This window comes from Streptomyces sp. NPDC008086 (assembly GCF_042957325.1).
Classification (GTDB): domain Bacteria; phylum Actinomycetota; class Actinomycetes; order Streptomycetales; family Streptomycetaceae; genus Streptomyces.
This window is the reverse complement of record NZ_JBIBIA010000004.1, coordinates 217236-273092: the sequence shown is the minus strand read 5'-3', so window position 1 is coordinate 273092 and position 55857 is coordinate 217236. Positions and strand designations below refer to the sequence as shown.

Sequence of the window (55857 nt, the reverse complement as noted above, 5' to 3'; positions counted from 1 at the left end):
GCGTACCAGTGACCGACCGCGCGGACCCGCGTTGATCTCCCTGAGCCACCGCCCAGGCAGCCCAGGGAGCACGTACGCATGTCAGGACCCAGCACGCCCTCCGAGGACAGCGCCACCGATGTGGTGCGCTGGGCGGCCTTCAGCTGCGTCCTGGTCCCGGTGGTGCTCCTCTGGTACGGCACCTCGCTGGCCGGCGCCACGGGCACGGCCCTTGGCCTGGCGGCCGTGACGGCCGTGTGCCGGCTGCTGCTGCGCCAGTCGGAGCGCGGCGCGGCGCGGATCAAGGCCGGGGAGGCCGGTCCGTCACCCCGGCGTCGCGGCCGCCATCACCGGACCGGAACCGGGGCCCACCGAGGCGGACGTCACACCGGGGGAAATACACCGGTCGGCTGACCGGTTTTCACACCCCGGCACGCCAGTTTTCAGCCAACTTCTGGCGCGCAGGCATCCCCCACCCAGAACACCCCCCAACCCCCGTTCCACCTGCACGGAAAGGGCCTCAGGGGGTCTGCGCACCCTACGTGGATTGGCCACTGCGACAAGGCGCACTTCCCTGCACGGCCCGGGAGTGCAACGCTTCGTGATCGAATGCTTCACGCCAAGTTGCCAAGTCGACAATGTGCCGAGTGGTGAACCGGCCACTGAGGCGCGGCGCGACACAGTAGATTCGATCTTGACTGTCTACGGCGGGGGACTCGTGCAGGACCGAGGGGAAACGTGCAGGAGCGACACAACCGAGGAGCCGCGACCACCGAGGGGGGCTTAGCAGTATGAGCCACGACTCCACTGCCGCGCCGGAAGCCGCGGCCCGGAAGCTTTCCGGGCGACGCCGCAAGGAGATCGTCGCGGTGCTGCTGTTCAGCGGCGGCCCCATCTTCGAGAGTTCCATACCGCTGTCGGTGTTCGGGATAGACCGCCAGGACGCCGGCGTACCGCGCTACCGCCTGTTGGTGTGCGGCGGTGAGGAAGGCCCCCTGCGGACCACAGGTGGCCTGGAACTCTCGGCGCCGCATGGCCTGGAGGCGATCTCACGGGCGGGCACGGTCGTCGTGCCGGCCTGGCGTTCGATCACCTCGCCGCCGCCCGAGGAAGCGCTCGACGCGCTGCGCCGGGCGCACGAGGAAGGCGCCCGCATAGTCGGGCTGTGCACCGGCGCCTTCGTCCTCGCCGCGGCGGGCCTGCTGGACGGCCGTCCCGCGACGACACACTGGATGTACGCACCGACGCTGGCCAAGCGCTATCCGTCGGTGCACGTGGATCCACGCGAGCTGTTCGTCGACGACGGCGACGTGCTGACGTCGGCCGGCACCGCGGCCGGAATCGATCTCTGTCTCCACATCGTGCGGACGGACCACGGCAACGAGGCGGCCGGAGCGCTCGCCCGCCGTCTGGTGGTCCCGCCGCGCCGCTCCGGCGGTCAGGAGCGCTATCTCGATCGGTCTTTACCCGAGGAGATCGGCGCCGACCCGCTCGCCGAGGTCGTCGCCTGGGCGCTGGAGCATCTGCACGAGCAGTTCGACGTCGAGACGCTGGCGGCCCGCGCGTACATGAGCCGCCGCACCTTCGACCGCCGCTTCCGCTCACTGACGGGCAGCGCCCCGCTTCAGTGGCTGATCACCCAGCGGGTGCTTCAGGCGCAGCGGCTGCTGGAGACGTCGGACTACTCGGTGGACGAGGTGGCCGGACGCTGCGGCTTCCGCTCGCCGGTGGCGCTGCGCGGCCACTTCCGCCGCCAGCTCGGCTCGTCCCCGGCCGCGTACCGGGCGGCGTACCGTGCCCGCCGCCCGCAGGCCGACCGGTCGACGGACGCGGAGCCCCCGACGGGCCCCACCGTCCAGCAGGGCCCACCGCCCAGCCCGTACGCGGAGGGCGGCCCGGTCCCGCTCCAGACCCGCCGCACCCCGGCATCCGTGGGCCCCGGGCCCTCGGACAACGGACGCGAGCTGTATGTCGGAGGCCGGGCGACCCTGCCGGGCCAGCGCAGCGGCGCGTGACCCTCTGACGCCGGGCGGGCGCATTCCAGCCCGCCCGGCGTTTTGAGGACGAGGCCCGAAGGGCCGATCGCGGGGGTCCAGGGGGCGGCAGCCCTCTGGTACGCCGCCTGCGACACCGGGCACCCTAAAAGCGGACCTCAGCCGTAGGGTGTTCGCATGAACGATCGCATGGTGTGGATCGACTGCGAGATGACCGGCCTCTCGCTGTCCGACGACGCGCTCATCGAGGTTGCCGCCCTCGTCACCGACTCCGAGCTGAACGTCCTCGGCGAGGGCGTGGACATCGTCATCCGCCCGCCGGACTCGGCGCTGGAGACGATGCCGGAGGTGGTGCGTCAGATGCACACCGCGTCCGGCCTCCTCGAGGAACTGGCCGGCGGCACGACCTTGGCGGACGCCGAGGAACAGGTCCTCGCGTATGTGCGCGAGCACGTGAAGGAACCCGGCAAGGCCCCGCTGTGCGGCAACTCCGTGGGCACCGACCGCGGCTTCCTGCTGCGCGACATGCCGACGCTGGAGGACTACCTCCACTACCGGATCGTCGACGTCTCCTCGATCAAGGAGCTCGCCCGGCGCTGGTACCCGCGGGCCTACTTCAACAGCCCGGAGAAGAACGGCAACCACCGCGCCCTCGCCGACATCCGCGAGTCCATCGCCGAACTGCGCTACTACCGCGAGGCCGTGTTCGTACCGCAGCCCGGCCCGGACTCGGACACCGCGAAGGCGATCGCCGCGAAGCACGTTCTGCCTGCTCAGTAGGGATGTGAGGGGTGCTGCGGGGGGCGCCGCGGAATCTGTGCGCGAGCACCCCTTCGGACCCTGTACACTTTTTCTCGGCCGGTCGGGGAAACCCAAAGCCGGTCATGGTGGGTGTAGCTCAGCTGGTAGAGCACCTGGTTGTGGTCCAGGATGCCGCGGGTTCGAGTCCCGTCACTCACCCTCGGTCTTCAGCCGGTGACTTCGGAAACGAAGTCACCGGCTGAAGCTTTTTCCGCGCCTCCGCTCGCTCACGACGAAGCCCGCGTCACCAACTCCGTGGCCAGCACCATCTGCGCCCGCTCAAGTCCCCGCGACATCGCCGGACGGCGGTCCGCGATCTCGGTGAGGAGCAGGTCGATCATCCGGCGGCCCATCTCCTCGATGGGCTGGCGGACGCTGGTGAGGGGCGGGTCCATGTGGCGGGCGATGGCGGAGTCGTCGTAGCCGACCAACGCCACGTCGTCGGGGATACGGCGGCCCGCCTCACGCAGGACCTGGCGGGCGCCGGCCGCGGTGACGTCCGAGGCCGCGAACACCGCGTCGAGGTCGGGGCAGCGGGAGAGCAGGGACTGCATCGCGCGGCGGCCGCCCTCCTCCGTGAAGTCGCCCGGCTCGATCAGCAGGTCGTCCACGGGGTGGCCCGCGTCGCGCAGGGCGTCGCGGTAGCCGTCGACGCGGCGCTGGGCGCCGTAGACGTCAGGGCGGCCGGTGATGTGGGCGATCCTCGTGCGGCCGCGGGACATCAGGTGCTCGACGGCCGAGCGGGCGCCGCCGTAGTTGTCCGAGTCGACCGAGGTCAGGCTCTCCGCGGCGGAGCGCGGGCCGCTGATCACCGCCGGGATCTCCAGCTGGGACAGCAGGTCGGGCAGCGGGTCGTCGGCGTGCACCGAGACCAGCAGGACACCGTCGACGCGGTGGGCGGCCAGGTACTGGGCGAGGCGCCGGCGTTCCTTGTCGCTGCCCGCGAAGATCAGCAGCAGTTGCATCTCGGTGTCGGCGAGTTCGGCGCCCACACCCTTCAGAATGTCCGAGAAGTAGGGTTCCGCGAAGAACCGTGTCTCCGGTTCGGGTACGACCAGCGCGATGGCGTCCGTGCGGTTCGCCGCCAGGGCGCGGGCCGCGGTGTTGGGGACGTAGCCGAGTTCGGCGACCGCCGCCTCCACCGCCGCGCGGGTAGCGTCGCTGACCCGGGGCGAGCCGTTGATCACGCGGGAGACGGTGCCCCGGCCCACGCCTGCACGGGCCGCCACCTCTTCGAGGGTGGGCCGACCGCCGCTACGGCCCCGCGTTCCGTGGGTTGCCATGGGCCCCGCCTTTCCCGCCGTAGTCCTTACGCTGGCCTGGAATTTAACAGCCCCGCCGATGAGGTGGCCGCCCCCGGTGGCCGGCGCCCCGGACCCCCGCCCAGCCCGAACGGCCCCGTCCTCCGCCGCCGGACGGGAGCGGATGGGTCCAGTTAACGGCCCGATAACTGAACACAGAACTCCGCTCCCCCACCCTTGACACCCCCGCCCGGACCGACGAACCTTCAACACATCACTTGTGGGAGCGCTCCCACAGTACCTGACACATACACATCCCGCACGTTCCCCGCCCGAGCCGCAGCGTGAACAATGAACGGGCCCAGCAAGTGCAGTTGGCCGGGGGGTCGGCAGGTCAGGCAACAGGAGGAACCAATGCGCACGAGTACCCGCGGGTCCCGCCGGCTGATGGCCCTCGCGGCCGCGGCCGCGCTGACGACAGGGCTGCTCGCCGGCTGCGCCGAGGACTCGGACGACGGCTCTTCGAACGAGGGCGGTGGCAACGGCGGCGGTGGCAAGACCACCCTCACGGTCGGCACCTTCGGCACCTTCGGCTACAAGCAGGCCGGCCTCTACGACGAGTACATGAAGCTCAACCCCGACATCACCATCAAGGAGAACGTCACCACCCGTACCGACGTCTACTGGCCGAAGGTCCTCACCCGGCTCCAGGCCGGCTCCGGTGCCGACGACATCCAGGCCATCGAGGTCATGAACATCACCGAGGCCGTGGAGACACAGGCCGACAAGTTCGTGGACCTCGGCAAGGAGGTCGACAAGTCGCAGTGGCTGGACTGGAAGAACGCCCAGGCCACCACCAAGGACGGCAAGCTGATCGGGCTCGGCACCGACGTCGGCCCGATGGCGATCTGCTACCGCAAGGACCTGTTCGAGAAGGCCGGTCTGGAGACCGACCGCACCAAGCTCGCCGAGCAGTGGAAGGGCGACTGGGGCAAGTACGTCGACCTGGGCAAGCAGTACATGAAGAAGGCGCCGAGCGGCACCAAGTTCGTGGACTCGGCGTCCTCGGTCTACAACGCGGCCCTCGGCGGCGCGGACCAGCGCTACTACAAGGACGACGGCACCGTCGACTGGGACAAGTCGCAGGGCGTCAAGAACGCCTGGGACGTCGCCATGGACGTGGCGACCAGCGACATGTCGGCGAAGCTGAAGCAGTTCGACAAGCCGTGGGACCAGGGGTACGCGAACGGTACCTTCGCCACGGTGGCCTGCCCGGCCTGGATGATCGGCTACATCCTGGAGAAGTCCGGTGAGTCCGGCAAGGGCCAGTGGGACGTGGCGGCGGCGCCGACCGCGGCCAACTGGGGCGGCTCCTTCATCGGCGTACCGACCTCGGGCAAGCACCAGAAGGAGGCCATCGCGCTGGCGAAGTGGCTGACCGCGCCCGAGCAGCAGGCGAAGGTGTTCGCCAAGCAGGCGAGCTTCCCGTCGACCCCTTCGGCGTACTCGACCCTGAAGCCGGCGGCCGCCACCACCGAGTACTTCTCGAACGCGCCGATCACGCAGATCTTCTCCGACTCGGCGAAGACCATCCCGTCGCAGTACTTCGGGATCAAGGACCAGGCGATCAACACCGCGCTGACCGACATCGGCATCCTGCAGGTCGAGCAGAAGGGCAAGAGCCCTGACGAGGGCTGGGACGCGGCGTCCGAGGAGATCAAGGACGTGCTCGGCCAGTGACCAGCCCCAAGCAGGCTCTCGCGCATCCCGCGTCGAGCGCCGACGCCGCGCCCGGTGACCAGCCGGGCGCGGCCGGCCGCGCTCAGGGTCGCGGTACACCCCCGCCGGGCAAGGACTCCTGGCGCAGCCGGCTGTACCGCTGGGACATGAAGGCGTCGCCGTACGCGTTCATCGCCCCCTTCTTCATCGTCTTCGGGGCGTTTTCGCTGGTCCCGCTGCTCTACACGGCCTGGTACTCGCTGCACAACGTGCAGTTGTCCAACCTGGACGGGCAGACCTGGACCGGCCTGGACAACTACCAGAACCTGCTGTCCTCGGACTTCTTCTGGAACGCGCTGTGGAACACGTTCACCATCGGTGTGATCTCCACGGTGCCACAGCTGCTGATGGCGATCGGCCTGGCGCATCTGCTCAACTACAAGCTGCGCGGCTCGACCGTGTGGCGGGTCGTGATGCTCACCCCGTACGCCACCTCGGTGGCGGCGGCGACGCTGGTGTTCGTGCTGCTGTACTCGTGGGACGGCGGCATGATCAACTGGCTGCTGGAGTTCGTCGGGATCGACCCGGTGAACTGGCGCGAGTCCGACTGGGGTTCGCAGTTCGCGGTCTCCTCGATCGTGATCTGGCGCTGGACGGGCTACAACGCGCTGATCTACCTGGCGGCGATGCAGGCGATCCCGGCCGACCTCTACGAGTCGGCGGCGATCGACGGCGCCAACCGCTGGCAGCAGTTCCTGCACGTGACGATCCCGCAGCTGCGGCCGACGATCCTGTTCACGGTGGTCGTCTCCACGATCGGCGCGACCCAGCTCTTCGGTGAGCCGCTGCTGTTCGGCGGGGTGTCCGGTTCGAAGGGCGGCTCCGAGCACCAGTACCAGACGCTCGGTCTGTACATGTACGACCAGGGCTGGATCATCGGCAACCTCGGCAAGGCCTCCGCCATCGCCTGGTCGATGTTCCTGATCCTGCTGATCGTCGCCGTGATCCAACTGCTGGTGTCCCGACGGCTGAGGAAGTCCCAATGACCGCGACCGAACTGACGACCCCTCAGTCCACGCAGCCCGCGAAGACCCGGCGCGAACGGCCCCGGGTGATGGGCGCCGGCAAGCAGCTGCACGCCGGTCCGCTCACCTACGTCGTCCTGACCGTGTTCGCGCTGGTGTCGCTGGCCCCGCTGGTGTGGACGGCGATCGCGGCCTCGCGCACCGACCGGCGGCTCGCGGAGACCCCTCCGCCGCTGTGGTTCGGCGGGAACCTGTTCAAGAACATGGAGCGGGCGTGGGAGGAGGGCGGGCTCGGCACCGCGATGGTCAACACCACGTTCGTCGCGGCCACGATCACCATCAGCACCGTGGTGTTCGCCACCCTCGCCGGCTTCGCCTTCGCCAAGCTGCGGTTCCGGTTCTCCGGTCTGCTGCTGATGCTGACGATCGGCACGATGATGATCCCGCCGCAGCTGGCGGTCGTACCGCTGTATCTGTGGATGGCGGACCTCGGCTGGTCGAACCAGCTCCAGACGGTCATCCTGCCGACGCTGTGCACGGCCTTCGGTACGTTCTTCATGCGGCAGTACCTGCTCCAGGCGCTGCCGACCGAGCTGATCGAGGCGGCGCGGGTGGACGGCGCGAGCAGTCTGCGCGTCGTCTGGCACGTGGTGTTCCCGGCGGCGCGGCCGGCGATGGCCGTCCTCGGCCTGCTGACCTTCGTGTTCGCCTGGAACGACTTCCTGTGGCCGATCATCGCCCTGAACCAGGAGAACCCGACCGTCCAGGTCGCCCTCAACTCCCTCGGCACCGGCTATGTCCCCGACCAGGCGGTGATCATGGCGGGCGCCCTGCTCGGCACGTTGCCGCTGCTGATCGCCTTCCTGCTGTTCGGCAAGCAGATCGTCGGCGGCATCATGCAGGGCGCGGTCAAGGGCTGACCCGCGCCCGCCCCGCTTCGGCCATACGACTCCCGGGGGCCGGGTCACCGCCGCCTCGGCCCCCGCACCACCTCCCCCCTCCTACCCCGTCGGTCTCCACGACCTCATATGGGAGCGCTTCCATGCCTGAACCCATGTCCTCCGTGTCCTTTCCCCCCGCCTTCCTCTGGGGCGCGGCGACGTCCGCCTACCAGATCGAGGGGGCGGTGCGGGAGGACGGCCGTACCCCGTCGATCTGGGACACCTTCAGCCATACGCCGGGTAAAACGGCCGGCGGCGAGCACGGTGACATCGCTGTCGACCACTACCACCGCTACCGCGACGACGTGGCGCTGATGGCCGACCTCGGCCTGGGCGCGTACCGCTTCTCGATCTCCTGGTCGCGTGTCCAGCCGACGGGCCGCGGTCCGGCCGTGCAGCGGGGCCTGGACTTCTACCGCCGGCTGGTGGACGAGCTGCTGGCGAAGGGCATCAAGCCCGCCGTCACCCTCTACCACTGGGACCTGCCGCAGGAGCTGGAGGACGCGGGCGGCTGGCCGGAGCGCGAGACGGCGTACCGGTTCGCCGAGTACGCGCAGATCGTCGGTGAGGCGCTCGGCGACCGAGTGGAGCAGTGGATCACGCTCAACGAGCCGTGGTGCAGCGCGTTCCTGGGCTACGGCTCGGGGGTGCACGCGCCCGGCCGTACGGAACCGGCGGCCTCGCTGCGGGCGGCCCACCACCTCAACCTGGCGCACGGCCTGGGCACCACGGCCCTGCGCTCGGTGATGCCGGCCCGCAACTCGGTGGCGCTCAGTCTCAACTCATCCGTGGTACGGCCGCTTTCGCAGGACCCGGCGGACCTGGCGGCGACCCGGAAGATCGACGACCTGGCCAACGGCGTCTTCCACGGCCCGATCCTGCACGGCGTGTACCCGGAGTCGCTGTACGCGGCGACGGAGCTGGTGACGGACTGGTCGTACGTCCTGGACGGCGACCTGGCGGCGATCAACCAGCCGCTGGACGCCCTGGGGCTGAACTACTACACCCCGGCGCTGGTCTCGGCGGCGGAAACCGAGGCCAGCGGGCCGAGGGCGGACGGGCACGGGGCGAGCGAGCACTCGCCGTGGCCGTGCGCCGACGACGTGACGTTCCATCAGACCCCGGGTGAGCGCACCGAGATGGGCTGGACGATCGACCCGACCGGCCTGCACGACCTGATCATGCGCTACTCCCGGGAGGCGCCCGGTCTGCCGCTCTACATCACCGAGAACGGCGCGGCCTACGACGACAAGCCGGACCCCGACGGCCGCGTCCACGACCCCGAGCGCATCGCCTACCTGCACGGCCACCTCTCCGCCGTCCGCCGCGCCATCACCGACGGCGCCGACGTCCGTGGCTACTACCTGTGGTCCCTGATGGACAACTTCGAGTGGGCGTACGGCTACGGGAAGCGGTTCGGGGCGGTGTACGTCGACTACTCGACGCTGGAGCGGACGCCGAAGTCGAGTGCGTACTGGTACGGCAAGGCGGCTCGGACGGGGACCTTGCCGGCGGTGGAGACGGGGCTTTAGCGGACGGCCGGGAGCGGGGCGCGACACGGGGAGGGGCGTGCCGCGCCCCGGCGGTGAGCGAACGCCGGTGGGCGTCGCTTCGACGGCGTCGTCAGTCCAGGATGCCGAGGTGGGCGAGGACGACGTCCCCTACCGCGAGGACGGCGTCGGCATCGAGGACGGCCAGGGTCGGGATCGCGTGGTGCCAGCCTTCGGTGGTGAGTGCCTCGGCCAGGAGGGCCCTCGCGTGCGGGAGGTCGGGTCCGCAGGGCGGGGGGGGAGAAGAAGTGGTGGACAGCTACGGGTGCCTCAACTCGCGGATCATGTCGGCCAGTTCGATCACGCTTTCCCCTTGTGCCACGGAGCTCAGATAGCACAAGTCACCGTCACACTCGGGTTGTCGAACGCCTGGTGACCGCGCAGCCCACACGCCCCGGCCGGATGGGGGGGGAAGACCGGCCGGGGCGCGCGACCCCCGTGTCATGGATGCCCGTGGGCGGCCCGGCGCTACTTGCCGTACGCCGCGAACGCCTTCGAGAACGCGAACTTCTCCTGCAGCACCGAGCTGCATGTCGCGTCCGCCGCCGGCTTCTCGCCGCCCGCGCACTGCTTGTCGCGGGTCGCCGACCACATCGACAGCCAGCCGAGGCCCTTGGACTGGGCGAACTTCACCAGTTGGGTGGCGTCGTCGACCTTGAAGATCTCGGTGGTGACGTCATTGACGCCGATCATCGGGGTGACGGCGACCGTCTTCCAGGCCGCGCTGTCGGAGAGGCCGAGGACGCTCTTGACCTGGGCCTGGGTGGCGGTGGCCGCCTGTTCGGCGTAGGTGCCCATGTCGCCGCTGTACGCGGGGCCGTAGTCCATCGCCATGATGTTGACGGCGCCGATCTTCACGCCGTTCCGCTTGGCGTCGGCGAGGAGGTCGACGCCGGGCTGGGTCAGGCCCTCCGGCATGACGGGGAGGGTGTAGGAGACGTCCAGGTCCGGGTGCCGCTGCTGGAGCTTCGCTATGGCTTGGGCGCGGCGGGTGTTGGCCGCCTTGTCCGGCAGGGCGCCGCCCTCGACGTCGAAGTCGACCTTGGTCAGCTTGTACGCGTCCACGGCCTTGCCGTACGCCGCCGCCAGCGCGTCGGCCGAGGAGCAGGTCGTCGCCAGTTCGCTGCCGGCCGCGCCGCCGAAGGAGACACGGACGTCGCCGCCCTTGGCGCGCAGGTCGCCGATCTGCGCGGCCACCGCGTCGGCGCCGAGATCGGTGACTCCGCCCCACTTGGGGGTGCAGCCGCCACCGTCGGTGACGAAGGCGAGGTTGTAGTTCTTCACACCCGTCGCCTCGGCGCTCGCCGCCATGTCGAACGCCGGGTAGAGAGAGGTGTCGATGTAGGGGGCGAAGCCGGCCGCGGCTCCGGTGCCGGTGCCGAGGGTCTCCGAGGGCTTGGCGGTGGGCGTCGCGGTCGGAGGTGTGCTGCTTGTGGGCGTGGAGGTCGGCTTCGGTGTCGGCGTGGCGGATCCGGTGGACGTGGGGCGGCCGCTCGGTTCGGGTGTCGCGCTGTCGTCCGTGGAGCACTTGGCGTCGTCGATCAGACAGGCCGCCGGGGCGCCCGTGCCGTTGACCACGAAGCCGACGGTCACCGACTCGCCGGCCGCGAGCCCGTCCCGGTCCCACTTCGCCGGCGTGACGGTGACGTGCTGCCCGCTCACCTTCGACTCGGCGTTCCACAGCGAGCTCAGCTTCGTGCCCGCCGGCAGGTCGAACTCCAGCGTCCAGTCCTGCTTCGCCTGGCCGCTGTTGTTCGTGACGACGTACTGCGCGGTGTAACCCGTCGACCAGTCACTGGTCTTCGTGTACGCCGCTCCGATCCCGGCCGCCTGGGCGGTACCCGTGAACAGGATCGCGCCGCCGCCGACCACGGCCGCGGCGACGAGACCGCCGATCGCCTTGTTCCTGCCGCTGACCTTGCGCCGGTGCGTACTCATCACGTGCCTGCCTTCGCTCACGAGGGTTCCCGGGGGTGGGGTGCGGCAGCACGCTAGCGATCTCGAATCGGACAAAAGCCCTGATCCAGACCGGTGTTGCGGACCTTAGGGTGCGCTTAAGGAAGGGATCGGGGACGGTTAAAGGTCGAGACCAATTTGCCGGGTCGGCGTCTTCGGACCGCCCCTCTGTGGCCCCGGCGCACGGGCGCCCGTCCGTCCAACTGGATCCAGATCCGCACCTCGGTCCCGCCCAGCACCGACGACCCGATCCGTACGTCCCCGCCGGTCGACTCCGCGAGCCGCCGCACGATGTCCAGGCCGAGCCCGGTCGAGCCCGCGCTGCCCGAGCCCCGCCCGCGCGCCATAGCCGCCTCGGGGTCGGCGATGCCGGGCCCCGCGTCCGAGACCAGCACGATCACCGCGTCCTCGCCGTTGTGCACGTCGACCGCGAACGCCGTGCCCTCGGCCGTGTGCCGGAAGACGTTGCCGAGCAGGGCGTCCAGCGCGGCCGCCAGATCCGCCCGGGCCACGGGTATCCGCACCGGCCGCTCCACCCCGGCCACCCGCACCTTGCGGCCCTCGTCCTCCGCGAGCGCCGACCAGAACGCCATGCGCTCACGCACCACCTCTGCCGCGTCGCACCCGGCACCCGGACCGGCCGCCACCGTCTGCGGCTTGGCCTCCCGCGCGGTACGGATGATCTTGTCGACCTCGCCCTCCAGCTGGGCGACGGCGGCCCGGGTCTGCTCGGCGGCCGGACCGTCCCCGAGCGAGGCCGCGTTCAGCCGCAGCACCGTCAGCGGAGTACGCAGGCGATGGGACAGGTCGGCCGCCAGCTCCCGTTCGTTCGCCAGGAGTTGCACCACCTGGTCGGCCATCGAGTTGAACGCGACCGCCGCCAGCCGCAGTTCGTTCGGCCCCTCCTCGGGCACCCGGGCGCCCAGCTTGCCCTCCCCCAGCTCGTGCGCGCCCTCGACCAGGCGCTGCGCGGGCCGCACCATCCGTACGCCCAGCCGGTCCGCGACCGCGACCGATCCGACGATCAGCGCGAGGCCGACCCCGGCGAGCACCGCCCAGGCCGTGGCGAGGCCGTTGGTGACGTCCGCGTCGGGGACGTACACCTCGACGACGGCGATCTCGCCGGAGCTCAGCGCGACCGGCTGGAGCAGCGTGGAGCCGCCGGGCACCTCGCTGGTCGAGGCGCGGCCAAGCCGCCGTACGGTCGCGATGTCGTCGGCCGCGGCGCGGCGGCGGCCGAGGTCGACGGCGGCCGCGTCACCGGAGGCCGGTATGTGCACGGCCATGCCCTGGTCCGATCCGGCCGAGGCGACGACCCGCTCGAGCTGGTCCCGGTCGGTGGTGATGGACAGCGCGGGGGCGACAGCCGCGGCCTCCCGCTCGGCGTTGGAGAAGGCGCGGTCGCGGGCCATCTCCCGGATGACGAGTCCGAGCGGGACGGCGAAGGCGACCACGACCATGGTGGTGACCGCCAGACAGACCTTGACCAGTGCCCACCTCATCGCGGCGGCTCCCCCACGGGTGGTTCCAGCTTCACGCCGACGCCCCGCAGGGTGTGCAGATAGCGGGGGTTGGCGGCGGTCTCACCCAGTTTGCGGCGCAGCCAGGACAGATGGACGTCGATGGTCTGGTCGTCGCCGTACGACTGCTGCCACACCTCGGCGAGCAGTTCCTTGCGCGGTACGACGACCCCGGGCCGGCCGGCCAGGAACGCGAGCAGGTCGAACTCGCGGCGGGTCAGGTCCAGGCCGGCCCCGTCCAACTCGGCCTGGCGGCGCAGCGGATCGACGGTCAGACCGCCGACGCGCAGCACACTCGACGGCGCGGCCTCGGCGCTGCCCGACCGGGCCCGGCGCAGCACGGCGGCCATCCGGGCCGACAGGTGCTCCACCGAGAACGGCTTGGTCAGATAGTCGTCCGCCCCGGCGTTCAACAGCCGGACGATCTCCGTCTCGTCGTCCCGTGCCGTCGCGATGATCACCGGTACGTCCGTGATCCCGCGCAGCATCTTCAGGGCCTCGGAGCCGTCCAGATCGGGCAGACCGAGGTCCAGGATCACCACGTCGAAACGGAAATGGGCGACCTCGCGCAGCGCCTCCAGTGCCGTACCGACGCTGCGCACCGTGTGGGCGGCGTCGGTCAGGTGCCGGATGAGCGCCGAGCGTACGAACTGGTCGTCCTCGACCACGAGCACACTTGCCATGCGCGGCACCGTACGCCATGCGCCCGACCCCGGTCCGGGCCTGTGGACAACTCACCATCTGTGGACAACGGGAGCCGTGTGGGCAACTCCACGCCCGCGCACAACGGCGCGACACGCTCGGGACGCGTGAGGCAGTATGGCCCGCGATGCGCAGAGGACTCGTACACGTACTGGCTTGGTCGCTCGCCACGGGCGCGGCGGTCACGCTGTCGTGGTGGGGTGTCCACACGGTGATGGCGGGCACGGTGTACGACCGCCCTCGCGCCCTGCCCATCACGGCGGCCGACGCGACGACGCAGGAGTCGAAGCCGCTGGCGTCGTCCACGAACCGGCCGACCCCGTCGAAGGGTCCGTCGAACTCCGCGAGCCCCGCGCCGAAGCCGACCGCGACGCCCCGCACCCCGGCCCCCTCGACGGCACCGCCGAAGAGCAGCAGCCCCTCCCCCGCCACGTCCGGTCAGGTCAAGAGCTATGACACCGACGGCGGCCGGGTGGTCTTCGACATCGGCACGAGCGACGCGTCCCTCGTCTCGGCCACGCCGGGTGCGGGCTGGTCGATGCAGGTGTGGAAGACGCAGACGTGGATCCGGGTGGAGTTCGGCGCCGGCGCGGACCGCGTGTCGGTGTTCTGCACCTGGCACGACGGACCGCCGCGGGTGGAGATCGGGGACTACTGAGTCACCGGAACACCGTCATCGGAACACCGAGGGGGGCGGGGCCGGGGAGGCCACCGCCGCGAGGTCGGTCACGGGCAGGGCGCCACCGGTGAAGTCGGTGAGCGACTTGCCGTGCTCCACGCGCGCGGGGTGCGGGTCGGAGGCGGCGCTGCGGGTCAGTTCGGCGACCGGCAGCGGGCGGTCGGAGGCGACGAGGACGGCGTTGCCGAAGCGCTTGCCGCGCAGTACGGCCGGGTCGGCGACCAGGGCGAGCTCCGCGAACCGGTCGGCGGCGGTGGCGATCTGGCCGCGCAGATGCGCGAGCGGCGGCCCGTCGGCGAGGTTGGCGGCGTACACACCGCCCGGCGCGAGGGCCCTGCGGACGTCGTCGAGGAACTCCGTCGAGGTCAGATGGGCGGGTGTCCGGGTCCCGCTGAAGACGTCGGCGATGACGAGGTCAGCCCAGCCGTCGGGCACCTTGGCGAGCCCGTCCCGGGCGTCCGTCGACCGCACCCTGATCCGGGCGCCCGGGTCCAACGGCAGTTGCCTGCGCACCAGTTGGACGAGGGCGGCGTCCCGTTCGACGACCTGCTGGGTGGACCGGGCCCGGGTGGCGGCGACATAGCGGGCGAGCGTGAAGGCGCCACCGCCGAGGTGCACGGCCCGTAGGGGTCTGCCCGCCGGGGCGACGAGGTCGATGACGTGCCCGAGGCGCCGCTGGTACTCGAAGGAGAGGTGGGCCGGGTCGTCCAGGTCGACGTGCGACTGAGGGGCCCCGTCGATGAGGAGGGTCCAGGCCCGGGCGCGGTCCGGGTCGGGTATCAGTTCGGCGAGGCCGCCGTCGACGCGCTCGACGACCGGCTCGGCCGCGGCCGACCGGCGCCTGGCGTTCCTGGACTTTCCCATGCGGTCATTGTCGCAAGCGGCACGCGGCGCCGCCCGGGCAGCGCCGTCACCGGCAGTTGTCGGCCGCCTCCAGCAGCCGCGCGGCCTCTCCCAGTGCCGCCCGCAGCACCGCGGGATCCGTCGCCAGGTCGGCCTCGCCGGGCGGCAGGAGCCAGTCCGAGCCCTCGACGGGCGGCTCGGGGTTGAGGTTCAGGCTCAGTCCGCGGCCGTCGGTCTCCGTACATGTGCTGCCCGGCACGTCCCAGGCGGCCGCGGTGCCCGACGGGACCACGAAGCCCAGGGTGTCGCCGCCGTCGTCGTGCAGTACGGGCCCCACCGCGTCCCCGGCCGCCCCGCGCCGCAGGATGTCGACCGCCTCCAGGCCCTGCCGCGCCGGAACCGTGACCACGTCGCAGCCCGCCTCTGCCGGCTCGCCGCAGTCCGCGGCCGACGCGTGCCCCGCCGTTGTCGACGGCGTATGCGGAGCGATGCTCTGGCTGGTCTCCATCCCGACCTCCACCACGGAACCCCTTTTGCAGTCCGAAGAGTTCAACGCGCCGCCGAGTCAACGGCTACGGCGGAAGTCCGCCGCAAAGGATGGCAGTTCATGGCAGATCACGTATGAGATATCCGTTTTGTAGCCAAACACTGCGTGGCGGCTCCGCTACAGCAGGTACGTTCATGCCCGCCGACAGCAAGGGCACCACACGGATTTTCGGTACGGATATCCGGTACGGACCTCCGGTTCAACTCGTCCTCGCTCCGGCATGGTTCGACGGTTCGCATGAGAGGACCCGGCCATGGCGTCGTCAGAGCTGACCTCGTCCCAGCCCTCCCGGCCACCGAGGCCGAATCTCGCATTCCGGCAGTTGCGCGGACAGCGCTCGCCGGCCGAGTTCGCCGCGGCGGTCCGACGGGCCGCTCGCGAGATCGGTGAGCGGGTCAGCTGTGACGCGCGTTACGTCGGGCGGGTCGAGGCCGGCGAGATCCGCTGCCCCAACTACGCGTACGAACGGGTGTTCCTGCACATGTTCCCCGGCCGCACGCTCACCGACCTGGGCTTCGCGCCCCGCTCGTCCGTACGCGGACGCCGGGCGCTCGCCGACGAGGACGCGCCCCTCATGCACACCACGAGCCCGGCGCACGCCACCGGTGAGACATGCGGCGGCCACGAGCCGTATGACCCGAAGGACCCGCACGCACCGCACGACCCGTACGTTGCGGAACAGCACCACCAGAACCACCAGAATCACGAGATCCACGAGGAGAGCGACGTGCTGCGTCGCGCATTCATGACCGGCGGGGGCGCCACAGTGGCCGCCGCCTCGCTGAGCCCGCTGGGGCTCGCCTTCGACGCCGCGGCCGTCGAGCGTCCCGTCCGGCGTGTCGGAGGACACGAGGCGGACGCGCTCGAGGAGGCGGTACGCCGTATCCGGCTGCTCGACGACCGGCACGGCGCCGACGGTCTCTACCGGCGCGCGGCCGCCCCGCTGCGGGCCGCGTACGAGTTGCTCGACGCCGGTACGACCCGGCGGGCGATCGGGGACCGGCTGCACTCCGGCGCGGGTGAACTGGCCATCTCGGTGGGGTGGCTGGCGCACGACTCGGGCCGCTTCGACGACGCCCGCTCGCACTACGCGGAGGCGCTGGCGACGGCCCGGATGGCAGGTGACCCGGCGCTGGAGGCGCACGCCTTCTGCAACATGTCGTTCCTGGCCCGGGACGCGGGCCGGCCGCGTGAGGCGGTGCGGGCGGCACAGGCCGCGCAGCGCGCCGCGCGCCCCCTCGGCTCCTCCCGCCTGATGTCGCTGCTGGCGCTGCGCGAGGCGGGCGGCTGGGCCGGGCTCGCCGACCGCACCGGCTGCGAACAGGCCCTCGTGCGCGCGCAGGCCCTCTACGGGCGCGGCGGCTCGGAGGCCGACCCCGAGTGGATGACCTTCTACGGGGAGGCCGAGCTGGAGGTACTGGAGGCGCAGTGCTGGTCGGTACTGGGCAACTGGCAGCGGGCGGCCCGGCACGCCGCGCGGGCGGCGCAGCTCCAGGACCCGCACTTCACGCGCAACATCGCGCTCTACACGGCCGAGCTGGCGGACGACCTGGCCCGGGGCGGCCGCCCGGACGAGGCGGCGGCGGCCGGGATGCGAGTGCTGGACCTGCTCGACCAGGTGCAGTCGTCGCGGGTCCAGACGATGCTGGCGGGCACGGCCCGGGTGCTGCTGCCGCACCGCCGGGCGAGCGGCGTGTCGGCGTTCCTGGAGCGGCACGCGAGCGTGCCCCGCAAGCCGTGACCGGCAGGGCGTGACCGGCAGGGCCGGCGCTCGCGGTGGCTACGGCGCCAGGTGCCCCAGGTCGTTCCAGCTCTCGATCGCCGGTTCGCCGTACGCCCATCCCAGCACCGACAGCGACGTCGGGTTCAACCGGATCCGTGCCGCGAAGTCGAGCGGCAGCCCCAGCCAGCGCGCGCCTATGGAACGCAGGATGTGCCCGTGCGCGAAGACCAGCACGTCACGGTCGGCCTCGCGCGCCCATGCCACCACCTCGTCGGCCCGGGCCGTCACCTCGCACAGGCTCTCGCCCTCCGGTACGCCGTCGCGCCAGATGAGCCAGCCGGGACGCACGGCCTGGATCTCCGCGGGGGTCATGCCCTCGTAGGCGCCGTAGTCCCACTCCATGAGCGTGTCCCAGGTGCGCGCTCGTTCACCGAAGCCGGCCAGTTCGCACGTCTCACGCGCGCGTGACAGCGGGCTGGTGCGGATCTCGACCCCCGCGAGGCCGTCGTACGGCGGCCGGTGCAGGCGCTCCCCCAGCAGCTTCGCCCCCCGGCGGCCCTCCTCCAGGAGCGGCACATCGGTCCTGCCCGTGTGCTTGCCGGACAGCGACCAGGCCGTCTGTCCGTGCCGGGCCAGCAGGATGCGCGGTGCCATGAAGAGATGCCCTTCCGGGAGAAACGAGAGGCGGGACCCGTCCATCATCCCGCACGCTGTGTGAGGGCAACCCGGGGGGCGATCTCTGCGTCTTGAGGGCCGGGGCCGCCCGAAGGGGGCGCGTGCATACACCGTAAAGTGGTGCGACCGGTCAACCGGGCGCCGCGACATGAAGGGGGAGGCGATCGGATGCCACGCGCCGAGACAGCTGGCGTGGAGGCGACACCGCGGACCCGCCTGCGCTGGTGGACCGAGCTGCCGCTGATACTCCTGGTGTACGCCTGCTACTCGGCCGGCCGGCTCCTCGCCCGCGGTGACGTCAGCCACGCCGTCGACCACGGCCTGGCGATCCTGGGCATCGAGAAGGCCCTCCACCTCAACGCGGAGCACCCCCTCAACCGCCTCTTCACCCGCGAGCCCTGGCTCGGCGTGCCGGCCGACTTCTGGTACGCGTCGCTGCACTACCTGGTCACCCCGCTGCTCCTGGTCTGGATCTTCCGGTCCCGCAGCGCGCACTACCGCGCGGCCCGCACCTGGCTGATGACGTCGACCCTGATAGGTCTGATCGGCTTCACCCTGCTGCCCACCTGCCCGCCCCGGCTGCTCGCCGCGAGCCACGGCTTCGTGGACACGATGGCCCAGTACAGCTCGTACGGCTGGTGGGGCGGCGCGGCGAGCGCGCCGAAGGGCATGGGCGGCATGACGAACCAGTACGCGGCCATGCCGAGCCTGCACGTCGGCTGGGCGCTGTGGTGCGGGGTGATGCTGTGGCGGTACGGCGGGACGCGCCTGACGAAGGTGGCCGCCGTCGCCTACCCGCTGATCACCACGATCGTCGTGATGGGCACCGCCAACCACTACTTCCTCGACGCGGTCGCGGGCGCCGCCGTGATGGGCGTCGGGCTGCTGCTGACGCCGTACGTCCTGCGAGTCTCGGACCGGGTCCGGGCGCGGTTCGGGGCCGGGGCCGCCCCCGTCGCGACGGCCGGAACGGCCTCCGGCGGCATGGTCGCGAAGGGTACGCGCGAGAGCGTCACCGTGGCCTCGGACGACTCTTCTTCCTCGAATGTCAGTGGCGGATGCCAGACTTCAGCGGGTGAGCGAATTCCACGGCAGCGCGAGTCCCGGTTCGGATCCGGAGCCGAGCCGAGTGCCTCTCCCCAGGACGCGGGGGACGGCGCTCCGGCACCGGCTCGCTGAGCTGCGCGGTCCCGACGTACCGGCCAAGGCGCTCGACGCGCGCGCCCTGGCCGCCCTCGCCGCCAACCCCGGCTGCAAGCGCCGCGCGATCCTGGACGGCGCCGGGGTGGACAAGGCGGCCCTGGCGAGCGCACTGGGCTCGCCGTCGGCCTTCGGGCAGTCGCAGTTCGCCTTCACCCGCGGGAACGCGTTCGAGGCGAAGGTCAAGGCGGACGGCGGCGCGGAGCTGCTGCGCCTGGTCCACGAGAAGCTGGACCGCTCCGCCGAACCGCCCGCCGACGCGCGCGTGCCCGAGCTCACCGCGACCGGCCCCGAGGGCCGCACCGCCCGTACCGCACTCGCGCTGCGCGAGGCCACCGAGGCCCCCGGCGAGTGGACGCTGCTCGACCACCCCATGCTCGCGCTGGACGTCGCCGGCTCGCCCGCCTTCCTGGAGCCGGACGCGGTGGTCGTGCACCCGGACGGCAGCTGGACGGTCGTGGAGATCAAGTCCTTCCCGATGCTGGACGGTTCGGCGGACCCGGCGAAGGTCGGCGCGGCCGCACGGCAGTCGGCGGTGTACGTGCTGGCGCTGGAGCAGATCGCCGCCCGGCTGGATCCCGCCCCGCGCGTGCGTCACCGCGTCCTTCTGGTCTGCCCCAAGGACTTCTCCAACCTCCCCACCGCCTCCGCCGTCGACGTCCGCAAGCAGCGCGCGGTCACCGCCCGTCAGCTGGCCCGTCTCACCCGTATCGAGGACATCGCCGACACCCTCCCCGACGGCCTCTGCTTCTCCCCCGAGCTGCCCGCCGCCGACCTGACGACGGCCGTCGAGTCGGTTCCGGCGACGTACGCGCCCGAGTGCCTGTCCGCCTGTGAGCTGGCCTTCCACTGCCGCGCCCGCTCCCGCGCGTCGGGCGCGGTGACGTCGCTGGGCCGTTCGGTGCGGGCCGAGCTGGGTGACCTGACGACCGTCGAGGGCGTCCTGTCGGCGGCCCGCGGCGAGTCCGGCGACCCGGACGACCCGGCGGTGGCGGCCTTGCGCAGGGCGGCGCGACTGCGGGCGGAGGCCCTCGGCACCAAGGCGGTGGCCGCGTGTCGCTGATCTCCACCCTCGCCCGGCTGGAAGCCGTCAGCACGGGCCGCGCGCAGCCCGCCGCGACGGTCCGCCACCGGCGGCTGTCCGAGCGGCCGCTGGTCTTCGTGCCGCTCACCACCGCGGGTGAGGCCGGCGCCCCGCTCGGCGCGCTCGTCGGCACGGACCGTGACGCCCCGCACCTGCTGGTCGTACCGCAGCCGCGCGACCGCGACCTCCGATTCGCGTTCCTGTCCGAGCTGGCGGACGTCGTCCTGCCGTACATCGACGCCTACGCCGAGGACGTGGAGGCGGCCGAGCGCAATGAGACCGATCCGGAGACCGGCAAGCGGGTCAAGGTCGAGGTGGAACTGTGCGCGGACGCCCCGCAGTTGATCGTGCCGAGCCGCGCGGGCATCGACTTCGTACGCCTCCTGGGCCGCTCCATGCGCTTCAGGCGTACGGCGGAGCAGGACCCGGAGGCCCCCTACCCCGCGCCTCCGCGCGTGCCGCTGCTCGGCCGGTGGCTGACCCACTTCGCCGAGCGGGCCCGGGTGCCGGGCTCCTCGCTGCTGCTGGCCATGACGGACGTACTGGCCCGGCACTGGGCGACCGGCCAGTCCACGCTGGAGGACCAGCACCTCGGCGCGCTGCTGGCATGGATCGACCCTCCCCCCGGGGACCCCCAGTCCGGCGGGACGGGCGCCGAGGCGGCCCTGCGCGCGGAGCTCGCCCGGGACCGGGACGGCCAGTTGCTGTGCCCGCCCGCCGGTCCGGCCACCGACCCGGCGTTCGACAACAAGCTGCTGGCCCCCGCCATCGAGCGCTACGACCGTGCCCGCACCGCCCTAGCCGCCGCCGAGGACGGGCTGGCGGCCGACGACCGGCTCGGTGACCTGACCGCCGCCGAGCGGGAGATCCGCGCCCTGGTGGCGAGCCGGACCCGGCCCACCTGGGACGCGGTGTGGCGGGGCCTGGACCGGTTGCGGGAGCTGCCGGAGGCCTCGCGGGTCGAGGAGCGGTGGACCCGCGACCGCTGGTCCTTCACCGGGCACCGCGACCGTGTGATCGCCGGTGAGCCCCCGCAGCCGCGCCGCGACGACGCGGTCACCGCCGCGGGCAAGCTCGCCGCGCGCGAGCGCGAACAGGCCCGGCTGGAGGCGCAGGAGGCGCTCGACGACCCGCTGGTGATGGCGGGGCGACGGCTGTCCGGGGAGGCGTTCGCGGGCGAGGTCACCGATGTGGTGATGGCGTACAGCGAGGGCAAGCGGCCCGGTCCGCGCCCGCTGGTGACGGTTCGCACGGAGGACCGACCCCATCTGGGCGAGCGCGCGAAGGTGTTCCGGTCGCTGGGTGGGAAGCCTCAGTCGGCGGAGTTCGTCGGGTACGAGGGGGAGGCCGAGGACGACAGTGCGCTGATCGTGCTGCGGGTGCTGGACAAGATGGGCCGCGGCAAGGAGCCGGAGGAGGGGTCGGTGCCCGAGAAGGGCGATGTGCTGTGCTTCACGCTGTTCGAGCACGAGCAGCGGGGCGGGGCGAAGCTGCCCGACCCGGAGCAAACGCCGTGGACGCACGGCGGGCCGCCCGGGGAGCCGGAGTCCGAGGCCGCCGATCCGCTGACCGAGGAGGATGTGCTGTGACGACCGTGTTCGACCCCGGTACCGCGGCGACCGAGGCCACCGACGCGATCCTCCAGGACACGCTGCACGGGACCGCGCGCGGTGTCGTCGTCGACTCCCCGCCGGGTGCCGGCAAGTCCACGCTCGTGGTCCGCGCGGCCCTGGAACTCGCCGAGGCCGGGCGCCCGCTGATGGTCGTCGCGCAGACCAACGCCCAGGTCGACGACCTGGTGCTGAGGCTCGCCGAGAAGAACCCCGAGCTGCCGGTGGGCCGGCTGCACAGCAGCGACGCCGACCCGTACGACAAGGCGCTGGACGACCTGCCGAACGTTCGCAAGTCGGCGAAGGCCGGCGATCTGGGCGGGCTCTCGGTCGTCATCTCGACGGCGGCCAAGTGGGCGCACGTCAAGGTGGACGAGCCCTGGCGGCACGCGATCGTCGACGAGGCGTACCAGATGCGCTCGGACTCGCTGCTCGCGGTGGCGGGCCTGTTCGAGCGGGCGCTGTTCGTCGGCGACCCCGGCCAGCTGGACCCCTTCTCCATCGTCGGCAGCGAGCAGTGGGCGGGCCTGTCGTACGACCCGTCGGCCTCCGCAGTGACCACCCTTCTGGCCCACAACCCCGAACTGCCCCAGCACCGCCTGCCGGTCTCCTGGCGGCTGCCGGCCTCCGCCGCGCCGCTGGTCTCCGACGCCTTCTACCCGTACACCCCGTTCCGCAGCGGCACGGACCACGGTGACCGCGGCCTGTCCTTCGCGGTCCCGTCGGACGGCTCTGGCCCCGACCGGGTGATCGACGAGGCGGCCGAGTCGGGCTGGGGGCTGTTGGAGCTGCCCGCCCGGCACACCCCGCGCACGGACCCCGAGGCGGTGCGGGCGGTGGCGACGGTCGTACGCCGCCTGCTGGACCGGGGTGGTGCGGCGACGTCGGAGCGCTCGCCCGACGCCGCGCCCCTCACCGCCGACCGGATCGCGGTCGGCACGGCCCACCGGGACCAGGCGGCCTCGGTCCGGGCGGCGCTGAGCGAGCTGGGCGTGACCGACGTCACCGTCGACACCGCCAACCGTCTCCAAGGCCGCGAGTACGACGTGACCGTCGTCCTCCACCCCCTCTCCGGCCGCCCCGACGCCACCGCCTTCCACCTGGAGACAGGCCGCCTGTGCGTCCTCACCTCCCGCCACCGGCACGCCTGCATCGTGGTGTGCCGGGCGGGGGTGAGCGACCTGCTGGACGACTATCCGTCGACGGAGCCGGTGCAGTTGGGGACGCTGGTGAAGTTCCCGGACGGGTGGGAGGCGAACCACGCGGTTCTCGCCCGGCTGGCGGAGCACCGGGTGGGGTGGCGGCCCGGCTGATGCCCCACGGCACCCCCTTTGACCTGCGCTCGGCGCCCCCTTGCGCGGGCGCGGGACAATGGACGGTGGATCGGCCCGCAGATGTCCTCGGTGAGATGTCCTTGGTGGTCCACGAGATCCGAGATCGTCGACGTAGGAGAAGGAGAAGACATGGCGGAGCCCACGCCGCGTCGGAACGAACCGCGGCTACGCCCCGCGCCCCTGCTCTTCGAGCCCGCGCAGGTGGCAGCCGACCCGGAGCACTTCTTCGACCTGGAGTCGATCGACGACCCGCGGGCGCTGCTGACGCGGGCGACCGAGCTGACGCAGGCGTTCCGGGCGGCGACCGACCGTGCGGTGGAGTTCCAGGCCATCGCGGCGGCCCAGCTGGCGGACCCCCGGCGGTTCGACCGGCTGACGCCCGCCGACATCGCCGCGCGGGCCGAGTGGACCGAGGACTATGCCAAGAAGATGGTGGAGTTCGGCCGGGATCTGATGCGGGGGGTCGAGGGTCCCGGGCACGTCGACCCGGTGTGACCCGGCCGCCCGGCGTCCCGGCACAGTCGATGGCATATGCCAGGCGGGCAAGATACGCCCTGCCACCCCGCCCTGTCCCGATTTCCCGGAACTCTCGGGAACGGCCCGCTCACCGTCGGTAGATGTAGCTGCCATGAGCAGCTCACCCAACGCCCCCTTCTCGACCGCCTCCCTCACCGCGGACGGCGCCGCCTGGCTCGCCTCCGCAGAACCGTATCCGCGCAGCGCCCGGGCCTTCTGGGACGAGCGGCCCACGGCCCCCATGGTGCTGGCCTGCGGCTCCGTCTTCGACGTCGTGAGCGCACCCGCGGTCTTCGGGCGCCGGATGGTCGACCAACTGTGGGAGGAAGGACCCGGATCGGGGCCGGTGGCGATGTTCCGGGGACGGATGCTGCTGTTCGCCGCGCCCGGCACGGCCCACCGGCTGCCGTCGCTGCTGCGGTGGGAGGAGTTCGGCCGCGCGGGCGACGTCCCGGCGCTGCTGTGCCACGGCACCGGGGACGCCGTGACCGTCCCGGCCCGGTCCGCCACCGACGCCCCCTCCGGCGCCCGCTGGCTGGTCGCCCCGGACACGCGTAATCCCTGGTTACCGGGGCCGGAGGTGCTGCTCTGGGCGGCCGTGCGGGCGGCTCGGGCAGCCGTGCGGATATCGATTTTTCCCCACCCGGATCAGGATGCTAAGGTCTACGACGTCAGCAGGCGCCGCTAGCTCAGTTGGTTAGAGCAGCTGACTCTTAATCAGCGGGTCCGGGGTTCGAGTCCCTGGCGGCGCACAGACGGTGAAAGCTCCTCGCGACAGCGGGGAGCTTTCGCATTTGAGGTAGCTTTCCCGGCGGGTCCGGGGTTCGCGTCCCTGGCGGCGCACAGACGGTGGGGGTCCTCGCGGGTGCGGGGGCTTTCGCGTCTTGCGGCAGACTTCCCGGCCCTCACGGGTGAACGCCCCTCGCCTTCCTCCTCGTGGCGACTACGGGATTTTCGCGTTGGCCCCCCGGCGCACAAGCGGCCCGCGAGGCGTACCGCTGTCAGCCGGCGTACATCTGTCCGGTCACGCGACCCTTCGCCCGGCGCGCGCGCTACCTGATCGCCGCGATCCGCACGGTCCACGCCCCCGAGACCGTCCGCCCCTCCACGTCCACCCGCACACCCTCCTCCGGCACCGTGAAGCTCTCGCCGAGGCCGACCGGCGCGTCCGCGAGGGGTGGGTAGACGGACTCCTCCCAGCAGGCCTCGCTGTGCGGATGGGCGTCGATCACCTCGACCGGCCCGCCCCCGGACGCGGTCTCACTGCGCACCCGGTACACCAGCACCCCCGGCCGGCAGGCCTGCATGTCGTTGCCCACCGGGCCGCGCACCTCGAAGGCCAGGGCGCTCTCCGTACCGGTCGGGACGACGGCCAGCTTGATGCCGTTGCCCAGTCCGAAGCCCGGCACGCCACCGTACGCCCCGGACGTACCGTACTGTCCGAGCCCGCCCTGCATGCCGAACGCGTCGGGGGCCCCGGGCGAGCCGCCCGACCCGAACGCGCCGGGCGACCCGGCCGCACCCGTGCGCACCGGAATCCCCGGCGCCGCGGACAGCGGCTCCAGCGTCAGCCGTACGGGTCCGCCGCCCCGCCCCTGCACGCACACCACCTGCCGCGGGTCCAGCCATCCCAGCTTCCACTTGTGCCAGCCGAAGAGATCCGGTGCCATGCCGAACTGGCTGCCCATCAGGTCCCAGTCGCCGACATAGGTGTCCCAGTCGCCCTTGCCGTCGACCGGGCGGTGATAAAGGTCCGGCAGGTCGAAGACATGCCCGGTCTCGTGGGCCAGGACCAGCCGGTCCGGCGGATGGTTCTCGAAGACCGTGACCACGCGCCGGATGTCGGTGCCGTCGGCCCGCAGCGGGGCGTCCAGGTTGACGACCTTCGTGGCGTCCGAGTCGACGCCGGGCGCGTCCGGGTCGGCGACGAAGTAGACGATGTCGTAGCGGGAGAAGTCGACCTCACGGTCCGCCGCGGCGAGCGCGTCCCGCAGATAGGCGGCCCGGTCGTCGACCCGCCAGTCACGCTGTATGGCGTACGCGGTGGACGGCTTCGGCATCCGGATCCAGTGCCGGAGAGGATGCGGGCGCAGGGTGAATCTGCCGTAGGAGGCGCGTTCGAAGAATCGGGTGGTGGCCGGGAAGTGGTCGGCCGTCAGTTCGGCGGGTGTCGTCTGGGGAGCCGCGTCCGGGAACGACAGGAACACCATGACGGCGTCGAGTTCCCGGGTCGGGCGCGGGTAGGCGGCGTTCCACGTGTCGAGGCCCTCGGAGTGGTGGGCCGCGGTCCGTTTGAGGGCGCAGGGCGCCGTGTCGAAGGGTTCGGCGACCGAGGGTCCGGCGACCAGGGAGGTCGCCGCGAGCGCCGACATCGTGGTGAACACGGCCGCGGTACTGCGCAGTCGGTGCCGGTCCCGCAGCAGGCCCGTCCCACGGAGCAGGGGGAGCTGACGCGGCACGGGGACCTCCGGAGCGGTTCGCGGGACACCGCATCCACCCTGTGTCGGATTGTCGTACTACGTCCTGTTCAGCTGCACCAGACGGGTGAGAGCACCGAGGGGCCGCCAGAACCGACACCCCCGAATCGCTCACGGAACGTCACAACTGGTCGGGGGTTCGAAGAAGCTGTCCAGGTGCGGGCAGAAACGATCTGTCAGAAGAGCGCGTCACGCGGGAAGACTGGACAGTAGGTGGAAGGCCTCCGGGCCAGCCTCTATGATCGGCACACTTTCCTGACACTTTCCTGCACGGACACGGCCCGGCGGCCGCAGGGGGCACCCCCGTCCAACCGGCCGGCCATTCCGATGAGACCCATCCGAAGATCGAGTGCACTGCGGGAGCGAGCGGTGAGCGGAACGTCCGAAGGGCCGACGCCCACGGCAGGCCTCATCGGGGCAGCCGTCACAGAGAGTAACACCCAGCCATCCCTAGGTACCGGAGCGCCGCCCCGTGTCGCCGCCGGGCTGCCATCCCCTTCCTGGCCCTACTCCTCGGCGTTCTCCGCCGCGCCGCTCGCGATGGCCGTGGTCGACCGCGACGGCCTGGTGACCGACGCCAACGCCTCCTTCGCCGACCTGCTGGGCACGGCCCCCGGCGAGCTGACCGGATCCCTCGCCGCGGATCTGGTGGACCTCGCCTCCGACGCCCGCGCCTGGCACGCGTATCGCGAGGTGCTGCGCGGCCGTCAGGCCCAACTGCGCTGCACACGGCGCCTGAAACACCGGGACGGACACTCCCTGTGGGTGCAGGTCACGGTCGCGCCGCTGCCCGGCAAGGAGCCGTGCGGTGTCCTGTTCTCCGTCGCCGACATCAGCGACCACCGTGAACTCCAGGCCCGGCTGCGGCACTTGGAGATGCACGATCCGGTGACCCGGCTGCCCAACCGCACCCTGTTCTTCGAGCGTCTGTCGGCCGCGCTGGAGGTGGAGTCGTACGACGAGAGCGGCACCACCGGGCGAATCGGCCTGTGCTACCTGGACCTTGACGGCTTCATGGCCATCAACGACACCCTCGGCCACCGCGTCGGCGACAAGCTGCTGACCGCCGTGGCCGAACGGCTCACGCACTGCGCCGAGGAGGCCGGCCAGACCCGGTCGATCCCGCCGCTGGTGGCCCGGCTCGGCGGGGACGAGTTCGCCCTGCTCGTCGAGGACTCCACGGGCACCGAGCAACTCGCCGACCTCGCCGAGTCGGTGCTCGCCGCGCTGCGGGCACCCTTCGACCTGGGCGGCCGGCGTCTTTCGGTGTCGGCCTCGATCGGCGTCGTGGAACGCCAGGCCGCCGGCACCACTCCCTCCGCCCTGATGGCGGCCGCCGACACCACGCTGTACTGGGCGAAGGCCGACGGCAAGGACCGCTGGACGCTGTTCGACCCCGAGCGCAACGCCCACCTCATGACCCGCCAGGCCCTCGCCTCCACGCTCCGCCCCGCCATCGAGCGCGGTGAGTTCGCGCTGGAGTACCAGCCGCTGGTCAGCATGGAGGACGGACGGCTGCGCGGGGTCGAGGCGCTTGTCCGCTGGAATCATCCTCAGTTCGGCATACTGGCGCCGAATCGGTTCATCGGACTGGCCGAGGAGGACGGTTCGATCGTGCCGCTCGGCCGCTGGATCCTGGCGACCGCCTGCCGGCAGGCCCAGGCCTGGCAGCTGGCCCACCCCGACGAGCCGCCGATCTTCGTCAGCGTGAACGTCGCCGTCCGCCAGGTCTGGGACTCCGACCTGGTGGCCGACGTGGCCCGGATCCTCGACGAGACCGGACTCGCCCCGCATCTGCTCCAGTTGGAGCTGACCGAGTCCGCGGTGATGGGCTCGGCGGGCCGGCCGATCCAGGACCTCCAGGCGCTCAGCGACATGGGCGTACGCATCGCGATCGACGACTTCGGCACGGGCTATTCGAACCTCGCGTATCTGAGCCGGCTGCCGGTGTCGGTCCTGAAGCTGGACGGTTCCTTCGTACGGGGCTTCCAGTACGAGAGCGAGAACAACGCCGCCGCGCCGCCGAACCCGGCCGACGAGGTCGTGGTCGAGGCGATGATCGATCTGGCCCACCGGCTGGGGCTGACGGTCACCGCGGAGTGCGTGGAGACGCTGGCGCAGGCCTCGCGGCTACGGCGGATCGGGTGCGACACCGGGCAGGGGTGGCTGTATTCGCGGCCGGTGTCGCCGGATCGCATCTCCGAGTTGTTGGGGGTGCGGGTCTGACGCGCCCTTCTCTTTGGGCGGTCAGGTGGTCGGCAAGTCGTAGGCGTCCGCTATGAGTTCGTACGAACGTAGGCGTATGTCCATGCCGGGGGCGTTGCTCGTGATCATCAGCTCGTCGGCGCCGGTGCGCTTGTGGAGGTCGTCGAGGCCGGTGCGGACCTCGTCGGGGGTGCCGTGGATGACGTTGGCGTTCCAGGAGTCGGCGAACTCGCGCTCCAGCGGGGTGAACTCGTAGGCCTCGGCTTCCTCGGGGCTGGGGATCAGGCCGGGGCGGCCGGTGCGCAGGCGGATCATGCTGAGGGCGGCGGCCTTCACCTGGCGGTGGGCTTCCTTCTCGTCGTCGGTGGCCAGGGCCGATACGCCGATGAGGGCGTAGGGGCGGTCCAGGACGGCCGAGGGCTGGAAGGACTCGCGGTACAGCTCCAGGGCCGGGATGGTGTTGCGGGCCGAGAAGTGGTGCGCGAAGGCGAAGGGCAGGCCGAGGGTCGCGGCGAGGCGGGCGCTGAAGCCGGAGGAGCCGAGCAGCCAGATCGGTGGGCGGTGCGGGGACTGGACGCCGCCGGGGGACGTCGACTGGACGGGGCCGGGGACCGCGTGGATACGGCGGTAGGGGTGGCCGTCGGGAAAGTCGTCGTCGAGGAAGCGGGTGAGTTCGGCGAGCTGTTCGGGGAAGTCGTCGGCGCCTTCGTTGAGGTGGTCGGTGCGGCGGAGGGCGGCCGCCGTGGCGCCGTCCGTGCCGGGGGCTCGGCCGAGGCCGAGGTCGATGCGGCCGGGGGCCATGGCTTCCAGGGTGCCGAACTGTTCCGCGATGACGAGGGGCGCGTGGTTGGGGAGCATCACGCCGCCTGAGCCGAGGCGGATGCGGGTGGTGTGGGCGGCTATGTGGGCGAGGATCACCGCGGGGGACGAGGAGGCTACGCCAGGCATGGAGTGGTGTTCGGCTACCCAGTAGCGGTGGAAGCCTCGGGATTCGGCGAGGCGGGAGAGCTGGACGCTGGTGTGGAGGGCGTCGGTGGCGGTGTGGCCCTGGCTGACCGTTACCAGATCCAGTACGGAGAGGGGGGCCGGGGCGGTGCCCTGTGGGGTGGCCCGGATCTCTGTCGCCGGCACTTGTGCCTCCTGCTGTTTGCCGTGTGGTGTGCGTTCGGCGTTAACAGGAGGGGGGCTCCGGTTTATTCCCTCGCCCCCGCAGCCCCTACCCGTCCCATCCCCAGGGGCTTCGCCCTTCCACCCCTGGGGCTGCCGCCCCAGGCCCCAGACCCCGCGGTCGGCCCTTCGGACCTCGTCCTCGAACGCCGGACGGGCTGGGGGCGTCTGGGCTATGCCTGGACGATTGGCTCTCGGGTGAACAGGGAGCCCAGTTCGGGGGCGTTCACGCGGCGGTCCGTCAGCCTCAGGGCTTCCCAGACGGTGACCTGGTTGGCGGTGAGGACGGGCTTGGAGAGGAGGTGTTCCAGGGCGGGGAGGTGGGAGGCGGTATGGAGGGCCGTGTCGGGGAGGAGGATCGCCTCGGCGTCGGGATGGTCGGCCTCCCGGGCGAGGGCGAAGAGTTCCTTTTCGCCCCAGGTGCCTACCTCCATCGCCGTGATGATGCCGGAGCCGCGGACCGAGACCACCTCCGTGCCGGACGCGCGGAGGAAGTCCGCGAAGAGGCCGGCCACGTCGTCGGGGTACGTCGCGCCGACCGCCACCCGCCGCACCCCGAGTTCCTGGACCGCGTGCGCGAAGGCGAAGGACGTCGAGGACGCCGGCATGCCCGCCGTGACGGCGAGGGTGCGGACCTGCTCGTGGGCGCCCTCCCAGCCGTAGACGAAGCTGCCGCTGGTGCAGGCCCACACGACCGCCTCGGCGCCGGTCAGCCGTAGCGCCTCCACGCCCGCCGCGAGCCGCTCCGCCGAACCCATCCGCAGCAGTGCGTCCACCCGGTGCGCGTCCTCGCCGATGTCGGTGTGCACCAGGTCGAGCCGGATGTCGCTGGCGAGGAGTTGTTCGATGCGCGGGTAGTCGTCCTCGGCGGAGTGGCCCGGGTAGAGGAATCCGAGTGCGGTCATGTCAGCCCTTCTGCTGCTCGCCGGTCGCCTGTTCGCTTGCTCACTGCTTGCTCTCTGCTCGGCTTGGCCTGTGTTCTCCTACTGCTGTTCCTGTTCAGGTACATCCGGAACCTCAGGAAGTGCCGTACCGCCACGCGCCGCCGGGTCGATCCGTGCCGCCGGATCGATCAGCGCCTGGTACGGCCCCACCGCGCGAGTACCCAGCCGGCGCAGCGCAGCCCACATGGTCACCTGGTTGGCCGAGAGAACCGGTATGCGCAGTTCCGCCTCCAGCTGGGGGATCACGTCGTAGGTGGGCAGGTTGGTGCAGCTGATGAAGAGGGCGTCGGCGGCACCGCGTACGGCCTGGCGGGCCATGTCGGCCACATCGCGGTACGGCACCTTCCAGATGTGCCGGGTCAGGCCCATGAAGGCACACCCCGTGACCAGGGTCCCGGCCTCCGCGACGTACTCCTCCAGCGCCCTCGTCACCGACACGGTGTACGGGGTGACCAGGGCCACCCGTCGTACGCCGAGCTCGGTCAGCGCCTCCAGCAGCGCCCCGGACGTGGTGACCGACGGCACCGCGCCCGCCCTGGTCATCGCCTCGCACATCGCCCGCTCGCCCGCGATGCCGCCGACGAAACTGCCGGAGGTACAGGCGTAGGCGACCACCTCGGGGGCGATGGCGGTCAGGGTGCGGACGCCGTCGCTCAGCGTCTCGTGCTCGCTGACGATGCGGGCCAGGTCGAGGCTGACCTCGACCGGCACGTAGGGCGTTCGGGTCAGGTGCAGCGAGACCTCGTCCGGCACCCAGCGCCAGAGCTCCCGGTCCAACGCGAAGTCGAAGGGGGCGACGACTCCGACCCCACGCTGGGGTCGAGGTCCGCCGAGGAAGGAGATGTCCAGGCTGCCCATGGCAGGCACCGCCCTCACTACGAGATACGGGTGAGCAACGGACCGTACGTACGCCCGTGTTGACGAAGGTAGGTTCGGGTGCGAGCGTGGTCAAACCCCGCATGTCAGACGGCCATCCCTTTCAGTAGAACGCCGGAGTACGGCCCCGTACACCCCCCGGCCGCCCCCCACCCCCGCGACCCCGGAGAGACGCCCCCGCATGACCGCACCCATCCCCGGTCCGCCGCCCGCCTCCGACGCCCCGCCCACGCTTCTCGTCCTGGACGCCGATCCCCTCCCCCGCCTCGGCCGCCTCACCGGTCGCGCCCGCGTCGAGCACGCGAGCGAGGCCACCCTGGCCGAGCGGCTGCCGTCCGCCGATGTGCTGCTGGTCTGGGACTTCGCCTCGCACGCCGTACGGCACGCCTGGCCCGGCGCGGGTCCGCGGCCGCGCTGGGTACACACGGCGAGTGCGGGCGTGGACCATCTGATGTGTCCGGAACTCACCGAGTCGGACACGGTGGTCACCAACGCCCGCGGGATCTTCGACCAGCCGATCGCCGAGTACGTCGCCGCGCTGGTGCTGGCGATGGCGAAGGACCTGCCGAGGACGCTGGAGCTCCAGGGTGCCCGGGAGTGGCGGCACCGCGAGGGGCAGCGGGTCGGCGGCACGCGCGCGTGTGTGGTGGGCTCCGGGCCCATCGGGCGGGCGATCGTCCGCACGTTGAAGGCGCTGGACGTCACGACCGCCCTGGTGGGCCGGGCCGCGCGGACCGGCATCCACGGTCCCGAGGACCTCGACCGGCTGATCGCCCGCGCCGACTGGGTGATCGCCGCCGCGCCGCTCACCGAGCAGACGTACGGCATGTTCGACGCCCGCCGCTTCGGGGTGATGCAGCCGTCCGCCCGGTTCGTCAACGTCGGTCGCGGGCAGCTGGTCGTCGAGGACGCGCTGGCGGAGGCCCTGGGCAAGCGGTGGATCGCGGGGGCGGCGCTCGACGTCTTCGAGCACGAGCCGCTGACGCCGGACAGTCCGCTGTGGGACGTCCCGAACCTGATCGTCTCGCCGCACATGAGCGGGGACACGATCGGCTGGCGGGATGAACTCGGCCGTCAGTTCGTGGAGTTGTACGAGCGATGGGTGGCGGGCAGGCCACTGCTGAACGTGGTCGACAAGCAGCGCGGGTACGTACCCGGACGTTGATGTCCACAGCTGGAGGGCGACGCATGACGGACCTGACGGAACTGACCGAACTAACCGCCGTACAACTCCTCGACGGCTACCGGGAAGGGGAGTTCAGTCCCGTCGACGCCACCCGCGCCGCCCTGGAGCGGGCCGAGCAGATCCAGCCGGAGGTCAACGCCTTCGTCCGGCTGACCGCCGACGCGGCTCTCGCGCAGGCCGAGCAGTCGGCCGAGCGCTGGCGGCGCGGTGAACCGGCCGGGCTGCTCGACGGGGTTCCGGTCACCGTGAAGGACATCCTGCTGATGCGGGGCGGTCCGACGCGGAAGGGGTCGATGACCGTTCCGGAACAGGGCCGTTGGGACGAGGACGCGCCGTCCGTGGCCCGGCTGCGCGCGCACGGCGCCGTGTTCCTCGGCAAGACGACGACGCCCGAATTCGGCTGGAAGGGCGTCACGGACTCGCCCCTGGCCGGTGTCACCCGCAACCCGTACGACCCGACCCGCACCGCGGGCGGCTCAAGCGGCGGCGCGGGGGCGGCGGTGGCGCTCGGCGCGGGGCCGCTGGCGCTCGGCACGGACGGCGGCGGGAGCGTGCGGATCCCCGCTGCCTTCTGCGGGATCTTCGGCCTGAAACCGACGTACGGCCGGGTCCCGCTGTACCCCGCGAGCGCCTTCGGCACACTGGCGCACGTCGGCCCGATGACCCGTGACGCGGCCGACGCGGCCCTGCTCCTGGACGTCATCGGCACGCCCGACTCCCGCGACTGGTCGGCGCTCCCGCCCGCGCCGGGCTCGTTCGTGGCGGGTCTGGCCGGCGGGGTGCGCGGTCTGCGCGTCGCCTACTCGCCCTCCTTCGGCGGCCAGGTGGCGGTGCGTCCGGCGGTCGCGGCTGCGGTGCGGCGGGCGGTGGAGCGGCTGGCGGGGCTGGGGGCGTACGTCGAGGAGACCGACCCGGACTTCACGGACCCGGTGGACGCCTTCCACGCCCTGTGGTTCACGGGGGCGGCCCGGGTCACCCAGCATCTCGGGCCGCACCAACGGGAGTTGCTCGACCCGGGGCTCAGGGAGATCTGCGGGGTCGGCGCCCGGCTCACCGCGCTCGACTATCTGGCCGCGGTGGACGTGCGTATGGAACTCGGCCGCCGTATGGGCCGCTTCCACGACACGTACGACCTCCTGGTCACCCCGACCCTCCCGCTCACGGCCTTCGAGGCGGGCGCCGAGGTGCCGAAGGGCTCGGGGCACCGCCGGTGGACCGGCTGGACGCCGTTCACCTATCCCTTCAACCTGACGCAGCAGCCGGCGGCCACCGTCCCCGTCGGCACCGACGGGGACGGCCTGCCGATCGGCCTGCAGTTCGTGGCCGCCCGGCACCGGGACGATCTCGTCCTGCGGGCGGCGCACACGCTCTACGAGGCCGGCGCGGCCGGGCTCACGCCCGCCGGAAGCTGAGGGACTCCCCCAGCGCCCCGGACCGCCACAGGTCGTTGCAGCCCTGGGCCATCTCCTCCAGGCCCTCCACGACCTGGCCCCAGACGATGCCGGGCACCCAGCCCACGTCGCCGTTCATGAGCAGGTTGTTGCGCTCGTAGAACAGGGCCAGGTCGACCACCGTCGTACCCGGGCGGACCTCACGGTCGTAGCCGTAGGACTTCGTGCCCAGTTCCGTGCCCGCGAAGGCGAAATAGCACAGATCGCCAGGGATGGGGGTGACCGTCGGGTTTTCCAGGGGCGGCTCCGTTTCCGCGAAGGGCGGGAAGAGGGCGTAGATCTCGTTGCGGGCGTATTTCGCGTGGTAGACGTCGCCGGTCAGGGGCAGGGCATCCCAGACGGCCGCGCAGGTGAGCGGGGCGCGGTCGTCCAGGAGTTTGGCCGTGCAGCGGATGCCCCGCTTGACCAGCGACACCTCGATGAACCGTTCAGTCATGCATTCCACTGTGCATACATCGCATGGTCTCGGGTAGCCGCGCCGCCATGGCTCCACCTAATGGGAACGACAGAGACATACCTGTGCCCACGCGCCGGTCGCTGCTCGCGGGGGTGGCGGCGCTCGGTGCGCTGGGAGCGGCCGGCTGCTCGCGCGTGGCCACGGCATCGACGGAGGAAGGCGGTGACCTGCTCGACCGGATGAAGGCCGCCGGTGTCGTACGCCTGGGCATCGCGGGTGAGATCCCCTTCGGGTACATCGACAAGAACGGCGAACTGACCGGCGAGGCGCCCGAACTGGCCAAAGCGATCTTCAAACGGCTCGGCGTGGACCGGGTGCAGCCCGTACCGACCGAGTTCGGCTCGCTCATCCCCGGCCTGAACTCGCAGCAGTTCGATGTCGTGGCCGCCGGGATGTACGTCACGCCGGAACGCTGTGAGCAGGTCATCTTCGCGGACCCCGACTACCAGATGCCCGACGCGTTCGTCGTACGCAAGGGCAATCCGATGGGGCTGCGCGACTACAAGGACGCGTTCGCGAAGAAGGCGCGGATCGCCACCGGCACCGGCTACGCCCAGATCGAGCACGCGATCGAGGCGGGCTACCGGCGCGGCGACATCCTCATCGTCCCCGACCAGGTCGCCGGACTGAACGCCGTCGAGGCCGGGCGGGTCGACTACTTCACCGCCACCGCGGTCACCTCCCGCCTGGTGGTGCGGACCTCCTCGAAGGCGGAGGCGACCAAGGCCTTCACTCCCGTCCTCGACGGCAAGCCGCAGCTCGCCGGCGGCGCCTTCGCGTTCCGGCGGACCGAGACCAGGCTGCGGGACGCCTTCAACGCGGAGCTGCACAAGCTGAAGAAGAGCGATGAGGTCTTCCGGATCCTTCGCCCGTTCGGCTTCACCCGGACCGAGATGACCGAGATGACCGCGAAGGAGCTGTGCGGCGGATGACCTCGGGACTCTGGGAACTCGTACTCAACGGGATATGGATCACCGTCCAACTGCTGGTGCTGAGCACGCTGGTGGCCACGGCGGTCGCCTTCGGGGTCGGCATGGCCCGCACCCACCGGCTGTGGATCGTCCGCTTCCTCGCGGGCGTCTACACCGAGGTGTTCCGCGGGACCTCCGCCCTGATCATGATCTTCTGGGTGTTCTTCGTGCTGCCGGTCGCGTTCGGCTGGCAGTTGGTGCCCCTGTGGGCCGGCACCCTCGCCCTCGGACTGACCTACGGGGCGTACGGCGCCGAGATCGTGCGCGGCGCCCTCAACGCGGTCGACCCGGCGCAGCGCGAGGGCGGCATCGCGCTCAGCTTCACGCCGTGGCAGCGGATGCGGCTGATCCTGCTGCCGCAGGCGGTGCCGGAGATGATCCCCTCGTTCACCAACCTGCTGGTGGAACTGCTGAAGGGCACGGCTCTGGTGTCGATCACAGGTATGGGCGACCTGGCCTTCAGCGCCAACCTGGTACGCCTCGCGCTCCAGGAGAGCGCGGAGATCTACACGTACGTCCTGGTGATCTACTTCGTCATCGCCTTCCTGCTCACGCGCGGCATGCGCGGACTGGAACGCCGGCTCAAGGCCGGGGTCGGCAAGCAGGTCGGGCGTACGCCGGACCAGGAGCTGCACCGTGCTGAGACGACGGGTGTGGGCGCCGCTGGTTCGCTGGGAGGTGTTTCCTGATGACCTGGGACTGGGGCGCTGTCGCCGACTTCATGCCGAAGTTCTGGGACGGACTGCTGCTCACGCTGCAGATCCTGGCCCTCGGCTCGCTGATCTCGTTCGCGCTGGGCCTGGTGTGGGCGCTGCTGATGCGCACGCCGAGCCGCCTGGTGCGCTGGCCGGTCGGGGCGGTCACGGAGTTCATCCGCAACACCCCGCTGCTGGTGCAGCTGTTCTTCCTCTTCTACGTGCTGCCCGAGTGGGGCGTCACGGCCTCGGCGCTGACCACCGGTGTCTTCGCGATCGGGCTGCACTACTCGACGTACACGATGCAGGTCTACCGGGCCGGCATCGAGGCGGTGCCGGCCGGTCAGTGGGAGGCCGCCACGGCGCTGAACCTGCCGGTGACCCGGACGTGGCGGGTGGTGATCCTGCCGCAGGCGATCCGCCGGGTCGTCCCGGCCCTCGGCAACTACGTCATCGCGATGCTCAAGGACACACCGATCCTGATGACGATCACGGTGATGGAGATGCTCGGCACGGCGCGGCTGTTCGCGCAGCAGAACTTCCAGTTCACCGAGCCCCTGACGGTCATCGGGGTGGCCTTCATCCTCATCGCCTATCCGGCCTCCCTTCTCGTACGAGCCCTGGAGCGACGCCTTGTCCGCTGACACCCCTCTGATGAAAGAACCCGACGCGAGCGCCAACCCGCCGGTGGACGGCGGCGAACTGATCCGCTTCGAGAACGTCACCAAGCGCTTCGGGTCCAACACGGTCCTCGACGGGCTCGACTTCTCGGTCGCGTCCGGCAAGCACGTCACCCTGATCGGCCCGTCCGGCTCCGGCAAGACGACGATCCTGCGGCTGCTGATGACGCTGCTCAAGCCGGACGAGGGCACGATCACGGTCGCCGGGGAGAAGCTCTTCCCGGCGCCGGAGAAGCAGATCCGCGAGGTCCGCAAGAAGATCGGGATGGTGTTCCAGCAGTTCAACCTGTTCCCGAACATGTCGGTGCTGCGCAACATCACCGAGGCCCCGGTCACCGTCCTCGGCCTGTCCAAGGACGAGGCGGAGGCCCGCGCCCGTGAGCTGCTCGACATGGTGGGCCTCGCCGACAAGTGCGACGCCCGCCCGACCCAGCTCTCCGGCGGCCAGCAGCAGCGGGTCGCGATCGCGCGGGCACTGGCCATGCGACCGCAGGTGCTGCTGCTCGACGAGGTGACCTCGGCGCTCGACCCGGAGCTGGTCGCGGGCGTCCTGGACGTGCTGCGGGACATCGCCCGCACCACCGACATCACGATGCTCTGTGTGACCCACGAGATGAATTTCGCCCGGGACATCTCGGACCAGGTCCTGATGTTCGACTCCGGCCGGGTCATCGAGTCGGGCAGCCCGGAGAAGATGTTCAACGACCCCGAGAACGACCGTACGCGGGAGTTCCTCAGCGCTGTGCTGTGAGTCTGTGCCGGGAGTCCATGCCGGGCTCTTGACCTCGGCATATGCCAGGTGCCGGTCCCGCAGTTGAGGCCGTCGCAATCTCGTCAACAAGCGCTCACTACAAGCCTCTTGCCCGTTATCGTGAAGGAGGTTGGCCGACCCGAACCGAACCCTGACCATGAGAAGCGACGTGCGACCGCAGGGGGAACCGTGGCGCTCCAGCACGAGCCGACGACGCCGCACCACTCGGCCCAGGACGCCCTGCGCGTCCTGGAGACCGTGGCACGGCACAGCACCGGAGTCACCGACACCGAACTCGCCCGGCACACGGGCATCGGACCGGAGCGCCTGACCAGCCTCCTGCTGATGCTGCGCCGCGAGGGATACGTCGAGCAGGTCGGCGACGGCGCGTATGCGACGGGCGCCGCGCTGACCCGCCTCGGTTCCGCCCAGGGCCGCGAGGAGGCCCTGCGGGAGCACCTCCAGGGCACCCTGGACCGGCTGCGCGACTCGGTCGGCGCCGCCGTCTACATCAGCCGGTACGTCGACGGCGAGATCCGGATCGACCAGTTCGCCGCCGGTCCGGCCACCCCCGTGGTCAACGAGTGGGTCGACTTCCGCTACTCCGCCCACGCCACCGCGATCGGCAAGAGCCTGCTCGGCCAGCTCGACCACAACGGGCGGCGCGACCATCTCTCCCGGCACAAGATGGCCCGCCTCACCTCGCGCACGATCACCAGCGACCGGGTCCTGCTCTCCCGCCTGGAGTCCCAGCCGCCGACCGTCCCCCACCTCGACCTCCAGGAGTACGCGGTGGGCACGGTGTGCGCGGCCGTCCCGATCACGGCCGGCTCCTCCGTGGGCTGCCTCGCCCTGTCCCTCCCGGTCGAGCACGCCCACCGGCTCCGCCAGGCGGCGGACGCGCTGAACCGGAACGCGGCGCCGGTGCTGCTGTCGCTGGCGATCTAGGAGCGCCGCCCCGCGGGGGGGCCGCCCGGCCGCGCGCGGCGTGGTCGGAAGCACCCCTCGGGACCAGGTAGTATTTTCTTCGTCGCCAGCCGCGAACCCCCTGGGAACGCGGTCGGCGGGAGTCATGCGCCGCTAGCTCAGTTGGTTAGAGCAGCTGACTCTTAATCAGCGGGTCCGGGGTTCGAGTCCCTGGCGGCGCACCGGTGAAGGGCCTCTCGTGGGAGCGAGGGGCCCTTCGGCGTGTCCGGGGCCGGCGGGAGCGGCCGGGGGTCCGGGGGTTGTCCCTGTTCCAGGCTCCGGTACGTCTGCTCGCCGGGTGGGCGCCACCACACCGGGTCGGCGCACCGTATGCCTTCCTTGCGTAGTCGCGCCCGGTGGATCTTGTTCGTGGCCGTGACCGGCATCCGGTCCACGACCCGTACGAACCGAGGTGCCATCTTGGTGCCGAGGTCGGGCTGGGCGGTCAGGAAGGACGCGAAGGCCACCGGGTCGAAGGTGCCGGCGATCGTCGCCATCACCTGGTCGCCGGTCACCGGGTCGGGCACGGCGTACACAGCGACGGCGTCCGCGCCCTCGTACCGCGCGAGGATGTTCTCGATCATCGCGGCCGCGAGGTTCTCGCTGTCGACGCGGATCCGGTCGTCGGTGCGGCCGGCGAAGTACAGGTAGCCGTCGCGGTCCCGGTAGAAGAGGTCGCCGGTCCAGTACCAGCCGTCCCGGCGCCGCTCGGCCTCCGCCTCGGGGTTGCGCCAGTACCCCTCGAAGGGGTTCGGCGCCCGGTTCACCAGCTCCCCTATCGCCTCGTCACCGTTCAGCAGCCGTCCGGCCCGGTCGAAGACGGCGGTCGGGCACTCCTTCCGCGTCTCCGCGTCCAGCACGACGAGCCCGGGCCCGGCCGGCCCCACGGCACCCACGGGCGTCCCGGGCGTCCACGGGATCGCGGCCCCACCCTCGGAGGAGCCGTACCCCTCGACCAGCCGCACCCCGAACCGCCGCTCGAACGCCGCCGCGTCCACCGCCCCGGCCTCGGTGCCGAAGCCGAGCCGCAGCGGGTGGTCCCGGTCGTCGGGGCGCGGATCGGTGGCGAGGAGGTACTGGATGGCCCGGCCCACGTAGGTGAAGTACGTCGCCCCGTACGCCCGTACGTCCGTCAGGAACCCGGACGCCGAGAACCGGCGCCGCAGGGCCACGCCCGCGCCGGCCGTGAGGGCGGGGGCCCAGTCGGCGATCACCGCGTTGCCGTGGAACATCGGCATGCAGACGTAGTGCACGTCGTCGGGCCGGATCCGGAACTGCTCGACCAGGGAGCGGCCGGCGGCGGCCAGGCGGCCCTGGGTGCAGATCGCGGCCTTCGGGGCGCCGGTCGAGCCGGAGGTGAAGTAGAGCAGGAGACGGTCGTGCGGGGTGGCGCGGGCGGGGTCGGGGCGGGCGTCGGCGTACGGGGCGAGCAGGGCGTCGTACTCCGCCGAGTCGGTCAGCAGCACGCGGACGCCGGGGAGGTCGAGGCCGGAGAGCAGCGGCAGGTGGGTCCGCTCGGTGATCAGGATCCGGCACTCGGTGTGCAGGATGTCGCGGGCGAGTTCGGCACCCCGGCGGGTGGGGTTGATCCCGGCGACGGCGGCGCCGGCGAGGGCCGCAGCGCTCAACCACAAGGGGTACTCGGGGGTGTTGTCGAGGAGGACGCCGAGGTGCGGTTCGGCCCCGGTGGGCAGCAGGTCGGTCAGCAGTGCCGCCCGGACGGCGGCCCCGGCCGCCACCTCGTGCTGGGTGAGCGTCCCGCCCTCGAACCACAGCCCCGGCCGGTGGTCACCCCACCGCGCCGCCACGAGCTCGGCCACCGTACGTCCCGTAGTGGACTCCATGGAGACGCACGGTAGTTGACGGTCCGTCAGATGTGGAGAGGGTGAGGAGTGGAGGGCCGGGAAGTCCCACCGTCAGAAGCCCCCGAACCCCGTCTCCTCCACGATTCCCGTCTCGTTCACGCCCGAGGAGAAGTCGCTGTAGGTGACCATGAAGCCGAAGCAGAACACCACGACCACGCCGAGGAAGACGAGCATGCCCAAGGCGCCCGCCGCCTGCTTGGCCCGGCCCGGCGCATGGGCCGTGGCCACCACCCGCGCGCCCTCGGCGTAGTAGACGGTGACGAGGTCGCCCTCGACCGTCGTCCCCGGTCCGCCCTCCTCCTCGAACCGGACGAGGCGTCCGTCGCGCGCGGTGAACTCGTACACGTGATGCAGGGTGGTGCTCACGGCCGTGTCACGGCCGCCGCCGCTCACCGTCGTGTACGCCCGCAGGCAACGCCCCTGCGCGGTGAGCCCGCTGTTCCACGCACTGCGCATCTGCAGCGAGCGGTACACCACGCGGTACGCCATGAAGAGGGCCACGGCCATGATCAGGCATGGAATGACGTAGAAGAACACGTCCATCGTTCAGTCCCCCGAGGTCGGTACGCCGGCCCCGATCGGCCGGCGTGGCAGGAACCTACCCACGCCGGCCGGGACGCTGACTCAAGGGAACCTCAGAACGTGACGTCCGAGCACGCGTAGAACGCGTTGCCCGTGTCGGCGATCGTCCACACCGCGAGGATGACGTGGTGACCGCTCAGCCCGGTCGGCAGCCGGCCGCTGTGCGAGAGCGTGGACGGCGGCCGCTGACCGTTGTACGGGACCGTGAAGAACGGTGTGAGGTTGAGGTCGGACCGGGACAGGTTGTGGTTCTGGTTCCAGCCCGGCTTGGTGACGTAGTACCGGAAGTCGGTCGTGGCGTGCATGGCGGTGAACTGCCAGCGGAACGTGTAGTTCTGACCGCCGGTCACCCTGGTCGTGGGCCAGGCGGCGCCGGACGGCGTCCGCGGGGCGCTGAGCTGGCTGAACTGGCCGAGGCCGGCGTTGCATATCTGCCCGTCGGCCGGTCCCGAGCCCGGGAAGCCCTTCGGGCCCTCGACGCTCTGCGGCTCCCACTGGATGGAGCCGCAGTTGGTCACGGTGCCGTTCTGACAGAGCTTCTGCCTGCTGATCGGGAGGTCGGTGTAGCCGTGGCCGCTCGCGCCCCCGCTGGAGAGTGCGAGGGCTCCGGCCGTGGTGAGTCCGAGTGCGGCGGCGTACCACTTGGTCTTTCTGCGCATGCTGCTGCTCCTGGGAACGTGGGGGAGGTTCGATGAGCTTGCAGGTCTAGACCAAGTCTCAGATTATTGCTGAGCGTTGAACATGTCCATACCAATCGAAGAACATGTTCGACGGGCTGTCAGAGCGGTGTCGATGCGCCGTGTCGGATGTCGGAGGGAGTGTCAGGGGGCCGCCTCCCCCCGTCCCGCGCAGAACGCCACCGTCAGGTCCTTGACCAGCGCCTTGCGTTCGTAGTCGTCCAGCTCGACCAGGCCCCGCATGGTCAGCCGGGTCACCGTGTCCTCGACCGAGTCGACGACCGAGGTGACCATCGTGGCCCGGTCCTGGGCGTCCAGCGCGGCGATCCGGCGCCGGTGCATGGCGGCGGCCACCTCCGGGGCGTACTCCACCCGCGCCGGCCGCACCGAGAACACCTCGACCCCGACCGCCCCCGCGTCCCGCGTCACCAACCGGGTCAGCGTCTCCGAGGCCGCCTCGACCGACCCCCGTGTCGCACCGGGCATCTCCACCGGCACCCGGGCCAGCGCCGCCTCGACGCACTCGCGCAGATACGCCTCGTGGTCCTCCACCCCGAGCGTCGCCCGCGCGGTGTCCTTCACCCGCCACACCACCAGGACGACCGCCCGCAGCGCGACCCCGTTCCCGTCCGCCGCCGGCATCGGCTCGCTGCGCCAGTGCCGCAGCCGTACGTCGACCCGGCGGCGCAGCAACAGCGGGTTGACCCACATCAGGCCGGTGCGCCGGACCGTCCCCCGGTAGCGGCCGAACAGCCCGAGCACCCAGGCCCGTCCGGTCCGCCCCCTGGTCAGCCCGCCCAGCCCGAACAGCCCTACGGCCCCGGCCCCCGTGTACGCCGCCCACTGGGCCGGCCCCAACCCGGCCCCCGCGGACGCCGGCAGCCCCAGCGCGTCGACCGCCAGGGGCGGCAGCACCCCGGCCCACCACGAGGTGGCCAGGCACCCGGCCGCCCCGCAGACCCCGGCGAACACGCCCGCGGCGCCGGGCAGCACCCGGGCCGGGCGCTCCACCAAGTCCGGGTCGACCTGCGGCTCGGGGCGCGGCTTGGGCTGGACCGGGCGGCGCACCCGGGGCTGTTCGCCCGTGCCCTGCCGGCGTGCCACGACCGTCGGCCTGAGCGGTACGGACACCGGGCCGGCCTCGTCACGGAACAGCAGATGGACGGGGATCTCGGTGGTCGCCTCGTTCTGGATCAGCCGTGCGGGCCGCAGGGGTCCCTCGGGCTCGGGCGTGTGAGAAGTGGTCGTGGTCATGCGTGCCTCCAGCCTCCGCGCCAGATGCGTCACAACGGTGGTTGCCGGGATGTCGGGTCACGCGAACAGCCGCCGCCAGGTCTCCGGCCCCGGGTAGCCGTCCGCCGCGCCGCCCCGCCAGCCCTGGGCCCGCTGGAAGGCCTCGACGGCTCGCCGGTCCGACTCGTCCCAGCGCGATCCCGGGGCGGTCTTGTAGTGCTTGCCGAACCCCTTCTTCACGAGTTGCCCGCCGAGCCGCAGGACGTACTGGTTGTCGGCGCCGGGCCGGAACATGGCGCGCCCCGGGTATCCGGGGACCCCGTGCGAGGAGGGCTCGGCGGGGGTGGTGGCAGCCGGGGCGGTCGGGGCGGGGGCGCCGGCCGGGCCCGCGTCCGGGATGGTCTTGCCCTTGCCGGTCACCAGCAGCGCCCACGTCCGCGGTCCCGGCAGCCCGTCCGCGTCCTGGCCTCGCCAGCCCTGCGCCTGCTGGAAGGCCTGGGTTGCCCTGCGGTCCGCGTCCGTCCAGCGCGGGCCGGGGCCGGAGGTGTAGAACCGGCCGGCGCCGCGCTCGACGAGAAGGGTGCCCAGCCGGGTGACGTACTTGTTGTTGGCCCCGGGGCCGAAATGAGCCGGCCCCGGGTACGCGTCCGGCGCGGCGGCCCCCGGATTTCCGACGTCCGCCTTGTCGGCACCCGTCTGCTCGGTGGCGGAGTCGGCCTGCCCGGTGACCGGCTTCTCGGTGGCGGGCTTCTCGGCAGTCGGCTTCTCGGCAGTCGGCTTCTCGGTGGCGGGCTTCTCCGCGGTCGGCTTCTCGGTGGCGGGCTTCTCCGCGGTCGGCTTCTCGGTGGCGGGCTTCTCCGTCTCCGGTTTCGTGCCGGTGGCGGTGCTCTTCAGTCCCTTGTAGCGGTAGGCGAGATAGCGGTCGGAGTGGCTCCAATAGGCGTACGGGGTGGTCCGCCGGCGGGCGTGCGGGGGTGCCGACTCGTAGGCGACGTAGTAGGTGTGCGTGTGGTCCGTCCAGCCGCCGAAAATGACGACGTGCGAGCCTTTCTCGGGGTCCGCCGGATTATGGAACAGCAGAATGTCGCCGGGCTGCAGGTCCTTCTTGGCGATGCGTACTCCGTACTGGCCCAGGCTGCCGGTCCATTCGTTTCCGGGTAGCTTCCAGGCCATCGACACGAAGCCGGAGCAGTCCTGTCGGTAGCCGTCCGACCAGTACTTGTACATGCTGTACGGCACCTTCGCCGCGACCCATTTCTTGGCCCGTTTGATGATCTCGGCGCGGGTGGTGGCGGGTGTCTTGACGGGCCCGGACGACGGGGCCGGCCGCCCGCTCGGGCCGTGCAGCGGGGCCTTGCCGCCCTGGGGGGTGCTGGGCTCGTCACCTGCGGGAACGGCCGGGCGGTCGGGGGCGTGGGGGGCGGCGACGGCCGGGGCCGTGTGGCCCACGGCGAGGACACTGGAAGCGGCTGCGGCGAGGATCAGCGCTCGGTGGGCGGCGGGGTGGCGGCCAGTCGTGGAATGCGGCAGGACGCGTCTCCAGTGAACGCATCCGGGGCAGTCGCAGTCACTCGCCGGATCGAATTCCTCGAATACCGGAGTCCGAGTCTCCATGCGATTCCCCTCACACTCCAGTTGAAAATGTCCGCGGCTGGGCACGTCGTCAGTTTCTCAACTGTCTTCCGGACGCGCATGTTGACGGTCCGAATGGTTTACGGCCCTCCGGGTCCCCTCCCCCGCCCTCTCCGCCGGTCCGGAGCACCCCCAGAGGTCCTGTAGAGTTAACGCCGTCAGCACGCGCCGCTAGCTCAGTTGGTTAGAGCAGCTGACTCTTAATCAGCGGGTCCGGGGTTCGAGTCCCTGGCGGCGCACAGACAGGCAAGGCCCTTCGCAGCAGCGGAGGGCCTTCGCTCATGAAACCCGAGCACGCCGGCACCCCCACAGGCGGCTGGGGGTCCGGGGGTCATCCCCCGGGATATGCAGCATCAGCGGGTCCGGGGTTCGAGTCCCTGGCGGCGCACAGACAGGCAAGGCCCTTCGCAGCAGCGGGGGGCCTTCGCTTTTGGCCCCACGGCCGGAAGGCCCTCGTGCAAGCGAGGGGCCTTTCTGGTGTTTGGCCGGATACGCTCTGGTCATGGCAGCGCGTGACCTTCAGGAGCGGATCAAGAGGCTCATCATCGATCGCCGGCTGGCCTCCGGGGCCCCGCTGCCGACGGAGCCCGAGCTGATGGAGCATCTGGGTGCCAGTCGGAACTCCGTGCGCGAGGCGCTCAAGGGGTTGCAGGCGATGGGCATCGTGGAGATCCGGCACGGGTTCGGGACGTACGTCGGGACGATGTCGCTGGCGCCGATGATCGAGGGGCTGGCCTTCCGTACCGTCGCCGGGCACTACCGGGGCGAGGACACCTTGCTCCAGCTGGTGCAGTTGCGGGAGGCCGTCGAGACGGGGCTGGTGTCGCGGCTCGCGGGGCGGGTGCCGGAAACCGATCTCGTTGAACTGGACGCGCTCGTCGACCGTATGGAAGAGCAGGCGGCGCGCGGCGGCGACGGGATCGCCGACACCGACCGGGCGTTTCACGCCACTCTCTACCGAGGGTTGGACAACGCGCTGCTGGGCGAGGTCATGGAGGCGTTCTGGGACGCCTTCCACCGCGTCCACACCGATCTCGGCGGCGCCCCGCAGGATCCCCTGGTCACCTGCCGGCAGCACCGGGAGATCGTGGAGGCGGTGCGGTCGGGCGACGCGATACGGGCGGAGGAGGCCATACGGGAGCACTTCGGCAACATCCGCGCCCGCGTATCCACGACGGGCACACAAGACCCCCACAGGTGCCACAATGAGCGCGTATGACCGGTAAACACCTCGTTTCGCATCTTGCGATCATGTGGAACGACGTAGAACCCTGGTGATTGGTTTTTCAAGATGCTGCGGATACGCGGCAGTTGGGGGGCAAGGAGCCGGTTGCCGGTTTTCGCCGGGGCATAGGGGGCCCCGTTCATGACCGCATGCCGAGGGGGGCATGATGCAACCGGAAGGTCGCAGTTCCATGTCTAAGGTGTGGAAGATGTGGTGACCGCGGCCCACCACTGATACGCCTGTGAACGGTCGAGGGGGACCGGAGCAGTCGTAAGGGAACCGACAGACACGCGGGTGACCCGCGTGTGGGGGGATGACTCATGACGTCGACGCCGACGGGCGCCCGGCAGAACTTCGACCCGTCTCAAACCACCCAGCTGAGGGTGCCGTCACAGACCAGGACCGGAGCTTTCCGCCGGATCAAGAAGACGCTGCCGAAGTACGACTACGAGCACTACAGCCGGCTCGCCGGCCCCCTCACTCAGCCCGACCCGAACAAGCCGTACCGGGTCGAGTACCGCTCGCTGATCTCGCAGGAGCCGCACCGGATAAGGGTCGCGCTGATGCTGGCCGCGGCGCCGGTGCTCTCCCTGGTCCTGCTGTTCTGGCTGCTCCAGCCCGAGCACTGGACCGAGCGCGACTACCCGGCCTTCGACTTCCTGCCGGCGCTCGACATCGTGATGCTCGTCTCGATCGGTCTGATCGAGTTCTTCCGCTGCATGAACGTGCTGTCCAACGCGCACGCCACGCTGGTCGCCCGCGACCCGATCCCGGTGGTGCCGGAGACCGGCACGAGAGTCGCCTTCCTCACCTCCTTCGTGCCCGGCAAGGAGCCGCTGGAGATGGTGACGAAGACCCTGGAGGCGGCCGTCAAGCTGCGCCACCGGGGTCTGATGCACGTCTGGCTGCTCGACGAGGGCGACGACCCGGAGGTCAAGGAGGTGTGCGCGCGGCTCGGCGTGCACCACTTCTCCCGCAAGGGCATCGCCAAGTGGAACCAGGCCAAGGGCCCGCACCGCGCCAAGACCAAGCACGGCAACTACAACGCCTGGCTCGACGCCCACGGCGACGACTACGACTTCTTCGCCTCGGTCGACACCGACCACGTGCCGCTGCCCAACTACCTGGAGCGGATGCTCGGCTTCTTCCGCGACCCGGACGTCGGCTTCGTCATCGGCCCGCAGGTGTACGGCAACTATGACAACTTCGTCACCAAGGCCGCCGAGTCGCAGCAGTTCCTCTTCCACGCCCTCATCCAGCGCGCTGGCAACAAGTACGGCTCCCCGATGTTCGTGGGTACGTCGAACGCTGTACGCATCAAGGCGCTCAAGCAGATCGGCGGTCTGTACGACTCGATCACCGAGGACATGGCGACCGGGTTCGAGATCCACCGTCACAAGAACCCGGCGACGGGGAAGAAGTGGCGTTCCGTGTACACGCCGGACGTGCTCGCCGTCGGTGAGGGGCCCAGCGCCTGGACGGACTTCTTCACCCAGCAGATGCGCTGGTCGCGAGGGACGTACGAGACGATCCTCAAGCAGTACTGGAAGGGCTGGTACTCGCTGCCGCCGAGCAAGCTCTTCAACTACACGATGATGATCATCTTCTATCCGATGTCCGCCCTCAACTGGATCCTGGCCGCGCTGAGCTGTGCGCTGTTCCTGGGCCTGGGCGCCTCGGGTGTGAACATCGACCCGACGATCTGGCTGATGCTCTACGGCAACGCCTCCGCGCTCCAGATCGGCCTGTACGTCTGGAACCGCCGCCACAACGTCTCGCCGCACGAGCCCGAGGGCTCCGGCGGTGTGGCCGGCATGGTGATGTCCGCGCTGTCGGCGCCGCTGTACGCGAAGGCGCTGATCGACTCCGCGCTGCGCAAGAAGAGCAAGTTCGTGGTCACCCCCAAGGGCGACTCCGCGAGCCCCGACCGCTGGTTCGGGACCTTCCGCTACCACTGGTACTTCATCGCGATCTTCGGCGCCTCGATCACCGCCGGCTTCGTGTACGGCCACTCGCACCCCGCGATGATCATCTGGGCGACGTTCGCCATGCTGATCACGGCGACGCCGATCTTCGCCTGGCGCTACATGCTGCGGCAGGAGAAGAAGAAGCCCGCCGCGCCCGTGCCGGCACAGCCCGCCCCGGCGCAGTCGTCCGCGCCGTACCAGCCGGAGCCGCAGCCGCTGCCCGCGCAGCACGCGTCCCATGCCCCGCACGCCGCGCATGGCACGCACGCGCCGCAGCACAAGCCGAGTTGGGCGGCGTCGGGCAGTAGTGGTAACGATCAGACGATGCAGATCGCCCTTGGTGGACTTGGGGGACGTAAGGAATGAACGACCGTGCAGGCCGCCGCCGCGCCCGTCGACTCGCGATAGGTACGGCGGTGGTGCTCGCGCTGGCCGGAATGAACGGGCCGTGGCTCTATCGCGTCGGCACCGAGAAATACCACCAGTACCAGATCAACAGACCCGAGTACAAAGCCGAGAACGGCAAGTGGGAGATCGTCGATTTCCCGGAGGAGTACCGCCAGAACACGATTCACGCGGCGCTTCTGCACACCGGCAAGGTGCTGCTGATCGCGGGCTCGGGAAACAACCAGGACAACTTCGACGCGAAGAAGTACGACACCCGGATCTGGGACCCGGTCAAGGGCACGATCAAGAAGGTGCCGACGCCGAACGACCTGTTCTGCACGGGCCACACCCAGCTGGCCAACGGCAACCTGCTGATCGCGGGCGGGACGAAGCGGTACGAGAAGCTCAAGGGTGACGTCACCAAGGCCGGTGGCCTGATGATCGTCCACAACGAGAACCCGGACCGGCCGATCACGCTGCCCGCGGGCACCAAGTTCACCGGCAAGGAGAACGGCAAGACGTTCGTCTCCAAGGACCCGGTGCTGGTGCCGCGCGCGAAGAAGGTCTTCGACAAGGCGACCGGCAAGTTCCTGCGCAACGACCCCGGTCTCGGCCGGATCTATGTCGAGGCGCAGAAGAAGGGCGCCAAGTACCAGACCGGCACCCAGGACAACTACCGGATCCAGGGGCTGTCCGGTGCCGACGCGCGTAACACGTACGGCATCGCGCAGAAGATCGCCCTGGACAAGAAGGACTTCCAGGGGATCCGGGACGCCTACGAGTTCGACCCGGTCGCCGAGAAGTACATCAAGGTCGACCCGATGCACGAGGCCCGCTGGTACCCGACGCTCACCACCCTGAGCGACGGCAAGATCCTCAGCGTCTCCGGCCTCGACGACATCGGGCAGCTGGTGCCGGGCAAGAACGAGGTGTACGACCCGAAGACCAAGAAGTGGACGTACACGGCGAAGGTGCGGCAGTTCCCGACGTACCCGGCGCTTTTCCCGCTGGAGAACGGCAAGATCTTCTATTCGGGGTCGAACGCGGGCTACGGGCCGGACAACGTGGGCCGTGACCCGGGCATCTGGGACGTGGACACCAACAAGTTCAGCAAGCTGCCCGGGCTGAGCGACGCGAAGCTGATGGAGACGTCGGGCACGGTGCTGCTGCCGCCGGCGCAGGACGAGAAGTACATGGTGATCGGCGGCGGTGGCGTCGGCGAGTCCAAAGAGTCCAGCGAGAAGACGCGGCTCATCGACCTGAAGGCCGACAGCCCGAAGTTCGTGGACGGACCGTCGCTGGAGAAGGGCACGCGGTATCCGCAGGCGTCCGTGCTGCCGGACGACACCGTGCTGGTGTCGGGTGGCTCCGAGGACTACCGCGGGCGCGGGGATTCCAACATCCTTCAGGCGCATCTGTACCGGCCGGGGGCGAACACCCTTGACCGGGTCGCCGATCCACTGGTGGGCCGGAACTACCACTCGGGGTCGATCCTGTTGCCCGACGGGCGGGTGATGTTCTTCGGGTCGGACTCGCTGTACGCCGACAAGGCGAACACCAAGCCGGGGAAGTTCGAGCAGCGGATCGAGATCTATACGCCGCCGTATCTGTACCGGGACGCTCAGCCGTCGTTGTCGGGTGGGCCGCAGACGATCAAGCGGGGCGGGACGGGGACGTTCACCTCGCAGCACGCGTCGTCGATCCAGAATGTGCGGTTGATTCGGCCCAGTGCGTCCACGCATGTCACTGACGTGGATCAGCGGTCGGTGAAGCTGGACTTCGAGAAGTCCGGGGACAAGCTGACGGTGAGTGTGCCGACGAATCGGAATCTGGTGCCGTCGGGGTGGTACATGCTGTTTGTCACGGATGACCAGGGGACGCCCAGCAAGGCGCAGTGGGTTCGAGTGCCTTAATGCCTCAACGCTCCCGCACCTAGTTCTTCGGGTGCGGGAGCGTCGTGGTTTCTCGTGCAGTTCCCCTAGGAGGTTGTCGCTTCCGCCAACTTCAAGGCGTACTCGGGCCACCACTCGCCCGCCTTCGGGCCGCCCTTGCACTCGCCGTCCGATTCACCGGGCCGCTTGACCCAGACATACGCGTCGACGAGCGGGTCCGACGTCTTGGTCGTCGGGGTCTCGCCCAGGGCGCGGCCCGGCGGGTTGCACCAGCGCTCGTCCGGGTCGCCCCCGGTGTACGGGCCGTTGCCGTTGCGGCTGGTGTCGATGACGAACGGCTTGTCGCCCACCTTGGTGGAGAGCTGTTTGCCGTACGCGATCGAGTCCTTCGTCGTGTAGAAGTTGGAGACGTTGACGGCGAAGCCGTCGGCCTGGTCGATGCCGGCCCACTTCAGGGGCTCGAAGATCTGGTCGGGGTGACCCCAGCCGGCGTTGCCCGCGTCCAGGTAGACCTTGGTGTTCTTCAGGGACTTGAGCTTGGTGATGGCGCCCTTGAGGAGGTCGTAGCGCTCCTCGTGGAACTCCCCCGGGGTGCAGCCGTCCACCAGGTGCAGCACGGCGTCGGGCTCCAGGATCACCGTCGTGGACCGGTCCTCGATCCCCTTGGCCACACCCTCGATCCAGGCCCGGTAGGCGTTGCCGTCGGCGGCGCCGCCCTGGGAGTACTGGCCGCAGTCGCGGTGCGGGATGTTGTAGAGGACCAGCAGGGCCGTACGGCCGGCCTTGTCGGCGGCCTCGGTGTAGCCGCGGGCCTCCTGCTCCGGGTTCTCCGGGCCGATCCACTCGCCGGTCGGCTGCTGAGCTATCTTGCGGATCTTCTCGGCGTCCTCCTTCTTGTCGGCCTTCTCGTAGGCCGCCACCTGCTCTGCCGCGTTCCCGTCCGGGTTCACCCAGAACGGGTCGGTCTCCTTGGGCTGTTGGCTGATCCCGGCGCCGGCGTTGTCGTCCGGCTCCTCGCCGTCCCCGGAGGAACAGCCCGCGATCAGCAGTGCCGCCCCCAGCACCATCGCGGAAGTCCGCGCGCGAGCCCCCCTCCAGGCCCCCCTCTTCAGGTACATCCAGCTCCCCCTCGGGTGCTCTGTTCCAAGGTTCAATCCTGACATACGTGTCGTGGGGCACACGAGGTCGCCGAGCCTTGTCCGGGAGCTGTTACAGCCACTAAGACGGCTCCGAGGACGGCACGACAGGGGAACCGTGGAACAGGAGAAGGGGAGTGTGCGGTCATGCACCCATCCACCCGGGAGATCCTGCTGGCGGAGGCGTTGGTGGGGGCGGCGGACACCCTCGCGGACGGGTTCGAGGCCGGACCCTACTTGTCGGGGCTCGCCGACCACTGTGTGCGATTACTGTCGGCGCAGGCCGCGGGGTTCATGCTGGTCGACGGGGACCGGACGGTGTCGCTGGCGGCGAGCGGCGCGCAGCAGGCGATCGCTCGTGATCTGCTGGAGGCGCAGCGCGACGGCGGGCCCTGTCTGGACAGTTACGGCTCCGGGCGGCCGGTGCCGCCGGTGTCGATCCGGGCGGCCCGGGCGGCCGCTCGCTGGCCCGGGTTCACCGAGCGGGCGCTGGTCCACGACATCGCGGCCACGTACGCGGTTCCGTTGCTCCGCCACCAGCGGCCGCTGGGCGCGCTCAACGTCTTCGTCCGTGACCTGCCCGACGGCCCCCGCCCGGACGACGGTACGACGCTGCGGCTGGCCCAGCTCATCGCCGACTGCGCGGCCCTCGGGCTGGAGAACCACACGGCGTACGTCCAATGCCGCACCCTCGCCGGTCAGTTGCAGCAGGCCCTGTCCAGCAGGGTGCGCGTCGAGCAGGCCAAGGGCATGCTCGCCGAGCGCTGGAACACGGCCGCCGACCACGCCTTCGTGGCGCTGCGGCAGTACGCGCGCCGCCGCCGGGTACCGCTGGACCAGGTCGCGGGCGAGGTCGTCGACCGGGTCGCGGACGACGCCGAGCTGCGCCGGGAGGCGGAACGGGCGCGGGACGAGGGAGGCGCGTAGTCCTCTGTCGAACTTCCTCTAGGCCCGGGCCGTCATCCGTTCTACAGTCGTTTCCGGACGGCCCCAGCCCCCGGTCGGACCATCTCCCGCTCTGGTCATCACCATGCCTCCCGCGCCGGTCGCCGGGTTACTCCCGCAACCCGTGCGCGCGCGGTCGAGGACCAGCCCGGTCGACGGCTTCGGGGGGAGCGGGCCGTCGACCGGGCCAGGTACGCGCCCGTGCCGTCCTTCTCACAGACCCGTGCCGGTCAGGTACGCCGACACGATCACATTGGCCGTGTAGCGCTGCGTCGTGCGGTCGAAGGTGCCGCCGCAGGTGATCAGGCGTAGCTCGGCGCGGCCCGAGTGGTGGGGGCCGTAGGCCTGGTGGGCGTCGAAGCGGGCTCGGGGGACGGCCTGGACGTCCTCGACGGTGAACTCGGCGAGGCTGCCGTCGTCGCGGAGCACGCGGATCGTCGCCCCCGGTTCGAGAGTGCTGAGCTTGTAGAAGACGGCCGGGCGGGTCTGGGTGTCGACGTGGCCGACCAGGAGGGCGGCGCCGACGGCTCCGGGCTTCACGCCTGCCGCGTACCAGCCGACCTGGGCGGCCTGGTCGTAGGGCGGGGCGGCGATGGCGCCCTGGGCGTCGAGGCCTCGGGCGACGACCGGGGCCTGGATCTTCAGGCCGGGGATGTCGAGGCGTTGCGGGAGCGCGTCGCCGAGCGGGTGGGCGGCCGGCGGCAGGTCCAGGCGGGGCGGTCGGCCCACGGCCGCGACGTCGCCGGAGACGGGTGCGGATATGCCCTGCCGTACGCCGGTGAGTTCCCGGCCCCACAGCCACAGCCCGAGCAGCAGCACGGCCCAGGCAAGGCCCATCACGAGGCGGCCGCCGTGGGCGGGGCGTTCGTGGTCGGACATGGTCAGTGCGGCCTGCCCTGCCCGCGGCCCCGGCGGGCGCTGCGCAGCGCCACGGCGGTCGCGGCGACGCCGGCGAGGACCAGCCCGGTCACGGTGTGCGCCGTGCCGGGGCCGGCGGCGCGGGCGTCCACGACGGAGAGGTGGGCGGTGCCACCGCCGCCGGCCTCGACCGGGGCGACGGGGGAGGCGTGGGCCGCGGGCCGGGTTCCCTTGCCGGCGACGGTGACGGCGCCCGCGCGGGAGGTGTCACCGCAGGCGACCTTCACGTCGTAGGTGCCCGCCGTGAGCGTGGAGCGGATGCGGCTCTGGCCGACGAGGGTGCCGTCGGCGCCGACGGTGAGGCGGGCGTCGGCGACGAACGCCGTGGAGACGGCCAGGGCGGTCTTCTCCCGACATCCGCTCACCAGCAGCGCGATGTCGCCGCCGGGGCGGGGTGCGGACGGGCTGACCGAGACACCACCCCCGTCCGCCGCGTATGCCGCCGGGGTGACGGCGACCGTGCCCAGGGCGGCGATGGCACAGAGGGTGACGCGCAGTGATCCCATCGTGAACCTCCAGTTACCTGGAGACTCCCCCCGCGGCCCGGGCCCCGCATCCCAGCGGGGCCCGCGCTGCTCCGTACGGGTTGTGTCGCGCGTACCGGGCGTTTCAGATCCGGTCGACGAGGTCCGCGATGGAGTCCACGATCTTGGACGGCCGGTACGGGAAGTTCTCGACCTGCTGGGGCAGGGTCAGGCCGGTGAGGACCAGGAACGTCTGCATGCCGGCCTCCATGCCGGCCAGGACGTCGGTGTCCATGCGGTCGCCGATCATGGCGCTGCTCTCGGAGTGGGCGCCGATGGCGTTCAGGCCGGTCCGCATCATCAGCGGGTTGGGCTTGCCCGCGAAGTACGGCTGCTTGCCGGTCGCCTTGGTGATCAGGGCGGCGACGGCTCCGGTGGCGGGCAGCGGGCCCTCGGCCGACGGGCCCGTCTCGTCGGGGTTGGTGCAGATGAACCGGGCGCCGGCGTTGATGAGGCGGACCGCCTTGGTCATGGCCTCGAAGGAGTAGGTGCGGGTCTCGCCGAGGACGACGTAGTCCGGCTCGTGGTCGGTGAGGATGTAGCCGATGTCGTGCAGCGCGGTCGTCAGACCGGCCTCTCCTATGACGTACGCCGAGCCGCCGGGGCGCTGGTCGTCGAGGAACTTGGCGGTGGCGAGCGCCGAGGTCCAGATGTTCTCGATCGGCACTTCCAGGCCCATGCGGTTCAGCCGGGCGTGCAGGTCGCGCGGGGTGTACATCGAGTTGTTGGTGAGGACGAGGAAGGGCTTGCCGGACTCGCGCAGCTTCTTGATGAAGGCGTCGGCGCCGGGGATCGGTACGCCCTCGTGGATGAGCACACCGTCCATGTCGGTGAGCCAGGACTCGATGGGCTTGCGGTCTGCCATGGTGCTGGGACTCTCCTGGCGTACGTACGGATGAGCGGGGGAGGCGCCGGAACCACGCCGTACCGACGCCCCCAGGGTAATCAGGAGTGGCTGATCCTGACCCCGCCGATCACCACGTACCGGATGTCGGACCCGCGAGCAGCCCCGGCAGCTCGGCGACGGAGCCCAGCACATGGGTCGCGCCCGCCGACCTCAGCGCCTGCGCGTCGTGCGCGCCGGTCAGGACTCCGGCGACGACGCCCGCGCCCGCCCGGACGCCGCTGAGCATGTCGTACGAGGTGTCGCCGACGACCGCGAGCTGCCTGCCGTACGCCGTCGGCGGCCGCCGTCCGCAGGAACGCGGTGAGGACCATGTCGGGGTACGGCCGCCCCCGGCCCCCGGCGTCCGCCGGGCGGGGAAAGAGGTCTCAGCGGCGCCTCCGGGCGAGCAGGAGCGCGCCACCGGCGAGGACGAAGGCCGCGGTGGCGGCGAGGGTGGCGCCGGGGGGCGGGAAGAGGCCGGTGCGGGCGAGTTCGTCGGCGAGGGAGAGCTCGTTCCCGGCGGCGCCGGTGCGGGGGCTGGCCGAGGCGTTGGGGGCGGCGGAGGCGGCCGGGTCCGTCGAGGAGTCGCGGTCGGCGGGGGCGGCCGGATCGGAGGGGTCGGCCGCGTCGGCGTCACCGGTCGGGTCGGTCGGGTCCGTCGGGTCGGTGTCGATGGTGAAGCGGTAGTCGTTGGACTGGCCCACCCACTCGCCGTCGCCGTCGTGGCGCTGTACGACGGCCGCGTTGGCGGTGACCTCGTTCGGTACGGCGTCCGAGGTGACCGCGAGCCTGATCTTGACGGTGACGGTCTTGCGGGGGCCGACGGTGAAGCCGCCGAAGCCGTCGAAGGCTCCTACGAGTTCGTCCTCGTCGGTGGTCTCGAAACGGACGGGGAGGGGCCGGTCCCCGGCCGGGTCACGGGCCGTGTCACCGGCCTCGACCGGGCGGTCCGAGCGCCCCGGGGCTTCCGGGTCGCCCATCGGGGTCCCGTAGAACTCCAGGCGCGGCTGGGACGGCTTGAGGGCGCGCTTGCCGTCGACGAGGACGACGACGGGGTGGATGCCGGTGCAGGTCCGGCCGGTGGTGTTGGTGAGGTCCAGGTACCAGGTGCCGAATCCGCCGCCGGCCGTGTAGGAGCCGGGGCCGCCGTGCAGCCGGGTGGTGAGGGGGAAGTCCCCGTCGTCGGTGACGCAGCTGGGCAGCGCGACGGGAGGTTCCGCGCGCACCGGGGGCGCAGCGGCGAGAAGGGCGGCTGCTGCGAGGCAGAGGGGAGCGGGTGAGTGCAGTAGTCGCATGAACACATGACCATGCCGGGTGCGGGCGGGGATCGGGCGCTGCCATTCCGTACGGCATCGAAAGTCCGCTCGATCAGCGCAGGCGCGGTGTCGATCAGGGGACGCGCTACGTCGGTCAGGGGGATGCGCCACGTCGTTCAGCGCACGCGCCCCGTCACCCCTCGGCGCGCCCGAACAGCGGCGCCAGCAGCAGCTGGGCGGCGCCCTCGGCGACCCCGCGCTCAGCGC

Annotated in this window: 49 protein-coding genes, 4 tRNA genes and 2 pseudogenes (1 of these 55 cut by a window edge); 31 read left to right on the top strand and 24 right to left on the bottom strand. The window is 71.1% G+C overall.

The features are described from left to right. Positions 1-78: 78 nt before the first annotated feature. The 4 genes from ACFZBP_RS15470 (at position 79) to ACFZBP_RS15455 (ending at position 2933) form a co-directional block, all read left to right on the top strand. Entirely contained in the window at positions 79-393 is a 315-nt protein-coding gene (locus ACFZBP_RS15470; protein WP_062720829.1) for a hypothetical protein, read from the top strand. Between the two features lie 377 nt (positions 394-770). Beyond that, a complete protein-coding gene (locus ACFZBP_RS15465; RefSeq protein WP_383454611.1) occupies positions 771-1994 on the top strand; it encodes a GlxA family transcriptional regulator in 1224 nt (407 codons plus the stop codon). Positions 1995-2150: 156 nt separating this feature from the next. Continuing rightward, a complete protein-coding gene (orn, locus tag ACFZBP_RS15460) occupies positions 2151-2753 on the top strand; it encodes an oligoribonuclease (RefSeq protein WP_391413400.1) in 603 nt (200 codons plus the stop codon). Positions 2754-2860: 107 nt separating this feature from the next. Continuing rightward, positions 2861-2933, top strand: a tRNA-His gene (locus ACFZBP_RS15455). A gap of 68 nt (positions 2934-3001) precedes the next feature. On the opposite strand, the gene ACFZBP_RS15450 is transcribed toward ACFZBP_RS15455, so the two are convergent. Then, entirely contained in the window at positions 3002-4057 is a 1056-nt protein-coding gene (locus tag ACFZBP_RS15450) for a LacI family DNA-binding transcriptional regulator (protein ID WP_383454616.1), read from the bottom strand. 372 nt (positions 4058-4429) lie between these two features. Between ACFZBP_RS15450 and ACFZBP_RS15445 the strand changes: the two genes are divergently transcribed. The 4 genes from ACFZBP_RS15445 (at position 4430) to ACFZBP_RS15430 (ending at position 9232) form a co-directional block, all read left to right on the top strand. Continuing rightward, positions 4430-5755: an ABC transporter substrate-binding protein gene (locus ACFZBP_RS15445; protein WP_383454619.1), complete on the top strand. Its 1326-nt coding sequence runs from the start codon at positions 4430-4432 to the stop codon at positions 5753-5755. Continuing rightward, complete coding sequence (locus ACFZBP_RS15440; RefSeq protein WP_383454622.1) at positions 5752-6780, top strand: carbohydrate ABC transporter permease; 1029 nt, start codon at positions 5752-5754, stop codon at positions 6778-6780. The genes ACFZBP_RS15445 and ACFZBP_RS15440 overlap by 4 nt, the downstream gene beginning before the upstream one ends. Continuing rightward, positions 6777-7679 carry a carbohydrate ABC transporter permease gene (locus tag ACFZBP_RS15435; protein ID WP_383454625.1) on the top strand — a complete coding sequence of 301 codons (903 nt, stop codon included), beginning with the start codon at positions 6777-6779 and terminating at the stop codon, positions 7677-7679. The genes ACFZBP_RS15440 and ACFZBP_RS15435 overlap by 4 nt, the downstream gene beginning before the upstream one ends. A 134-nt stretch (positions 7680-7813) precedes the next feature. Beyond that, the gene (locus ACFZBP_RS15430; RefSeq protein WP_391414102.1) at positions 7814-9232 is read left to right on the top strand and encodes a GH1 family beta-glucosidase; all 1419 of its coding nucleotides are present in this window, start codon (positions 7814-7816) and stop codon (positions 9230-9232) included. A gap of 486 nt (positions 9233-9718) precedes the next feature. Here the strand turns inward: ACFZBP_RS15430 and ACFZBP_RS15425 are convergent, their stop codons facing one another. From ACFZBP_RS15425 to ACFZBP_RS15415, 3 genes are all read right to left on the bottom strand, one after another. Next, entirely contained in the window at positions 9719-11188 is a 1470-nt protein-coding gene (locus tag ACFZBP_RS15425; RefSeq protein ID WP_391413394.1) for a cellulose binding domain-containing protein, read from the bottom strand. A 116-nt stretch (positions 11189-11304) separates the two neighbouring features. Further along, positions 11305-12708 (bottom strand): sensor histidine kinase, encoded by a 1404-nt coding sequence (locus tag ACFZBP_RS15420; RefSeq protein WP_383454630.1) that lies wholly within the window; start codon positions 12706-12708, stop codon positions 11305-11307. Next, positions 12705-13409 carry a response regulator transcription factor gene (locus tag ACFZBP_RS15415; RefSeq protein WP_383454633.1) on the bottom strand — a complete coding sequence of 235 codons (705 nt, stop codon included), beginning with the start codon at positions 13407-13409 and terminating at the stop codon, positions 12705-12707. Before ACFZBP_RS15415 ends, ACFZBP_RS15420 begins: the two co-directional genes overlap by 4 nt. Before the next feature lie 146 nt (positions 13410-13555). On the opposite strand from ACFZBP_RS15415, the gene ACFZBP_RS15410 reads away from it, so the two are divergent. Next, complete coding sequence (locus tag ACFZBP_RS15410; protein ID WP_383454635.1) at positions 13556-14086, top strand: hypothetical protein; 531 nt, start codon at positions 13556-13558, stop codon at positions 14084-14086. A 15-nt stretch (positions 14087-14101) separates the two neighbouring features. Here ACFZBP_RS15410 and ACFZBP_RS15405 read toward each other — a convergent pair whose 3' ends face one another. Both ACFZBP_RS15405 and ACFZBP_RS15400 read right to left on the bottom strand, forming a co-directional pair. After that, positions 14102-14971, bottom strand: a complete 870-nt coding sequence (locus ACFZBP_RS15405; protein ID WP_383454638.1) for a spermidine synthase — start codon at positions 14969-14971, stop codon at positions 14102-14104. A 46-nt stretch (positions 14972-15017) separates the two neighbouring features. After that, a complete protein-coding gene (locus ACFZBP_RS15400; RefSeq protein ID WP_391413389.1) occupies positions 15018-15473 on the bottom strand; it encodes a hypothetical protein in 456 nt (151 codons plus the stop codon). Between the two features lie 277 nt (positions 15474-15750). Here ACFZBP_RS15400 and ACFZBP_RS15395 point away from each other — a divergent pair, with 277 nt between their 5' ends. Next, a complete protein-coding gene (locus ACFZBP_RS15395) occupies positions 15751-17238 on the top strand; it encodes a hypothetical protein (protein ID WP_391413387.1) in 1488 nt (495 codons plus the stop codon). 39 nt (positions 17239-17277) lie between these two features. Here the strand turns inward: ACFZBP_RS15395 and ACFZBP_RS15390 are convergent, their stop codons facing one another. Next, complete coding sequence (locus ACFZBP_RS15390) at positions 17278-17874, bottom strand: histidine phosphatase family protein (RefSeq protein WP_391413385.1); 597 nt, start codon at positions 17872-17874, stop codon at positions 17278-17280. Between the two features lie 189 nt (positions 17875-18063). On the opposite strand from ACFZBP_RS15390, the gene ACFZBP_RS15385 reads away from it, so the two are divergent. The 7 genes from ACFZBP_RS15385 (at position 18064) to ACFZBP_RS15355 (ending at position 24391) form a co-directional block, all read left to right on the top strand. Continuing rightward, positions 18064-19074, top strand: coding sequence for a phosphatase PAP2 family protein (locus tag ACFZBP_RS15385; RefSeq protein ID WP_391413383.1), 1011 nt, complete (start codon positions 18064-18066; stop codon positions 19072-19074). Next, on the top strand, positions 19025-20158 hold the full coding sequence (locus ACFZBP_RS15380) for a hypothetical protein (RefSeq protein ID WP_391413381.1): 1134 nt from the start codon (positions 19025-19027) through the stop codon (positions 20156-20158). The genes ACFZBP_RS15385 and ACFZBP_RS15380 overlap by 50 nt, the downstream gene beginning before the upstream one ends. Continuing rightward, complete coding sequence (locus ACFZBP_RS15375) at positions 20149-21768, top strand: hypothetical protein (RefSeq protein ID WP_391413378.1); 1620 nt, start codon at positions 20149-20151, stop codon at positions 21766-21768. The genes ACFZBP_RS15380 and ACFZBP_RS15375 overlap by 10 nt, the downstream gene beginning before the upstream one ends. Beyond that, positions 21765-23102: an AAA domain-containing protein gene (locus ACFZBP_RS15370; protein WP_391413375.1), complete on the top strand. Its 1338-nt coding sequence runs from the start codon at positions 21765-21767 to the stop codon at positions 23100-23102. Before ACFZBP_RS15375 ends, ACFZBP_RS15370 begins: the two co-directional genes overlap by 4 nt. Before the next feature lie 150 nt (positions 23103-23252). Next, positions 23253-23618 (top strand): hypothetical protein, encoded by a 366-nt coding sequence (locus ACFZBP_RS15365; protein WP_062720849.1) that lies wholly within the window; start codon positions 23253-23255, stop codon positions 23616-23618. A gap of 133 nt (positions 23619-23751) precedes the next feature. Next, a complete protein-coding gene (locus ACFZBP_RS15360) occupies positions 23752-24327 on the top strand; it encodes a bifunctional DNA primase/polymerase (RefSeq protein WP_383454660.1) in 576 nt (191 codons plus the stop codon). Continuing rightward, positions 24318-24391, top strand: a tRNA-Lys gene (locus ACFZBP_RS15355). Before ACFZBP_RS15360 ends, ACFZBP_RS15355 begins: the two co-directional genes overlap by 10 nt. 300 nt (positions 24392-24691) lie before the next feature. Here the strand turns inward: ACFZBP_RS15355 and ACFZBP_RS15350 are convergent. After that, positions 24692-26098, bottom strand: coding sequence for a M6 family metalloprotease domain-containing protein (locus ACFZBP_RS15350; RefSeq protein WP_383454662.1), 1407 nt, complete (start codon positions 26096-26098; stop codon positions 24692-24694). A 345-nt stretch (positions 26099-26443) separates the two neighbouring features. On the opposite strand from ACFZBP_RS15350, the gene ACFZBP_RS15345 reads away from it, so the two are divergent. Then, on the top strand, positions 26444-28342 hold the full coding sequence (locus ACFZBP_RS15345) for an EAL domain-containing protein (RefSeq protein ID WP_391413372.1): 1899 nt from the start codon (positions 26444-26446) through the stop codon (positions 28340-28342). A 21-nt stretch (positions 28343-28363) separates the two neighbouring features. On the opposite strand, the gene ACFZBP_RS15340 is transcribed toward ACFZBP_RS15345, so the two are convergent. The 3 genes from ACFZBP_RS15340 to ACFZBP_RS15330 form a co-directional block, all read right to left on the bottom strand. Then, positions 28364-29452 (bottom strand): MsnO8 family LLM class oxidoreductase, encoded by a 1089-nt coding sequence (locus ACFZBP_RS15340; RefSeq protein WP_391413369.1) that lies wholly within the window; start codon positions 29450-29452, stop codon positions 28364-28366. Between the two features lie 209 nt (positions 29453-29661). Continuing rightward, positions 29662-30393 (bottom strand): decarboxylase, encoded by a 732-nt coding sequence (locus ACFZBP_RS15335; protein ID WP_383454670.1) that lies wholly within the window; start codon positions 30391-30393, stop codon positions 29662-29664. Between the two features lie 78 nt (positions 30394-30471). After that, positions 30472-31281, bottom strand: coding sequence for an aspartate/glutamate racemase family protein (locus tag ACFZBP_RS15330; RefSeq protein ID WP_062721066.1), 810 nt, complete (start codon positions 31279-31281; stop codon positions 30472-30474). Between the two features lie 208 nt (positions 31282-31489). On the opposite strand from ACFZBP_RS15330, the gene ACFZBP_RS15325 reads away from it, so the two are divergent. Further along, positions 31490-32473 carry a D-2-hydroxyacid dehydrogenase gene (locus ACFZBP_RS15325; protein WP_383454673.1) on the top strand — a complete coding sequence of 328 codons (984 nt, stop codon included), beginning with the start codon at positions 31490-31492 and terminating at the stop codon, positions 32471-32473. A gap of 32 nt (positions 32474-32505) precedes the next feature. Further along, complete coding sequence (locus ACFZBP_RS15320; RefSeq protein ID WP_391414099.1) at positions 32506-33906, top strand: amidase; 1401 nt, start codon at positions 32506-32508, stop codon at positions 33904-33906. Here the strand turns inward: ACFZBP_RS15320 and ACFZBP_RS15315 are convergent. Continuing rightward, positions 33887-34381, bottom strand: a complete 495-nt coding sequence (locus ACFZBP_RS15315) for a DUF3830 family protein (protein ID WP_383454676.1) — start codon at positions 34379-34381, stop codon at positions 33887-33889. The genes ACFZBP_RS15320 and ACFZBP_RS15315 overlap by 20 nt on opposite strands. A 47-nt stretch (positions 34382-34428) precedes the next feature. Here ACFZBP_RS15315 and ehuB point away from each other — a divergent pair, with 47 nt between their 5' ends. The 6 genes from ehuB (at position 34429) to ACFZBP_RS15285 (ending at position 38647) form a co-directional block, all read left to right on the top strand. Continuing rightward, entirely contained in the window at positions 34429-35334 is a 906-nt protein-coding gene (gene ehuB, locus ACFZBP_RS15310) for an ectoine/hydroxyectoine ABC transporter substrate-binding protein EhuB (RefSeq protein ID WP_383454679.1), read from the top strand. Then, a complete protein-coding gene (ehuC, locus tag ACFZBP_RS15305) occupies positions 35331-36062 on the top strand; it encodes an ectoine/hydroxyectoine ABC transporter permease subunit EhuC (protein ID WP_391413365.1) in 732 nt (243 codons plus the stop codon). Before ehuB ends, ehuC begins: the two co-directional genes overlap by 4 nt. Next, complete coding sequence (gene ehuD, locus ACFZBP_RS15300; RefSeq protein WP_383454686.1) at positions 36062-36712, top strand: ectoine/hydroxyectoine ABC transporter permease subunit EhuD; 651 nt, start codon at positions 36062-36064, stop codon at positions 36710-36712. The genes ehuC and ehuD overlap by 1 nt, the downstream gene beginning before the upstream one ends. Positions 36713-36722: 10 nt before the next feature. Next, on the top strand, positions 36723-37499 hold the full coding sequence (gene ehuA, locus ACFZBP_RS15295) for an ectoine/hydroxyectoine ABC transporter ATP-binding protein EhuA (RefSeq protein ID WP_383454689.1): 777 nt from the start codon (positions 36723-36725) through the stop codon (positions 37497-37499). Positions 37500-37688: 189 nt separating this feature from the next. Further along, the gene (locus ACFZBP_RS15290; RefSeq protein WP_383454692.1) at positions 37689-38447 is read left to right on the top strand and encodes an IclR family transcriptional regulator; all 759 of its coding nucleotides are present in this window, start codon (positions 37689-37691) and stop codon (positions 38445-38447) included. 126 nt (positions 38448-38573) lie between these two features. Next, positions 38574-38647: transfer RNA gene (locus ACFZBP_RS15285), tRNA-Lys, on the top strand. On the opposite strand, the pseudogene ACFZBP_RS15280 reads toward ACFZBP_RS15285, so the two are convergent. The 5 genes and pseudogenes from ACFZBP_RS15280 to ACFZBP_RS15260 form a co-directional block, all read right to left on the bottom strand. Continuing rightward, positions 38613-40309 (bottom strand): annotated as a pseudogene (locus ACFZBP_RS15280) (long-chain-fatty-acid--CoA ligase). The gene ACFZBP_RS15285 and the pseudogene ACFZBP_RS15280 sit on opposite strands and share 35 nt — an antisense overlap. Positions 40310-40381: 72 nt before the next feature. Beyond that, the gene (locus ACFZBP_RS15275) at positions 40382-40873 is read right to left on the bottom strand and encodes a hypothetical protein (RefSeq protein WP_391413361.1); all 492 of its coding nucleotides are present in this window, start codon (positions 40871-40873) and stop codon (positions 40382-40384) included. A 92-nt stretch (positions 40874-40965) separates the two neighbouring features. Continuing rightward, entirely contained in the window at positions 40966-41571 is a 606-nt protein-coding gene (locus ACFZBP_RS15270) for a lytic polysaccharide monooxygenase (protein ID WP_383454700.1), read from the bottom strand. A 162-nt stretch (positions 41572-41733) separates the two neighbouring features. Beyond that, positions 41734-42843: an SPFH domain-containing protein gene (locus ACFZBP_RS15265; RefSeq protein WP_391413358.1), complete on the bottom strand. Its 1110-nt coding sequence runs from the start codon at positions 42841-42843 to the stop codon at positions 41734-41736. Between the two features lie 57 nt (positions 42844-42900). Next, positions 42901-44436, bottom strand: a complete 1536-nt coding sequence (locus ACFZBP_RS15260) for a peptidoglycan-binding protein (RefSeq protein WP_391413356.1) — start codon at positions 44434-44436, stop codon at positions 42901-42903. A gap of 183 nt (positions 44437-44619) precedes the next feature. On the opposite strand from ACFZBP_RS15260, the gene ACFZBP_RS15255 reads away from it, so the two are divergent. From ACFZBP_RS15255 to ACFZBP_RS15240, 4 genes are all read left to right on the top strand, one after another. Next, positions 44620-44693: transfer RNA gene (locus ACFZBP_RS15255), tRNA-Lys, on the top strand. A gap of 263 nt (positions 44694-44956) precedes the next feature. Beyond that, positions 44957-45673: an FCD domain-containing protein gene (locus tag ACFZBP_RS15250; protein ID WP_391413354.1), complete on the top strand. Its 717-nt coding sequence runs from the start codon at positions 44957-44959 to the stop codon at positions 45671-45673. Positions 45674-45999: 326 nt separating this feature from the next. Further along, the gene (locus ACFZBP_RS15245; RefSeq protein WP_391413352.1) at positions 46000-48012 is read left to right on the top strand and encodes a glycosyltransferase family 2 protein; all 2013 of its coding nucleotides are present in this window, start codon (positions 46000-46002) and stop codon (positions 48010-48012) included. Next, positions 48009-49946 (top strand): galactose oxidase-like domain-containing protein, encoded by a 1938-nt coding sequence (locus ACFZBP_RS15240; protein ID WP_391413350.1) that lies wholly within the window; start codon positions 48009-48011, stop codon positions 49944-49946. Before ACFZBP_RS15245 ends, ACFZBP_RS15240 begins: the two co-directional genes overlap by 4 nt. Positions 49947-50011: 65 nt before the next feature. Here ACFZBP_RS15240 and ACFZBP_RS15235 read toward each other — a convergent pair whose 3' ends face one another. Continuing rightward, a complete protein-coding gene (locus tag ACFZBP_RS15235) occupies positions 50012-51043 on the bottom strand; it encodes a glycoside hydrolase family 6 protein (RefSeq protein WP_391413348.1) in 1032 nt (343 codons plus the stop codon). Positions 51044-51208: 165 nt separating this feature from the next. Between ACFZBP_RS15235 and ACFZBP_RS15230 the strand changes: the two genes are divergently transcribed. After that, on the top strand, positions 51209-51988 hold the full coding sequence (locus ACFZBP_RS15230) for a GAF and ANTAR domain-containing protein (protein ID WP_383454719.1): 780 nt from the start codon (positions 51209-51211) through the stop codon (positions 51986-51988). Between the two features lie 231 nt (positions 51989-52219). Here ACFZBP_RS15230 and ACFZBP_RS15225 read toward each other — a convergent pair whose 3' ends face one another. The 6 genes and pseudogenes from ACFZBP_RS15225 to ACFZBP_RS15200 all read right to left on the bottom strand — a co-directional run. Continuing rightward, entirely contained in the window at positions 52220-52885 is a 666-nt protein-coding gene (locus ACFZBP_RS15225; RefSeq protein ID WP_383454721.1) for a class F sortase, read from the bottom strand. A gap of 2 nt (positions 52886-52887) precedes the next feature. Beyond that, on the bottom strand, positions 52888-53430 hold the full coding sequence (locus tag ACFZBP_RS15220) for a hypothetical protein (protein ID WP_383454724.1): 543 nt from the start codon (positions 53428-53430) through the stop codon (positions 52888-52890). 103 nt (positions 53431-53533) lie between these two features. Further along, the gene (locus ACFZBP_RS15215; RefSeq protein ID WP_383454727.1) at positions 53534-54313 is read right to left on the bottom strand and encodes an HAD-IIA family hydrolase; all 780 of its coding nucleotides are present in this window, start codon (positions 54311-54313) and stop codon (positions 53534-53536) included. A 109-nt stretch (positions 54314-54422) separates the two neighbouring features. Further along, positions 54423-54705 (bottom strand): annotated as a pseudogene (locus ACFZBP_RS15210) (HAD hydrolase-like protein); the annotation flags it as partial. Between the two features lie 15 nt (positions 54706-54720). Then, positions 54721-55635, bottom strand: a complete 915-nt coding sequence (locus ACFZBP_RS15205; protein WP_391413345.1) for a hypothetical protein — start codon at positions 55633-55635, stop codon at positions 54721-54723. 148 nt (positions 55636-55783) lie between these two features. Next, positions 55784-55857, bottom strand: partial view of an ROK family protein gene (locus ACFZBP_RS15200; protein ID WP_391414097.1) — the 3' portion only. The gene runs 1171 nt beyond the window's last position; the window shows 74 of its 1245 coding nt (coding positions 1172-1245); the start codon falls outside the window, past its right edge; the stop codon is at positions 55784-55786.

Bases quoted from the DNA above. Each gene is read 5' to 3' on its own strand.
- ACFZBP_RS15410 (WP_383454635.1), top strand. From the start codon at position 13,556: ATGCGCAGAGGACTCGTACACGTACTGGCTTGGTCGCTCGCCACGGGC.
- ACFZBP_RS15220 (WP_383454724.1), bottom strand. From the start codon at position 53,430: ATGGGATCACTGCGCGTCACCCTCTGTGCCATCGCCGCCCTGGGCACG.
- ehuC (WP_391413365.1), top strand. From the start codon at position 35,331: ATGACCTCGGGACTCTGGGAACTCGTACTCAACGGGATATGGATCACC.
- ACFZBP_RS15420 (WP_383454630.1), bottom strand. From the start codon at position 12,708: ATGAGGTGGGCACTGGTCAAGGTCTGTCTGGCGGTCACCACCATGGTC.
- ACFZBP_RS15215 (WP_383454727.1), bottom strand. From the start codon at position 54,313: ATGGCAGACCGCAAGCCCATCGAGTCCTGGCTCACCGACATGGACGGT.
- ACFZBP_RS15415 (WP_383454633.1), bottom strand. From the start codon at position 13,409: ATGGCAAGTGTGCTCGTGGTCGAGGACGACCAGTTCGTACGCTCGGCG.
- ACFZBP_RS15425 (WP_391413394.1), bottom strand. From the start codon at position 11,188: ATGAGTACGCACCGGCGCAAGGTCAGCGGCAGGAACAAGGCGATCGGC.
- ACFZBP_RS15235 (WP_391413348.1), bottom strand. From the start codon at position 51,043: ATGTACCTGAAGAGGGGGGCCTGGAGGGGGGCTCGCGCGCGGACTTCC.
- orn (WP_391413400.1), top strand. From the start codon at position 2,151: ATGAACGATCGCATGGTGTGGATCGACTGCGAGATGACCGGCCTCTCG.
- ACFZBP_RS15450 (WP_383454616.1), bottom strand. From the start codon at position 4,057: ATGGCAACCCACGGAACGCGGGGCCGTAGCGGCGGTCGGCCCACCCTC.
- ACFZBP_RS15335 (WP_383454670.1), bottom strand. From the start codon at position 30,393: ATGACCGCACTCGGATTCCTCTACCCGGGCCACTCCGCCGAGGACGAC.
- ACFZBP_RS15360 (WP_383454660.1), top strand. From the start codon at position 23,752: ATGAGCAGCTCACCCAACGCCCCCTTCTCGACCGCCTCCCTCACCGCG.
- ehuB (WP_383454679.1), top strand. From the start codon at position 34,429: ATGGCTCCACCTAATGGGAACGACAGAGACATACCTGTGCCCACGCGC.
- ACFZBP_RS15365 (WP_062720849.1), top strand. From the start codon at position 23,253: ATGGCGGAGCCCACGCCGCGTCGGAACGAACCGCGGCTACGCCCCGCG.
- ACFZBP_RS15315 (WP_383454676.1), bottom strand. From the start codon at position 34,381: ATGACTGAACGGTTCATCGAGGTGTCGCTGGTCAAGCGGGGCATCCGC.
- ACFZBP_RS15250 (WP_391413354.1), top strand. From the start codon at position 44,957: ATGGCAGCGCGTGACCTTCAGGAGCGGATCAAGAGGCTCATCATCGAT.
- ACFZBP_RS15465 (WP_383454611.1), top strand. From the start codon at position 771: ATGAGCCACGACTCCACTGCCGCGCCGGAAGCCGCGGCCCGGAAGCTT.
- ACFZBP_RS15445 (WP_383454619.1), top strand. From the start codon at position 4,430: ATGCGCACGAGTACCCGCGGGTCCCGCCGGCTGATGGCCCTCGCGGCC.
- ACFZBP_RS15225 (WP_383454721.1), bottom strand. From the start codon at position 52,885: ATGTCCGACCACGAACGCCCCGCCCACGGCGGCCGCCTCGTGATGGGC.
- ACFZBP_RS15390 (WP_391413385.1), bottom strand. From the start codon at position 17,874: ATGGCACCGCGCATCCTGCTGGCCCGGCACGGACAGACGGCCTGGTCG.
- ACFZBP_RS15230 (WP_383454719.1), top strand. From the start codon at position 51,209: ATGCACCCATCCACCCGGGAGATCCTGCTGGCGGAGGCGTTGGTGGGG.
- ACFZBP_RS15435 (WP_383454625.1), top strand. From the start codon at position 6,777: ATGACCGCGACCGAACTGACGACCCCTCAGTCCACGCAGCCCGCGAAG.
- ACFZBP_RS15270 (WP_383454700.1), bottom strand. From the start codon at position 41,571: ATGCGCAGAAAGACCAAGTGGTACGCCGCCGCACTCGGACTCACCACG.
- ACFZBP_RS15405 (WP_383454638.1), bottom strand. From the start codon at position 14,971: ATGGGAAAGTCCAGGAACGCCAGGCGCCGGTCGGCCGCGGCCGAGCCG.
- ACFZBP_RS15265 (WP_391413358.1), bottom strand. From the start codon at position 42,843: ATGACCACGACCACTTCTCACACGCCCGAGCCCGAGGGACCCCTGCGG.
- ACFZBP_RS15385 (WP_391413383.1), top strand. From the start codon at position 18,064: ATGCCACGCGCCGAGACAGCTGGCGTGGAGGCGACACCGCGGACCCGC.
- ACFZBP_RS15260 (WP_391413356.1), bottom strand. From the start codon at position 44,436: ATGGAGACTCGGACTCCGGTATTCGAGGAATTCGATCCGGCGAGTGAC.
- ACFZBP_RS15240 (WP_391413350.1), top strand. From the start codon at position 48,009: ATGAACGACCGTGCAGGCCGCCGCCGCGCCCGTCGACTCGCGATAGGT.
- ACFZBP_RS15345 (WP_391413372.1), top strand. From the start codon at position 26,444: ATGAGACCCATCCGAAGATCGAGTGCACTGCGGGAGCGAGCGGTGAGC.
- ACFZBP_RS15430 (WP_391414102.1), top strand. From the start codon at position 7,814: ATGTCCTCCGTGTCCTTTCCCCCCGCCTTCCTCTGGGGCGCGGCGACG.
- ACFZBP_RS15325 (WP_383454673.1), top strand. From the start codon at position 31,490: ATGACCGCACCCATCCCCGGTCCGCCGCCCGCCTCCGACGCCCCGCCC.
- ehuA (WP_383454689.1), top strand. From the start codon at position 36,723: ATGAAAGAACCCGACGCGAGCGCCAACCCGCCGGTGGACGGCGGCGAA.
- ACFZBP_RS15470 (WP_062720829.1), top strand. From the start codon at position 79: ATGTCAGGACCCAGCACGCCCTCCGAGGACAGCGCCACCGATGTGGTG.
- ACFZBP_RS15395 (WP_391413387.1), top strand. From the start codon at position 15,751: ATGGCGTCGTCAGAGCTGACCTCGTCCCAGCCCTCCCGGCCACCGAGG.
- ACFZBP_RS15245 (WP_391413352.1), top strand. From the start codon at position 46,000: ATGACGTCGACGCCGACGGGCGCCCGGCAGAACTTCGACCCGTCTCAA.
- ACFZBP_RS15275 (WP_391413361.1), bottom strand. From the start codon at position 40,873: ATGGACGTGTTCTTCTACGTCATTCCATGCCTGATCATGGCCGTGGCC.
- ehuD (WP_383454686.1), top strand. From the start codon at position 36,062: ATGACCTGGGACTGGGGCGCTGTCGCCGACTTCATGCCGAAGTTCTGG.